This window comes from Ruminococcus sp. AM42-11, from assembly GCF_003480145.1.
In the GTDB taxonomy this organism is placed as follows: domain Bacteria; phylum Bacillota; class Clostridia; order Lachnospirales; family Lachnospiraceae; genus Blautia_A; species Blautia_A faecis.
The window spans coordinates 112,696-170,366 of record NZ_QUIO01000002.1; the positions used below are offsets into that span (position 1 = coordinate 112,696).

A 57,671-nucleotide genomic window follows, 5' to 3' on the forward strand; every position below is an offset into this window, starting at 1 on the left:
CTCGGATTGCCTCACGAACGCAGGTCCGACTGACACCCATTTGGTCACAGAGCTTCATTTCAGTGGGCAGTTTTTCCCCAATTTTATATTCTCCGGACATGATCATTTCTTTTATATCTGCAACTACTGAATCAGTAATGGACATTCGTTGTATCGCTTTCATAGGAATCTCCTTTTGTTATTTATATAGTTTATTGTAAATTTAGCGCGTAAAAAAATCAATTGATTTTAACGAAAATCCAGCTGAAATTAGTCAATTATATTTATAAAATTTGTTGCATTGATTTACTTAATTTCATCAAATCTTCCTGAGAGTGAATATTTGTGTTCTTGGCTACTATCGATAGGAAAAAATCCAGATTCTCTTTTGAGGTAGGATAACCAAGATCCTGTAAAGTGAGAGGCATATTCATATATCTCATGGCATTGCGTACGCGCTCAATTTCAGATTGCTCCATTTGATTGAAGGCCATTTGAACTAATAAGCCCACCGCTACAATTTCTCCATGAAGAAAATTTTGTCCTTCTTCAGTATGATAGTTTCGCATGAAATCATAGGTGGCATGTGCTATGGCAAGTTGGCCAGAACCATCTGCAAATCCGCTTACAATAGAAGTGTGCAGAAGGTTGGTAAGGATTACATCCTTGAAGCGTGATGCTTGATTTCCCTGAGAATACAGGTCAGTATATTCTCCAAGTAAAAAATCATAAATGATTTTGGCATTTACCACCTGAATATATTCTTTGAGCTGGCAATCTCGGTAAGAAGATATATTTAGCTGATGGAAACTTTCTGGATATTTGGCCAGAGAATCCATGATACCGGATGCAAGCAGACGTCTTGGCGCGGTGGCAATCAAGTCCATATCGGCGATGCATACATCTACTTCTTTTTTTAGATTTACAGCAGGTTCTCGTTGACCTTTATCGTTGTACATAATACAGGTCATAGAGGTTGCAACACAGGTTGCAATGGAAGTGGGAACTGTAATAACAGGCAGACCGGAAAAAACAGAAGCACATTTTACATTATCAAGACATCTACCACCTCCAATACCAACTAAAACAGTGAAACCTTCATTTAATGCTTTTTTTGAATAATATTCTGCCTTTTCCTTGGTACATTGGTCGTGGTGAGTGATAAGTTCAAAGTTAGAAGCAGAAAGCATATTCCCGGCAATAAGGTTAAAACTGGATAGGGCGTGTTCGCCGCCTACGATCAAAGCTTTTCCACCAAGACGTAAAATTTCGTCAGGAAGCTGAGATAATACATTTTTGCCATAAAAGAACTTACCACAACCTACTTTTAATGCAGATAATTCACTCATATTGGTTAACCTCCATTCCTTTACTGTCAATAGCAGTGATTTTTATGATGTTTTATTGTATGAAGATGTGACATCATACAATCTATAAATACATTATATTTGTATATATTAAAAAAGTCAATCTCAATATTGAAATAAAAAACATAAAATTATATAATAATGCACAATATAAATAACACATTAATATTAAAAATATAACAAAATGTAATATGTTTAATAAAAACTATTGACTTTTTTTGTATGAATCACTATACTTCGAATTACAGAAACGACATCATACAATCATACAAAAAAGGAGGAAAAATGAAAAATTTTGAAGGTATTATCCCTCCAATTGTTACACCGTTTACAAAAGAGGGAGAAATTGATGAGCGTAAGATACGCAAAGAGATGGAAATCTGCATGAAAGCTGGTGCGAACGGATTAAGTGTAGCAGGGAGCACAGGCGAAGGTCCCACATTAAATGATTCAGAGCTTGTTCAACTGATCAAAATTGCGAAGGAATATCTTGATAAAACCCAACCTCTGGTTTGCGGTATAATGCGCACCTGTACAAGAGATGCTGTTAATGCCGGGATTAAGGCAAAGGAAGCAGGTGCAGACGCGATCATGGTTACTCCCACTGCATATAATGTTCTTGTTCCAAATGAAGAAGGCATGTTTGACTTTTACAAAACCATTTCTGAAAAGGTAAAGCTGCCGATTATTATTTATAATGTGATTCCCCAGAATACAATTTCTCCGGAACTTTTTGGAAAATTACTGGAAGAAACAGAATATGTAATGGGAATCAAACAGAGTGTTGGTGGAATTCAGGCTTTATATGCGGATATTATGGAAGTTGGTGGAAAAGGAAATGTGTATGCTGCTACAGATGACATGATTTTTTCATGTTTTGAGCTTGGAGCTTCAGGTGCGATCAGTGCTATTTTATCTTTGTTTCCAGAAGAATGTGCGGATATGTGGAGGCTGGCAAAACAGGGAAAACATGAAGATGGTCTGGCAATTCAGAATTGCCTGTATAAAAAATGGAAATGTCTGGGTGGAAATCAGTTCCCCATTCGTTTAAAGTATGCGCTTAGTGTACTGGGAAGAGATGGAGGATATTGCAGAAGCCCTATAACATATCTGCCTGAATGGGAAAAAGAAATGATAAGGAAAGCCTTGGAAAAATAAAGCCAGTGAATGACTTTATAAATAAATAATAAATTAAGAGAAAATGGAGGAAAAAAATGAACAAATTCGTTAGCAAATATGGACAGATACTTTTGCCATTAATTACACCTTATGGTGAGGGTGAAGAAGTAAATTATGAAGCCTACACAGAGCTGATTCATTATCTGATTGAGAAGGATCTGTGCGATTCCCTGATTGTAACAGGAACTACCGGTGAAGCTAGTCTCCTTACCTTCGATGAGAGAGTAAAGCTTATGGAAACAGCAGTAAAAGCAGCTGATGGACGTAAACCGGTTATTGCAGGAACTGGCTGTGCATCTACTAAAGAGACCATTGCACTGACAAAAGAGGCTGAAAAGCTGGGAATTGAGACCTGCTTAATTGTATGCCCGTTTTATAATAAACCTACACAGGAGGGAATTTATCAGCATTTTAAATCTATTGCAGAAAATACAACTTGTAATATCTTGCTGTACAATATTCCGATTTTTGTAGGTGTGAATATAGAGGCAGAAACTGTTTCCAGACTGGCTGAAATTCCTAATATTGTGGGAATTAAAGATGAAGCTGGAATTAATCCAACACAGGTAACTGATTTCTTCTTGGCAACAGAAAAAATCGATCCTGAATTTGCTATTTATAATGGCGATGATGTTATGCTGCTTCCAACAATTGTTCAGGGAGCCATGGGACTGGTAAGTGGTGGAGCTCATATATTTGGACATGAGATCCGTAAAATTTTTGAATGCTTTGCTGAAGGAAAAAATGAAGAGGCGAAAGAATTATTTATTCCGTTATATCGTTTCTGCAAAACAACAGGACAGAACGGAAGAATTCTTCCAAACTCTATTATGCGTCCTGCTGTAGAGTTAGTAACAGGCATTAAGCTTGGTCCGGCCAGAAGCCCTCTGGCACCGGCAACAGATGAAGAAATGTCAGTCACCATTAAGGTGCTTAAGGAAATTGGTAAGCTGTAATCTTGAAAGATAAGCGCTTCAGAATATTTCTGAAGCCGCAGAAAAGGATCTAATTCATAGGTGATTTCAGGAAAGGATGGAAAATGTCATGGGAAAACTCGAGGAAAAATTAAGCGCACCGTCCAGTGAATACAGAAGCGTTCCATTTTGGTCTTGGAATGATGAACTGGATCTTAATGAACTGCAATGGCAGATTCATGAAATGAAAGAAAAAGGAATTGGTGGTTTTTTCATGCATGCTAGGGGCGGGCTTAAAACTCCCTACATGAGTGAGAAATGGATGAAATGTGTAAAAGCATGTATAGAAGAGGCAAAACAATTGGACATGGAGGCTTGGTTATATGACGAAGAGGGCTGGCCAAGTGGTTTTGCAGGAGGTGCTGTTCCGGCACTTGGTGAATATTATTATATGCGCTGGATGGAGTGCGAGAAAGTTCGTGGATATGAAATCAGACCAGATGAGATGATACTTGGAATATATGATGAATCCGCTCACTTTCTTGGAAACAAGATCAAAAAGATTAAAACTGAGGATGTTTGGGTTTATGTTATAAAAGAAAAAATGAATCCATATTATGTGGATGTTTTAAATTCAAAAGTAGTAAAGAAATTTTTAGAATTTACCCATGAAGTATATAAAAAAGAATTAGGAGAAGAGTTTGGAAGAAATATGCCAGGCTTTTTTACAGATGAACCTCAGTTTGCAAAATTAAAGATACCATATTCTTTAATTTTACCGGAATATTTTAAAAAGGTTAATGGATATGAATTGACAGATGCTTTGCTTTCGTTATTTGAGGATACGCCTGATGCGGGAATACATCGTTATAATTTCTGGAAGGTCATTTCAGAGTTATATACCAATGGTTATATGAAAACAGTAGGGCAGTGGTGCAAAGAAAACGGATGCAAATTAACCGGACATGTCATGAGGGAGGATTCCTTGTTGCTTCAGATGCAGGCAACAGCCGGAGTGATGCCTTCATATGAGTATATGGATATGCCGGGAATCGACTGGTTAAGAAGACGGATATCTTCACCTCTAACCCCGAAGCAGGTAGGAAGTGTCGCAGCACAGCTTGGAAAAAACACGTAATTACAGAAAGCTTTGCAATGACAGGATGGGATTGCAGCCCGGAAGAATTAAAGTGGATTACACAATGGCAGTACGTAAACGGAGTAAACAGAATGTGTCAGCATTTGCAGTCTTATAGTATACGGGGCTGTCGAAAACGTGATTTTCCACCATCTTTGTTTTACCAGCAATCATGGTGGGAGGAATATAAAATATTTTGCGACTATATAGCACGGCTGGGTGTTTTGCTGACAGAAGGTTTATCAGCTGCTGAAGTTTTACTTTTACATCCGATGCACAGCGCCTGGATGTTGTATGATGGCAAAGAGGAAGGTCCTGTTGTTGAATTTGGAAATAAATTTGAAAGTTTATCACAGACACTGTCAGATTATCATATTGAACACCATTATGGTGATGAAGACATAATCAAAAAGTATGGAAAAATTGGAAATGGAAAGTTTATTGTGGGACAGTGTGAATATAGAACTGTCATACTTCCGGATATGCTATGTATAGAGGATAGTACCGTAAAACTGTTGCTTCAGTTTGTAGAAAATGGAGGCCATGTTTTTTCTGTGGGAAGTTTCCCAAAGTATATACAAGGTGGAAAAAATAGTCTGCTGGATGAACTGTATCAGAAGATTGAAAAAATAGATGTTGTAAGTTTGAAAGAAAAGTTATGGAAGATTCTCGAGTTTCCTATATCAGTAACGGAAAATGGAAGTGAAGTTGTAAATATACATTATCAGTTGAGAAAATGTGGAGAAATGAAAATTTTATATCTGGTCAATCTGAATAGAAACGGAAATTACTCTATTTTACTTCAATGTCCAGGTGAAAATGAAATTACAGAATACAAAGTGGAAGAGGATGCAAAGCAAAAATGTTGCTGTATTTATGGAGATAAAGTTACAAAATTGCAGATTAAAATGAATGAAATGGAGGGAAAAGTATTTTTTATAAAAGAACGGGAAAATAAAAAAGATGAAGATTTAGAAGATAACAAAGAAATATATAGAGAAAAAGAAACTATTGTCCTGGAACAAGGTGGCAGTTGGAAGCTTGATTGGGCAGACTGGAATTCTTACACTCTGGATCGATGCAGTTATCGCATTGGCGATGGAGAATGGAAGGATGAAGTAAATACCATACAGATTATGGAAATACTTTTAAAACAGAAAAGGCCTGTAAATGTTTCTTTGAAATATAAATTTGTTGTAGAAACAGAACCTCAGTTGCTAGAAGAGATGTTTCTGGCTGCAGAGACTGGTAAAGAACTTCATGCTGAGATAAATGGAGTAAAATTAGAACTGGAGGAATGCGGATGGTGGAAGGATAAGAGCTTTCGGAAATATCGGATATTGCCATATATCAGAAGAGGATCTAATGAAATTATTTTGAATATAGACTTTTATCAGTCTAAAAAGGTTTATGACGTTCTGTTTGGCGAAAATGTGTTGGAAACAGAGATAAATAAGCTTACCTATAATACGGAAATTGAAAGTGTATACCTTATAGGTAAATTTGGGGTATATAACAGAAATGGATTTACATACGCTTGGAGAAAAGGTTTGAGTTGTGATTCACAGTTTGTGATCCGACAATTGCCGGATACTTTGTATGGAGATGATTTTACTTCTCAGGGCTTTTGCTTTTTTGCAGGCCGCTTGCGCATAAAACAGAATATTTTTATTTGTCCGTGGGATGATTCCAGGGGAGTAAAGATAGAAAAAATCGCAGGAAAAAGATACATATACAGATTTAATCGTCCTAATGCAATGACTGCTATATTGTATATCAATGGAAAATTGGTAAAACAATTTATGTGGGCACCATTTGAATGTGATGTTACGGATTATTTAAAAGATGGTGTAAACGAATTTATGTGGGAATTATTTGCATCAAATCGTAACCTTTTGGGTCCGCATCACCATATTGACGGTGAGTTGTATGCTGTCTGGCCTGCCAGTTTCACAGATACACCAACTGTATTTCTGGCAGATGATCGAAATGTCTGGTCAGATTTATACCATTTTGTAAAATTTGGAATGTAGGAGGTACGGGAATGAAAAAAGGAAAAAAAGTATCAAAATTAGCTTTTCATGAAGCATTAAGAGGGTATCTTTTTATTGCTCCCGCTCTCATCCTTTTACTTGGACTTTTATTCTTGCCGATGGTGAAGGGATTTGGGTATAGCCTGACAGATTTTAATATTCTGAAAAACTGGGATTATAATTTTATTGGTCTGGAGAATTTTCAGAAAATATTAAAAAATAGGGATTTCCCTGTGATCTTGAAAAATGAGGTGTTCTTTGCTTTGACAGTTACTGTCATTACCGTGATAGTTTCAATATTGATCGCACTTTTACTGAACAGTGTAAAACGGTGCAAAAATATTGTGAGGGCGTTAGTGTTTATGCCCTGGGTCTTACCAGAAGTAGTAGTTGGATCCTTATGGAGATGGCTGCTTAATGGGGAAAAAGGACTGATTAATTCCGTGCTGGTGGATTACTGGCATGTATTGCCGGAGCACATCCAGTTCTTCTCTTCATCACTGTCCCTTATTTCAGTTTGCATGGTATACATATGGAGAACTTATCCGTATGTGACAATTATGCTTTCAGCAGGACTGCAGGGAATTGACAGAGGACTTTATGAAGCTGCTTCTATTGATGGATGTGGAAAAATAAAACAGTTTCGGTATGTAACATTGCCAGGGTTGAAATATGTATTATCTATCTGTTCTTTAATGGCTATGATATGGACAATGAATGGTTTTGGAATTATCAATATTCTGACTGCCGGCGGTCCGGGAGTATCGAGCACTACGCTACCTATGGTGATTTATAAGACTGCGTTCCAGAAATTCAGGTTTGGTCTGGCATCCGGATATTCGGTTATTCAGTTTTTTATCATTATGGTTTTTGCATTGATTTACCTGAAAATGACAAAAGCAACAAAAGAAGAGGAGGCGTAGACAATGAAAAAATATATATTAAGTATATTAAAAGTCCTGTGCCTTGTTGCAATTCTGTTTGTTGCACTGTTTCCGTTAGTGTGGATGGGGATAACATCTGGAAAAAGTATGACAGAGCTGTTAAAGATTCCAGTTACGATTCTTCCGGAAAAGTTAGATCTTTCTTCTTACTATGAAGTATGGGTTCAAAAGCCATTTCCAAGATATATCTGGAATTCAGTGAAAATTTCAGCAGTTGCAACAGTAACTGGAATGATTGTTGCCAGTCTGGCAGCATATGGATTTGCAAAATTCCGTTTTCCACTGAAAAAATTCTGGTTGATGTTTGTTTTGGTGGCACAGATGTTTCCAAGTACATCTGTAATTATTCCACTTTTTTCTACTTATAAATCTTACGGTTTATATGATACACATGTGGGATTAATGCTGCTGTACAGCACCATCAGCCTAGCATTTTCCATTTGGATGATGTATGGATATTTTAAAGGAGTCCCAAAAGAATTAGAAGAGGCAGCCAGAATTGATGGATGCGGAGCTTTGAAAATATTTATAAATGTAATTTTACCTATTTCAAAACCAGGTATTGCGGCTGTTGGAGTATATGCATTTATGTGTGCCTGGAATGAATATCTTTATAGTTTAATTCTGTTGACAACAGAAGAAAAATATACAATTTCACTGGGACTTTCCAGATTTATAACTGAGTTTGGTACATACTGGAATCAGATGGGAGCAGCATCTATTATTGTAACAATTCCAACATTGCTTATTTTTATGCTGCTAGGAAAAAATCTGATAGAGGGTCTGACTGCAGGAGCAGTTAAAGGGTGAAAATGATTTTCTTTGAAAACATAGTGGGGGTTTTTCAAAGCTGATCAAAATAAAAATAATTTTCTAAAGGAGGAAGCAAAATGAAACACAAGTTAATGGCAGCTGTTCTGGTGGGAACAATGGTAATGTCAACAGTAGGTACGACAACAGTCTTAGCACAGGAAAACGACAAGATCGAACTGGACATGTGGGTATTTGGAGGCTTGTCAGCAGAGCCTGTTGTATTCCAGGAAATGGCAGAGAATTTTAATAATTCACAGGATAAGATCCATGTAACTGTAACTGCTCAGGAGTGGAGCAGCAGACAGGAAAAAATTGTAACCGCACATCAGGGCGGTGCGGATACAGCTCCGGATATGTATGTATTTGGTCCCTGTATTGAAGATTATGGCGTAAAGATGGGAATTATTTCACCGGTTGAGGATGTTCTTCCGGAGATTGCTAATCAGGTAAAGGAACTTTTAATTCCAGAAGTAGTAGATGTGGGGTCAAAGGATGGAAAATTATGGACGATTCCTTCATGGGTGGATTTGTCTCCATATATGATGTATAACGTGGAAGCATTAAAGGCAATCGGATTGACAGAAGAAACTGTGCCGAAGACCTGGAGTGAGTTTAAGGATGCAGCTGTTAAGTTCAAAGAGGCTGGATATATTGGCTATTCAATTCCAATGAGTATGGATAATTATTCAGACATGAATAATGAATTTAATTACTGGAACTGGCAGCTGGGCGGTGCACCTATGAACGATGATGCTACTGTAATGACTATGAATGATGAGCATGCAATCGCTACTGTGGAGTTTTTGAAGTCCATGTATGATGCAGGTACTTTTTCAGATGGTGCAGAGACAGAAACTTATATGGATCGTCATGAAGAATTTTTTGGAGGAATCAGTGCAACTAATATCGGTTACACCTACATAAATGGAATTATCACTGATATGGAAGTAAGTGATGATCTTGATTATATTATGGCTGATATGCCAAGACCGGATGAGGGGACTGCTATTGATGAGGATAAGGCGTTCTACAGAATGATCAGTTCAAATCAGGAAATCAGTGTTTCTTCTATTTCTGAGAATATTGATGCATGTGGAGAATTTCTTCAGTATCTTATTGATGAAGACTATTGGCATAAATGGGTAACTGAGGTAGGTGCAAGAACTCCTGCAGATAAAGCATCTTATGAAGATGATGCGCTTCGGGCAGAAACACAGGCTGTGCAGCCAGATCTTGTGAAAATGTATGATGAAGGTACATTAATGACAGGTGTGAAGCCAAAACCAAGTTATGGAGGTGTTACTGAAATACAGACAACTATGTCTCAGTATCTGGTGGATATAATTACCGGACGTTACGACAGCGTGGAAGAAGGACTGAACGAACTGAATACAGAGTGTCAGGCTCTTCTGGATGAGTATAGTGAAGAATAAGAAGAATTGTAAATTATTTCATATAGCAGGCAAAGAACATTCTTTGCCTGCTATCAGTGCAATAAGGAGGTGACCGGACTTTTATGGAAATTATCAGTAACAATACCATGGAGTCAAAAGGGGTAATTGAGAAAAATGAAATGTTTTTCTGGGATAATGTTGAGTATTCATTGCCAGCGGGAAATGAAGAAAGAAAGTGGAAGGGAGAGTGGATTTGGGCTCCAAAGGATAAATATCCGGAATTTCAGGAGTGTGTTCCAACCCTTTTTTGCAAGGAAAAAAAGAATTTTGGTGTTTTTATCTTTCAGAAAAAATGGAATATTGAGAAAAAAATAGATAATGCTAGTTTATTTATTGCAAGTGAAGGTGGATATAAAGCCTATATAAATGGCAGAGTAATTGGGTTTGGAAACGCACAGCCAGGCGGTGATTATGGTAATTGTGAATCTCTGAAATATAAGTTCTTTGAAAAATATAATATTGCCGATTATTTGATCCAAGGGGAAAACGTTATCTCTGTTAGGGTGTGTCTGGGACCAGTTGTATTATCAGAAGTTTGCTGCACAAAAGGGGGACTCAGATGCGATTTACTTCTAAAAGCAGAAGATGGAACGGTATTGAATTTTGGAACCGATGATACATGGAAATGTATTAGGGAAGAGTGTTATATTGAGAGTAATATATGGAATGGGCTTAGACAACTGGAGACAGATGAATATTCTTACATAGAAAATGGGTGGTATAATGCAGAAAAAGTGCAGGATATAGCTTGTTTTCCAAAGCTTTATGAAACTCCAATCCCAAATTTGAGATATGTAAAAAAGAAACCGCTGGATTTAATAAATCCATTTGCAAAAGAAAGAATTATTTGGAAAAAGGACTTTTCTGAAATTATTATAAAGAAAGGGTCACCTATATCATTCTGGCTAGACTTTGGAGCAATTTTTTGTGCTGTTCCAGGAATGACTATTGTGGGAAATGAAGATGCAAAAATTGTGCTTCACATGGAAGAATTTCCAGGAAAAATTGAAAGAACTGGTACGACAGAAACATATATTCTTGGACAAGGAAAAAATGAAATAGAATCTTTAAGACGACATAGCATTCATTATATTCAGATAGTGATCAGTAATTTTGAAGAAGATATCATACTGAAAGAGCCGCAAATATTGGTTAGCGTTTATCCATCGGAAATGCCAGGGGAATTTCATTGCAGTAACAAAAATCTGGAAAAGATATATCTCTTAGGATGTAGGACGAACCAGATCTGCAGGCAGACCTATCATATGGATTCACCTATTCATCAGGAGCCGCTTGGTTGTATGGGGGATTATATGATTGAAAGTCTTATGAATTATTATACGTTTGCTGATCCTTTTCTTACAAGATTTGATATTCTGAAAATTGCAATGTATTTGAAAGACAGAAACTATAAAATGTTCCATCCGAGTTATTGCCTTCTTTTTATTCAAATGATGTGGGAGTATGTTCTATATACAGGTGATAAAAATTTAAGGGAAATTATGGCAGAAACGACAGAAGGGATTTTGAATCTGTTTCTTGAATATGTGGGAGAAAATGGTTTGGTAGAACGAGCTCCAAATTACATGTTTATGGACTGGGTTAAGGAGAAAGAATTCAACCGTCACCATCCGCCCAAATGTATGGGACAGGGATATATGTCGGTTTTGCTTGTGGGAGCACTTGAATGTAGTAAAAATCTTTTGGAATTAGTTGCCGGATATGAGGAAAAAAACTGCTATTATCAGAATAAAAAGAACGAAATAAAGGTGGCAATCAACAAATTGTTGTGGAAAGATGAAAAGCAGTTATATGTGGACGGGTTGTTCGATGCAAAAGAAAAGAAAGCAACAAAATGGCTTCCAAATGATGTTGATGAGGAATTTTATAGTCAGCATATGAATACATTAGCTGTTTTATTTAATATTGCGCCCAAAGAAAAACAAATGGCTGTAATGGAAAAGGTAATGGAAGATAAAAGCCTGTCACAGGCACAGCCTTATTTTATGCATTTTATTTTTAATGCACTGGCGAAAACAAATTTATTTAACAAATATGGAATCACACAATTAGAGAGATGGAATACATTGATGTTGGAAAATCCATCTGGATTAAAAGAAGTATGGAATGGCTTTGATTGTGACTATTCTCATGCGTGGGGAGGTACACCTACTTATCAAATGCCGGCACGAATTCTTGGAGTTGAGCCTGTGGAACCTGGTTTTAAGACTTTTTCTTTTAAGCCATGTCTCCCAGAATCATTAGAGGAAGCAACTGGAAAGATTCCGACTCCTTATGGATCTATTTCTGTAGGCTTGAAGTGGGAGAATAATATACTGAAAAAGGAAATTGATTTTCCAAAGGAACTTAAGATGCTAGAGCCTGTTTGAAAAATCATTCCCGCAATCTGCACGCCCCACTTTGCGGTATATTTCACCCGAATTCGGTTGGGGCTGTCGGTTAATAGCAAATTTCGGCATCCCCAGTAGTAATTGAAAGGATCCCAGCAGGAACAAGGCTTGTTAGCCTTCTACCTTGCGAGGGATCCTTTTTTCTATGAAAGATGAAATTTATTTTTGGCCGCAAAAATCCCTTATCTGGATTTTTACAGCCGCACTTTTGATCAGGCTGTTTTTTCTGTTGTTTTTCCCTCAAATTTCTTTAGTTTTTCATTGAGAAAACGACAGTATTTATATTCCTTCCGATTGCATACAACATGAATTCTTTGTACACTTTATCTGCAGAACGGTAATTAAAACGGCGGAAGTTTTCGTTTTCTTTGATATCACCGAAATGTCCTTCCGTCTGGATTGAACGTGTCTGCCGTTTCAGGATCCCGCGCTCACTTTGGATGTTTGCATGGGATTTTTCACGCAGTTCTTTCCACTGTTCATTGATCTTCATCACCTTGTTTTTCTCAGCATCCTTTTCGGCATTATATTTATACAGACAGCGGGCTTTATGTTTGCATCCACTGCAGTCGGCGCAGCTGTATACCTCTAAGGTTTGGGTATAACCTCCTTCCTTATGTATTTTCAATTTAGGACAGTTAATTTTATCGTCCTATTAAAGTATAGCCCTCCGGAAATATTTATGCAGTTATTGGATTCCCTGCAAACCTTTTTTACAATACATCGATACCTACCTGTATTATCGTATTGAAAAAGCATAGAGACGGAAGAGATTGATATAAATGGATTGCTTGCAGATATGACGAAAACAGATGAGAAGTTAGAGCAGGTGCAGGGAGAATTTTTAGGACTTCTTAAGGAACTGATATCATCGGATGCGAGTATTATGGCATCCCTGAAGGATCTCATTGGGAAAATGGAGGGGTGACAGGTATGAGAAAACCGGAAATTAGATTCAATGGGTATACAGACGCTTGGGAACAGCGTAAGTTTGGTAGTTGGCTGTAAGAGACGAGAAATAAGACAACGGTTGAAGATGAAGATACATTGTTTTCTTGTGCCATTGATGGTATGCATCTTAACTCGGAACTGTTTAGTTATTTTAGAGGTTCGTCAAATATTGGATATTTAAAAATCAAGAAAAATGAGTTGATTTTGTCAACGCAAAATTTGCATCTTGGGAATTGTAACGTGAATTTGCGTTTTGAGCATGGCATAGTTAGATAAGAAAAAGACAGTGGAGAGTGTAACCCTAACCGCGAGTTACACTCTCCACTGTTCTTTACAACATCAATCGTTTCTATTTGTCATCATTTTCCTTCATCTCTGTCATAGTCAGATACTCGTAGCCTGGTTGGAAGCTGTGGTTTTTGGAGTGTTTGTAGTATTGTATGAAAATACGATCCATGATGTTTGGAATCTGGGTTTCGATTGGCTCAAACAGAATGATCAGGTACTGCATGGCACTATAACGGGTGCAGACATCAACACGGCGGATAGTCTGGCGGATGGATTGTTCCATCTGGGAAAGTGCCTGCTCAATTTCCTCAATGTGAGGAAGCGTGTCAGCGGCAGTTTCCATGGTAACCATTACCAGGTAGCAGCGGCAGTTGCTTCGTATGATCAGCTGGTTCATGTATTCATACTGCCTGGAAAAATCCCGGTAGTTAAGATCCAGGGCACCTGCGTAGCTTCCGCTTTGGCGGAGGGAATCTGCAATCTGGTGAAGATCTCTTGCAATGCTTGCAGAGCCAGGTGCCTGGTAGTTAATCTGCTGATAGAAGGAAAACTGGTTTTTCCCATTCTGTTTCACAAAATACAGAGCCTTATCTGCCTTGGCGTAGCAGTCTGCGAAGGTGTCACCAATGGTACACAGGCAAAGACCGGCAGAAAGGGACGCATAGCGGATTTCTGTATCTGCCTGTGCAATGGCGTGGAACTGTTTAAACAGTTGCGCCATGGTGTCTGAAACAGATTTTGCAGTTACGTCCGGAAGAAAAAGAAGAAATTCGTCTCCGCCCAGACGACAGGCGAGTCCGTCAATTGTATAACGGGAAAGCAGATTGCCGAGATTTTTCAGAGCCCGGTCGCCTGCCTTATGCCCATGAATATCGTTGATTTTTTTCAGATTATCCATATCCAGAAAAACAAGGCAGCCGCTGTGATCTTTCATAAATTCGGCGATCAGTTGTTCTCCAAGGGTTCGCATAGGAAGTCCGGTGAGCAGATCATAATGCTTGGTCTCTTCCTGGTTCTTTATGGTGGTAACCACATCGGAAATAAATTTGCTGATAGTATTGTCAATTTCAGGCTGTACGGCAGCGTTTGTTTCCGGTGAAAGCTGGTTATCCAGAACCAGGCGGTTTTCGTCTATCAATTTCAAAAATACATCTGTAATTTCCGGATCAAACTGTTTCCCGCGGTTCTTACTGATTTCCTCCCGGATCATTTCCGGAGGAAGTGCATTTCGGTAAATTCTGCGGGAATTCATGGCATCATAGCTGTCTGCCATTGCGGTGATGCGTGCATGAATGGGAATTTCGATACCGGAAAGCCCGTCTGGATATCCATTTCCATCATACCGTTCGTGATGATTTCTGGCCACTTCAACAATATGAGGGACAAAGGTAATATCCTTCAGTATTTCTGCACCGATGACGGTATGTTTTTTTATCAGATTATACTCGTCATCTGTAAGTCTGGAGGGCTTGTTTAAGATCAGATCCGGAATACCAATTTTTCCAATATCGTGAAGGTAAGCGGCATGCTTTAACTGCTGGATTTCCTCTGAAGACCATCCAAGCTCGGCTGCAATAAGTGCGGCATATTCTGCAACCCGGTAGGAATGTCCGCGGGTGTACTCGTCCTTAGCCTCGATGGTGGTGGACAAAGTCTGCATCATTTGCAGGGAAAGGAGCTCTGTCTGCTTCTGTTTGCGTTCCAGTTCCTGTTGCTGGCGCTCATTCTCTATACGCTGGATGCTTCGAAGAGTCCGGACAATGTTGACAAACAGCAGAATGAGCATTCCAATGCCGATAAAAAGACCAGACAGGGATGTGACAAAATATACAGAGACACATTCAGCAGCAACGCAAAGCAAAACGAGCAAATGAGCCAGGAGCAGAAGATGGTCTGAGGCTTTTTTTCTGTGGCGGATGTAGAGGCAGAGATGGATAAACACCATCAGGAAGGTACCTATCAGTATGATCTGCCCCAAGGGGAGGGTTTCAATGTAGTCTGCAATATTTGCTATGGCCAGAATAGAGCAGACTGTAAAATCCAGCAGGGAGATTCCGATTACAATATGATAAAGTCTGCGGTGAAGCCCATTCTGTATATTGTCTGCATAAAGCAGAAGGGGAATCGGTCCAAGAAGAATCATAACGAAGCATAAGGAAGCCAGGGCAGATGAGTTTGGGATCAGCAGCTGGCGGATCTTGGACTCATCCAGCATCCAGGTTGCTCCCATTATCATACACCAGCCAAGATATTCCATGTCAAAGCTTGTGTGGTACACAAAACCAAGGGTAAGGCTGAAAAGAATGGTGGTCAGTCCTGCAAACAGGGTGAAAAATGCGATGTAAGTGGCCAGTCCGTAATGGTTAAAGATCAGCTGCCAGATGTCCGCTTTATCTCCGCAGAAAATCTGGTTCACAACACCGGAATAGTTGGAGGTGTAGGTGGTCAGTTCAATGCGGAGCTCCTTTCCGGCATCTTCATGGGAGGTGGAGCAGAAAATGAAACGGCTGGCGGAATTTTTCCCAATCAGACGGGTTTTACTGGTGCTGTACTGTTCTCTTAAGGTGCCGTTTATGTATATGTTTACGTCCTGCAGGGAGGAACGAATCGCTATAGATGAGGCATCAAAATCTGACGGAAGGGTAGATGTGATGACCATGGTTTCGCCTGCGGGAACATCATAGGAACCGGGAACTGTGATTTCTTCAGTGGTGCCGTCAGATTTTTCCCAGGTAAAGGTTCAGGGATAGAGGAGGGACGGAGAGTTTTCGCTGACAGTTCTTTCATTAACACCGAAAAACTGCATGAAAATGAACCATCCAAGAATGGCGAGCATCAGAAAATAGAAAATGTATCTTGGTCCCTGGCGGGCAGGGAATTTCTCCTTGGTCATGGTAATCTCCTTGTATGTGAGTGGGGTTAAATTTTTGTGGTTGTTAATTGTATTATACTATATGCGAAGAGATTCATCAAAACATTATTATCCGCAATGGTTGGAAAAATTTTTAAAATCTTTCAGAAATCTGACCGTTTCGGTATACGAAATTCCAATAAAGTGGTATAGTTAATCTAAATAAGCTTTACAAAAACATGTGGCGTTTGGGTTGAGTTGAGAAAAATTGTGTCAGAAAACATGTGAAGTACGGGGGAAAATATGGATATTTTAGTTGTGATCGATATGCAGAATGATTTTATTGACGGAGCGCTTGGCACACCGGAGGCGGAAGCCATTGTGCCTAATGTGGTGGACAGAGTGAAGAATTTCAATGGTCTTGTGCTGGCGACCAGGGATACTCACGGCGGGGATTATCTGCAGACCCAGGAGGGCAGAATGCTTCCTGTAGAGCACTGCATCCGCGGCACCTACGGCTGGGAGATCCGGGAGGAGATTGCAGAGCTTCTGGAGTCCGGACCCATTGATAAGCCAACCTTTGGCAGCGAAACTCTGGGAAAAGTCCTAAAAGAATTTAATAAATCAGAGACCATTGACAGCATTACACTGGTAGGGCTTTGCACAGATATCTGTGTGATTTCCAATGCCATGCTGCTGAAAGCATTTTTGCCAGAGGTACCGATCATGGTAGATTCTCTTTGCTGCGCCGGAGTGACGCCGGAGAGACATGAGCGGGCGCTGGAAGCGATGAAAGCCTGCCAGATAGAGGTCCTTTAGGGAGTCATGAGAAAACAAAATTTGGAAGTGGTTGCTTAAAAAAATGCCGCAAAGTCACGGAAAGTGGTGATTTTGTGGCATTTTTATTTTTCTGTGTCAAAAGAAAACTTATTTTCTCATATTTCCATCAAAATCACATGATACTATATTAAAGTAAATTGCGGCTTCTGTCTGATGGGAAACCGCAACGATTTACAGAGCATTGAAGCCTGTTTGAAATACAGAAAGCCTTTTTCAAACACGTTCTAGCGACAGGCTTTAAGAGAGAGGAAAGAGCCGTGAAAAAAATAGAGATTCTTGTTGTAGAGGATGAACCGAAATTAGCACAGACGATTTCTGACTTTCTGAGGATTCAGAACTATGAAGTAGAGACAGCACTGACCGGGAACAAAGCCCTGGAATATTTTTGCCAGAATAAGCAGAAGGTGGATCTGATCCTTCTGGATCTTATGCTGCCGGATATTTCCGGATATACCGTATTGAAAGAGATCAGGAAAATATCGGAGGTTCCGGTTATTATTTTGTCTGCAAGGTCGGCCGTGGCAGACCAGATGAGCGGATTCGAGAAAGGTGCGGATGATTATATCACCAAGCCCTTTACTCTGGCACTTGTGAAAATGCACATTGAGGCGGTGCTGAAGCGTGCCGGGAAGCTGCGGACTATGGTGGAATACAAGGATCTGCAGGCAGATGTAAATGCACAGCTTTTATTTTACAAAGAGCAGCATATCCCCACCACCAGGAAGGAATTTGATCTGATGGTTTACTTCATGGAGCATCCGGGAATTGTTCTGCCAAGAGATACCATACTGAATGCGGTGTGGGAATACGATTATACAGGTGATGTGCGGACCATTGATACTCTGGTGAAGCAGCTGCGGAAAAAAATGGGAGAAGGCTACAATTATATCCGGACTGTTTACGGCGTGGGCTACATCTTCGGGGAGGACATTCATGAAAATTAAAAAAAATTTCTGGAGAGCTGGGAAAGCTTTGTGGATTCAGATTATTGCCTTTGCGGTGGCAGTCATGCTGTATAGCGTGTGCTGTTATCCCATATATACTTCATCAAAGGCCAGAATCATGCGTCAGCTGTATGAAGATATCCATGACATGGATCTTGAGGAACTTAGCGAGGACGACGAAGAAACACTTGGTGATTATCAGAAAGAAAAATTTGAGACTGTAATTGCGAATGAAAATTATGAGCAGATTTATACGTCCAGATCATCTCTGAAGACCACGCATGCCCGTAAGTACATAGAAAACAAAATTGCCCAGTACACAGAAGAAGGAACCCTGGAACAGCGTCGCATGGAATCCAGGCATATTCTGATGTTTCGTGGGAAGATTATACAGGATGGACATACATTCTATGTTTACCTGCGAAAAGATGTTCAGTCAGTTCTGGAAGTGATTGAGGGAACCAGATTATATCTGGCGGTTGTTTTGCTTCTGATGGTGGGATTAAGCTATTTCCTGGAAAAAATGAGTAAAGCAAGTACCGAGAAAAAAGCAAAGCAGTCTGACTATCAGCTTCTGGAAAGCCAGAGAGAATTTGTGGCGAATATTTCCCATGAATTAAAAACACCTCTTGCAGTAGTGTCCAGCCAGGTGGAAATGCTGGAAATCGCAGGAGATAAGATTGATCGTTCCTACTATTATTCTTCCATTCACGAGGAGCTGGACAAAATGTCCAGAATGGTAGGAGAACTCCTTGATTTTTCCATGTTGGACAATCAGATGAGTTCCATGGAAATGAGCCGTGTAAATGTATCAGAAATGATAGAATATCTGCTTCTTCGATATGATGCTATGTTCCGCAAAAACGAGATCAAAGTGGAACAGGAAATCGAAAAGAACTGTTTCGCATACGGAAACCGCATGTATCTGGAAAGAGCAGTAAACAATTATCTGATGAATGCGTTTCAGCACACAGAGCAGGGAAAGCGGATCCGGATTACTTTGAAGAAAGAGAAAAAGCAGATACGTATGGAAGTCTACAACGATGGAGCGCAGATTAAAGAAGAGCAGATGGAGCATATCTGGGACAGCTTTTACACAACTTCCCAGAAGAAGAAACCAGTCACATCTGAGAATGAAGTACGTAACATTGGTCTTGGACTTTTTGTGGTCCGAAAGATTGTGGATAAACATAAAGGAAGCTGCGGAGCTAAAAATATGGAGAACGGAGTGCTGTTCTGGCTTCAACTTCCGGAAATCAGGGATTTGGGAAAATGAGAAAGTGGAATAAAAAAACAAAAATTGCAGTATTTATTATATTTTTAATTTTAGCTGTGCTGTTTGCCGCTCTATGCTGGAAAAAACGCCGTGGAATCTATAATACATATATGAAGCTTACTGGTCAGGAGATTCCGTATTCTGTTCAGGAAAAAAGAAGGAAAAAATATGGATATTATGACCAGGAATTGAATGCTTCCATGAATCTGGAGAATCCGGTTTACATAACTGAGAATGACGGTTCTGCAAATGAGATCGAAACAGACATTCCAAAAGAAACCACACGTATAGCATCCTCTTATGAAATCGACCAGCAGCTGCAGGCTGAGCTGGAGAATGGATACAGCTGGGAGGAGCCTATGGTGATCCAGAATCCTTATCAGGTTTCTCCATTGACAGCGGTGATTATTTTCGACACAAAAGAAGAGTGTGCGGTGCGTTTTACGGTCAAGGGAAAAACGGAAGCCGCAGATATCAGTGGAGAAGTGGAAGCTGCTGTTTCACACAGAATCCCGGTGATCGGTCTTTACCCGGCAATGGAAAATACAGTTGTTCTGGAGCTTCTGGATAAATCAGGCAAGGTTACAGATTCCCAGGAAATCACTATTACAACGGATGAACTTCCGGATAAACTGGATGATGCTGTGAAACCGGTGAAAACAAGCGGTGAATCTGCATTTGAACTGACTATGGTATATGGACAGCGGACAACCTTCCCATTTGCTTATGACTGTATGGGAGATATCCGTTGGTACATGAGCGGAGAATTTACTTCTGGAATTTATATGCTGTCAAATAGCAGGATGATAGTTGCCTCCAATGAAGCTTTTATGCCATCCCAGGCCAAACCGCAGACAACCAATCTCTATGAGATGGATTATCTGGGACGCGCCTACACCATGTACTATGTGGCGGGTGGAAATCACCATGAAGTAATCGAAAAAGAGCCGGACGGAAATCTTCTGGTTCTGACCAGTTCTCTGGAAGGACACATTGAGGACAAAATCCAGGAAATTGACAGACAGACCGGTGAAGTTGTAAATGAATTGATAATGGAAGACATTTTTGGAGGGAAATATGAGGATCGGGTTGACTGGACCCATTTAAACACTGTGTCTTATCAGTCGGAGACAGATACCATTGTGATCAGTCCCCGAAATCTGGAATCTGTGGTCAAATTGAACTGGACGACAAAGGAAATCCAGTGGATACTCTGCGATCCGAGATTCTGGGAAGGCACAGAATATGAGAAATATGTGCTTCAGCCGGAAGGAGATTTTGTTTATCAGTTCCAGCAGCATACTGCCTACCAGATGGAAACAGATCTGGATGGAGATGACCAGACAATAGAAGTCAGTATGTTTGATAATCATTATGTAAAAGTACGAAAGTCCGATGTATTGCAATACTTTGATGGTGAAAAAGAATCTTATCTGTTGGTTTATGCTGTAAATGAAGCAGAAAAGACAGTAAAGCAGATTAAAAAGATTCCTACTGTATGGTCTACCATTACTTCTTCTGCTATTTATGATGCTGACAGTAATCATATTTTCGGCATGTGCGGTCATGTGAAGGATTCTGAAGATAAACGAAGAGGAATGAACTATGAGTTTGACTATGATACAGAAGAGCTGATCAATCAGTTCAGCATCAAAAGCTATTATTACCGCGCATCAGAGATGAGAATTGACTGGAATGATCTGGCAGCAGTCATGGAAATAAAAGACAACTATATTATGGGAGAATTATATCAGCCTGTAAAAGCGCCCTGGTTCTTCTGGCAGAAGAAGCCAGAACAGGTACTGGAAGAAGGCGAGATTACATTACATCTTACCGGGCAGGTGCTTTATGCAGGCGCTTATGATCACCAGATTTCCCAGATTATTTTTCATGGAAAGAAAAATACTTATGTGTATGACACTACAGACATCCGTCTTCATACGAAATCTTACCTGAAGTTCTATGAGAACATTCCGGTACCGCTGCAGGGAATGGAAGCGGATGATTATGAGATTTATGTTGTATATCAGAACGAATTTTATGATTTGGAACAAAATATAAAAATTAAGTGATTTAATGCTGCTGTTCACTGGTAACATTCTGCGAAGCGTGTTGCTGTGAATGGTGGAAATAGTAAAACTTTAAATTTTTACAGGCAATATTAAGAAAGTGTTTCTGCTTTATTGCGGAACTATGTTATAATAGTTGATAACACGACCAGAGCGTGTTTGAAAAATGATTCCGGCACATTCGGCAGAATATTTATTTCAAACATGCTCCAGGTAAATGAAGTTATACCAGAAAAATAAAGGGAGTAAAAAAAATGAAGAAAAAAGTTTTATTACAGGTAATGGGAGCCGTTCTGGTGGCTGGTTTAATGGCTGGTTGTGGTGGCACAAATGATACAAAGACGGAAGAGAATACCAAGACAGAAGCTGCCGCAGACAATGCTGATGCCAAGGAAGAGACTGACAGCACGGAAGCAGAAGATACAAGTGAAGATTCTGCAAGTACTGATTCCGCTGAAGAAGACAGTGCAGAGGCAGATGACACAGCTGCAGAAGCAGAGAGTACAGGTGAGGATTCTGCAAGTAGTGATTCAACAGAAGCAGACAGTGCAGAGGTGGCCGACAGCAAGGAGACAGAAGCAGCAGGAAGTTCTGCTGGTACAGCAGCCCAGACTGCAAACAGTGATGCATACGGCGAGGTTGTTTCTGCAGCAGGATGGAATATTACAGTAGAAGATGTGGAGATCAATTCCTCTCTTGAGAATGTAAGCGTAGAACTTGGCTATACAGGTGTGGAGACAAGCGACTACAAGAAAGAGGCTGACGCAGGCAAGATTTTCTGTATGATTAAGCTGAAGATCGAGAAAGACGGCAGCAAGGAGACTTTGGACTGGGCGAATCTGAAGCTGACTGACAGTGAAGGAAATGAATACAGCAGAATGGATGATGAATTCATTTCAGAGCTTGGTATGACACGTATGGCAGGAACCACTTTGAATTTCGGTTCCAACGAGGGCTGGATCGCATTTGAGATTGACGAGAATGCAGAAGGTCTGGAGCTTAGCTATCCATTTGAGGCAGAGGAATATCACTGCGCATTATAAGGATGATAAAAAATGCAGACAATCCGTCAGCTGCCATGACGGTGGTATGAAAATGCGGATTTTGTATTAGATCGTGTTTGAGAAATCATAAAATTGCACAGGAGGCTGGCATGAAGAATAAAAGATATCGGGAACTGGCTGCAATACTTGTAATGATGACAATGACAGCGGGTTCTATTACTACAGTTGCAGCAGAAACAGAAACTACAGCAGAGACAGAAACAGATGAGACGGAAACAGAAACTGCAGAGGATGCAGATTCCGAGGCAGCAGAAGCAACAGATACCCAGTCCCAGGCGACAGCCCTGGAAGTAACAGACCGGTTTGCACAGCAGACTGCTGTTGACGAAGCGCTCCTTCAAGAGGCGTCAAACGGCTACAGTCTTGATGAGGCCCTGATTGTAGTCAATCCATATGGAATGTCCCCTTTAAGTGCAGTTGCCGTTTTTTCCACAGAGAAAGCCTGCGGCGGAACTGTTACTGTGAAAGGGAAATCCGCAGAGAACGATGTGACGGGGACTTTTGAGGAGGCAACGGAGCATATCGTCCCGATTTATGGTCTTTACAACAATGATACCACAGAGGTTGTAATCACTCTGGATGATGGGACTTCTGCTACCTTTGAAGTAACCACAGAAGATATAGGTGTTGATTACGGTACAATCCAGACAGAGATGAAAAGCGAGGCAAGTTACGATTATTCGAACCTGACTTTTGTCTGCTCCACTATGGGAACCCTGTATGGAGTAGATGCGGCCGGAGATATCAGATTCTTTACCAATATTGGCGGAACTCTCGGAGTTCACCAGCTGGAGAACGGGCATCTTCTCATGCCTGCATCCTATGTGCTGAAGAGCAGCTATTATAAAGAAGGAATGATCGAAGTCGACTTTCTGGGAAAAATTTACCGCGAATACATGATTCCTGGTGGCCAGCATCACGATTTCGTGGAGCTTCCGGATGGCAATCTCCTGGTGGCTTCTGACAGCCCGGACTTAAGCACAGTTGAGGACTACGTGGTAGAAATTGACCGTGAGACCGGTGCTGTTGTATGGGAGCTTGACATGAAAGATCTCATCAGCCAGGAAGATGGACAGTCTGCTTCTATGGATTCAGACGGAAGTGAGGAAGCTGACTGGTTCCATAATAATGGTCTTGCCTATGATGCAGAGAATGATCTGGTTCTTCTTTCTGCAAGACACAAAGATGCCATTGTAGCAGTAAATAAAGAGGACAAATCCCTGGCATGGATCCTTGGAGATCCTACAGGCTGGGATGGTGTGGATCAGTCTTACTTCTTTACTCCGGAGGGAGAAGATTTCGAATGGTTCTATGCACAGCATAATGTTTCCATTCTGGATAATGGAGATATTGCTCTTTTTGACAATGGTACTGCCAAGGTAAAACGTGTGGATGGCGATAACCGTGTAAGTGGTGATAACGTATATTCCCGTGCGGTTGTTTATCAGATTGATACAGAGAACATGACCGTTTCCCAGGTAACTGAGTATGGTAAAGAGCGAGGCGCCGACTGGTATTCGGACTGGATTTCCGGTGTGGTTTCCCTGGATGGAACACAGGATCATCTGTGGATCACAGCTGGCTCCCACCTGCATAGCGCTGAAGAAAACCGCAGTGATTATTATCCGAAAGATATGTTTGTACAGGGACTGACCAAGACCACACATATCGATCAGGTAGATAATGGAGAGCTGAGCTTTGAACTGACGATCTCCGGTGACACTTATAATGCGCTGACCTATCGTTCTTTCCGCATGCCCCTTTATACAGAAGGAAAATATGATCCATCCGCAGTTCCGGAGGTGCTTGGTTCTCTTGGAGAGACAAGTTATGAGGAAAGCAGCATTGATGTGAGTACTGCAGAGGCTTTGCCAGATGGCTGGAATTTCCTGCTGGATGGAAGCAAGATCAGTGTGAACGGAAGCTTACAGACCCAGACCGCAGCAGCAGATCTGCTGGCTGGAAAGATGATCCTGATAAGCGGTGAGTCCCAGAGAGCTTATCAGCTGACACAGACTCCTTCTGAAGGAGATGACGGAACAAATGTTACAGTTAAGGGCTGGACGGCAGTTGATGGGCTGGAAGGTCAGGAATGGGATATTTACCTGGAACTGGACGGTGTTCTTTATAATACGGGATATATGTACAGTCAGGCATAAGTATATAATTTGTCAAAATGGGTTCAAGAGCCTTGAACCCATTTTGACGTTACAGGCTTTGCAGCCTGTACGGACATAACGACAAAAATTTGAGGAGCTTACAGTATGAAAAAATGGAGCAAAAAGAAAAAAATCACCATTCTGCTTCTGTTTCTGGTGCTGCTTGCATTGTTTGCAGGCCTTTGCTGGAAAAAGCGGCGGGGAATTTATAATACTTACATGAAACTTACCAATCAGGAAATTCCCTATTCTGTAAAAGAAAAACGGAAGAAAAAATATGGCTATTACGGTCAAAAGCTGAATGTTACCATGGATGTGGATGACACGATTTCCATTCAGGAAAACGATGATTCCGCGAATGATATCCAGACAGAAATCCCTCAGACGAAAACATTGGTGGCAACCTCCTATGAGATTGACCAACAGCTGCAGGCAGAGCAGGAAAATGGATATACATGGGATGATCCCATGGTTATTCTCAACCCATATCAGATTTCCCCATTAACTGCAGTAGTACTTTTTGACACAGAAGAAGAGTATGGAGTGCGCTTTACTGTGAAAGGAAAAACTGCAGCAGCAGACATCAGCGGAGAGATAGATGCGGCCAGTTCACACAGAGTGCCCATTATCGGTCTTTATCCGGGAGAGGATAATACAGTAGTACTGGAACTTCTGGATGATTCCGGCAGAGTGAAGGATTCCCAGGAGATCACCATTACAACAGAAGCTTTGCCAGAGTCTCTTACGGATGTGATCGAACCTGTGGAGACCAGTGGAGAATCTGCATATGATCTGACCATGGTTTACGGACAGCGCACTCATCTTCCTTTTGCATATGACTGCATGGGAGATATTCGCTGGTATATGAACAAAGAGACTGGAAATTATGGCCTTTACATGCTTTCCAACTGCAGAATGATCTGGCAGGATACTGCCGGATATGTTCCGAACCTGGAGAAGCCTCAGTCTACCAATCTTTATGAGCTGGATTATCTGGGAAGAGCTTACAACATGTATTATCTTTCCGGGGGAAGTCATCATGAGGTAATTGAGAAGGAGCCAGGCGGAAATCTTCTGGTGCTTACAAGCTCCATGCAGAGCCACTGTGAAGATAAAGTTGAGGAAATCGACCGGCAGACAGGTGCGGTGGTAAATGAGCTGAAACTTCAGGATATTATTAAATGTAAATACGAGAATCTGGTTGACTGGGCTCATATTAATACGGTTTCCTATCAGCCGGAGACAGATACTATTCTGCTCAGTGTCCGCAATCTGGAATCTGTGATCAAGGTAAACTGGACAACCAAGGAAATCCAGTGGATTCTTTGCGATCCAAGATTCTGGGAAGGCACAGACTATGAAAAATATGTGCTGAAAGCAGATGGTGATTTCATTTATCAGTTCCAGCAGCATACAGCATATCAGATCGATACAGATCTGGATGGCGATGACCAGACTATAGAAATCACCATGTTTGATAACCATTTCCTGTGGAGAAGGAAGAAAGACATCGACTATTATGACAAGACAGAGGAATCCTACCTGCTGGTATATTCTGTAAATGAGGCAGAAGGTACTGTGAAGCAGATTAAGAAGATTCCTACGGTATGGTCCAAGATTACATCCGCAGCGATTTATGAGGCTGACAGCAATCATTTCTTCGGAATGTGCGGTCATGTGGCAAATGCAGAAAACGGCTGGAAGGGAATGACCTACGAGTTTGACTACGATACAGAGAAGGTCCTGAATCAGTATTGTCTTAAGAAAACCTTTTACCGTGCAGAGGAAATGCGGATTGATTACAACGATCTTGCAAGTTCTATGGAGCTGGATGAGAATTATATCAAAGGAGAATTGTGGCAGCCGGTGAAGACCTGGAAATGGCTGTGGAACAAGAAACCGGATCAGGTGCTTCCGGCAGATACCCTGACATATAACATCACTGGAAAAGTGCTCTATATAGGGACCTATGATCATCAGATTTCCCAGATCATTTTTAAAGGGGCGAAGAATACCTATGTTTATGATACAACAGAGGTTCGTCTGCATATGGAAACATTTCTGGATTTCTATGAAAATATCCCGGTGCCTCTTCAGGGAATGAATGCAGATAATTATGAAATCTACGTCATGTATCAGGACGGATTTTATGATACACAGCAGACCTTTGCAATCAATTAAACAGGTGATATTGCAAAGCCAGAATAGTAAGGGTATTGAGCCCGGATTCAGCTGCTGCAGCTGAATCTGGGAAAAATATACAGCAAAGCAGGGCGCGCAGATTGCGGGAATGATTTTCAAACACGCTCTGGACGCGGAATAAAAAAATGCTGCAAAATCATTTTTGCAATGATTTTGCAGCATTTTCTATGACTGGGAAAAACTTTTGCGGTATGCCGCCGGGCTGTAGCTCAGAGTTTTTTTGAAAACAGAGCAGAAGTAATTGCTGGAAGAAAAGCCCAGCTGGTAAGCAATATCTGTAATGGAATCATCTGTAGTCTTCAGAAGCATCTGTGCCCGATCCATTTTCTGGAGGGTAATGTATTCCGCAGGGGTAATTCCCAGTTCCTCTTTAAATTTGGCTTTAAAACGGGAAAGAGAATAGTTGGATGCCTGGGCAAGCTCCTGAAGTGTAATGGGGTTTTCAATATTCTGTTCAATGTATTTCAGCGCATGTCCGATGTCACTGTTCAGCTGTTCATTGATCTCTTCCTGGGCTGGAACTGCAGTCAGGTAGTTCAGACTGGCAAGTACACAGGTCAGATACTGGACACCGGCAATGGAGTCGCCTTCTGTTCCGTAAGAAATCAGGTTAAAAGCAGTGCGCAGCATGGAAATCTGGGAACTGCCTACATGGTACAGGTGCTGATCCATATTCAGAAGCCGATGGCACAAAATATTGCTGTAATGCTGGTTCAGACCAAGGAAATTATCGTGCTCCTTCAGATCCAGCTGCATTGCAAAAAATTCGCAGCGGTTCTGGGCAATATGTCCTGTAGTATGAAGCTCATAAGGTCTGGTGATAAAAAGGTTATTTCCGGTAGCACAGTAGCTGGTGCGGACGCCGCCTTTCATAACGTAAGTCTTGCGCTGGCCTTTCACCATGAAATGAAGCTCGATGATATCAGAGTGATAATGCAGAGGAACCGGAACGCCAGGTGCCATAGGTGTAAAATGAGAAAGATTTCTAAGCCCCGGGATCTTATGTTTATCTGCTGTTAATATTTTTTTATGTTCGTTCCATATGTAATCGTCAAATATTTCCTGTTCCATTCAAGTCGCCTCTTCTTATGTCCGTGAATTATTGTGTTGCAGTCTGTTTTACTACTGTTCACTGGTAACGTTCCGCGAAGTGTGTTACTGTGAACGAAGTGAACCGTAACTCTGTTTTGTTTACCGCACTATGTTTTGCTGGTTTGTATTCTTTTTCGTACAAAGTTATAAAATAGTACTAAATATTTTGCTGAAAGCAATTTTAAATTATTTATATTATAATATAGTCACAGTTGAAAAGCAATTGCGCGGTTGCAGTGGATAGTAAATGTTGTTGTTCATTCCGTTCATAAAAACACATCGCGGAACGTTACCGGTGAACAGTAACAAGTAAACATCAAGAGGGAGAAGAGCATGAAAAAAACAATTGCAGGCGGCGTATGGCCGGTTATGATCACACCTTTTACAGAGGACAACAGGATCGACTATGATGCAGTCCTTCGAATCATTGAGTGGTATGACAAGAACGGTGTTGACGGAATCTTCGCAGTATGTCAGTCCAGTGAAATGTTTGAGCTGAGCCCACAGGAGAGAGTGGAGCTTGCAAAATTTATTATCAATAATACACCAAAGCACATGGGAGTAATTGCTTCCGGACATTGCGCTGAGAAGGTAGAGGATCAGATCCGCGAAGCTCAGACTGTAATCGATGCCGGTGTAGATGCATATGTTTTCATTTCCAATCAGTTTGCAAAAGAGAACGAGAGCGAAGATGTAGCTAAGAAAAATATTGAATATCTTCTGGATCACATTGATGGAGATATGTTCGGTGTTTATGAGTGCCCGGCACCATACAAGAGACTTCTTTCACCAGAGCTTCTCAAATGGTGTGCAGAGACTGAGAAATTTGCATTCCTGAAAGACACCTGCTGTGATCTTGATCAGCTGGAAGCAAAATGCAAAGCAGTTGAGGGCACCGGATTAAAGATCTTCAATGCAAATGCAGCAACACTTCTTCGCAGCATGGAAATGGGATGTGCAGGATACTCAGGAGTTATGGCAAACTTCCATCCGGATCTTTATGTATGGCTTTGCAAGAACTATAAAGAGCAGCCGGAGAAAGCACAGGAGCTTATGAACTTCCTTGGCGCTGCTTCCATGGTTGAGTGCCAGGTATATCCGGTAAACAGCAAATACCATATGAATCTGGTAGGTGTGCCGATGACACTTCAGTCAAGAAGACAGGATTATAAGCTTCTTACAGGAAGCAAGAAATTAGAGATCGAAGAGTTCTGTGCGATCACAGAGACCTTCCGCAAGAGCTTTTTTGGAAAGTAATCAGAGATAACTGCCGGAACGGTGGGGACCGTGAGGCCGGCTGAAAGGTATTTCTTAAGATTTGTAATTGGGGTTACAAATATACGTGAAAAAAGGGAAACAAAAACACATAGTGTGTAAAAATCAGGAGGATGAGAGAATGAAAAAAAGATTAATGGCAGCAGTATTATCAACAGCTATGGCAGCAACAATGCTGTTAACAGGAAGCATCAGTGTACAGGCAGCAGATGCTGCAGCAGCAAATGACCCGGCAGTAGAGCTGATCTTTACATCAGTATCTGTAAGCGGTGACTCCCATACAGAGGCTATGTATGAGTTTGCAGATAAAGTTGAGGAATTATCCGGTGGTTCCGTAACATGTAAATGCTACGACAACGGTTCTCTGTTCTCTTCCGAGAACGAGTTTGATGCTCTTCTTAACGGAGATGCAGATCTGGCATATATTTCCTTCCCGACAATTGCAACACAGATTCCGTCCTACAGCATGTTTGCTTCCGGATATCTGTTCAGCTCCTATGAGCATATGACAAGCGTTCTCAACGGTGACATCGGACTTAACAAGATCCGTCCACAGATTGAAGAGACACTGAACATCAAACCTCTTTCCAGCTTCTATCTTGGAAGCCGTGTAATCAACACAAGAGAGAAAGAAATCAACAGCTACGATGACATGAACGGATTACTTCTCCGTATGCCGAACTCCGAAGCATGGCTGTTCCTTGGTGAGGCACTTGGTGCAAACCCGACACCACTTTCCTTCAGTGAGCTGTATACTGCACTTCAGACTGGCGCTGTAGATGCACAGGATAACCCGCTTCCAAGTATCGAGAGTGCAAAATTCTATGAAGTAACAAAATACATTGCAATCACAAACCACGTTGTTGACTCCATCATGCCATGTATCAACGGTGACACATGGAACAGCATGACAGAGGCTCAGCAGGAAGCTGTTACTGAGGCTATGGAATATGCAAGAGATGTAAACGATACAGCAAGACTTGACAGAGAAGCTGAGCTGATCAAATTCTTTGAGGAGCAGGGACTTACTGTTACATATCCTGACATCAACGAGTTTAAAGAAAAAGTTCAGGCTAAGTACATGGAAAACGAAGATATGATCAAAGACTGGGATATGGATCTTTACAACGAAATCCAGGCTATGGCTGATACAACAACCGCAGAAGAGTAAACTGAATTGTCGTGACAACAGGCAAGACATAGTGATCAGCTATGAATTGACAGCAAAACTTGAGACATCTGTCTGACTTATAACAAAGAAAAGTCCCAGGCTGTGTGTACGGCCTGGGCTTTTTAACAAAGAACAGATTTTTTGCCTGTCTGCACAGGTGAAACCTTTTGCAGTAGTGTCTGCAAAAGGGAACAAACCGATGGCAGAAAAGTGAATCTGAGAGGAGAGGAAACTGTGGATAATTTCAAAAAGATCGGGAAAAAGATCGTCGATTTCCTTGGCGTTTTTATCCCAAACATTACGTTTTTGGTAATTTTCCTTACCTTTATGGTAACGATTGTATCCAGATATTTTTTCAAAACCCCTGTAACATGGAGTTATGAGGTATCTGTTCTGGGTTACATGTGGACTATGTTCTTCGGCGTTGGTAAGGCAATGGAGGCTGATGAACACGTAGTATTTGGTCTGGTTTACGATGCTGTAAAACCTCGTACCCAGTTTATTTTTAAAGTAGTTTACAATACATTTCTTTTAATCCTGCTGGTAACCTGTTTTGTACCGTGTTTCCAGTCCATGGTTGGAAAGAAAATGGTGACAGGAGTTCTGAAGCTTCCATATACAGTTGTTTTTGCACCATTTATGTATATGCTGGCTGAGATCATTGTCAGAACCTGTATCAATATCAGAAATGCATTTAAAGAATACAAGGAAGGAGGAAAAGAATCATGAGTATGCCGATTATTATGCTGTTTGTGGTTATGGCGATCTGCTTCATAATCCGTATGCCTGTTTCTTTCTCCATGCTTGCAGCTTCTATTACATATTTTCTGCTTGCAGCTCCGGACAAACTGGGCCAGGTATTTACCGTTATTACTGGTAACATGTTTGCAAACTATACCATGCTTGCAGCGCCGCTGTTTATTTTCATGGCAAATGTGCTGAATGAAGGTGAGGTAACAGACAAACTGTTCTCTTTCTGTAATGGTCTTCTTGGAAGATTAAAAGGTGGTACAGCACAGGTTAACGTATTTATTTCCCTTATTTTCTCCGGTATGACCGGTTCTGCTATCGCAGATGCTTCCGGTATTGGTCTGATGGAGATCGACCAGATGAAAAAAGAGGGATATGATGCAGAGTTCAGCTGTGCCATTACAGCCGCTTCTGCAACGGTAGGACCGATTTTCCCGCCAAGTATTCCAATGGTTATTTACGCTATGTTATCCGGTGCTTCCATTGGTAAGCTGTTTATGGGAGGTATGGTTCCTGGCGTTTTACTTGCCATTCTTCTTATGATCTATGTTGCGTTTATTTCTCATAAGAGAAATTATCCGGCAGGTGTGGTCATGAGCAAGAGAGAGTTTCTGAAAGCTACATTGCAGGCTCTTCCGGCACTGTTTACAGTTGTTATTCTTCTTGGTGGAATTTATTCCGGTATCTGTACTCCTACAGAGGCTGGTGCTGTTGCTTCTGCATACGCACTGATCATTTCTGCCCTGATTTACAAAACACTGGGATGGAAAAAGCTTTGGGGTATCATCAAGAAATCCGCTGCCAACACAGCTACACTGGCTCTCCTTTGCGGAACCTCCATGCTGTTCTCTTATATCATCTCTCTGGAGCAGGTTCCGAGAGTTGTTGCAAGCCTGGTTATGGGAATCACAGATAATAAGTACATTTTCCTGTTTATCGTAAACATCGTATTCCTGCTTCTTGGCTGTGTACTTGATGTAAGTACTATCCAGCTGGTATTCGTACCAATGGTTCTTCCGCTGGTACAGGCTATGGGTATTGACCTTGTTCATTTCGGCGTTGTGATCTGCCTAAACATGATGATCGGTCTTTCCACACCGCCATTTGGTATGCTTCTGTTTATTGTTGCGGGACTTGGAAAAACGAAGATCAAGGGTGTCATACGGGAGATTTTGCCGATGGTGCTTATTATGATCGGGCTGTTGTTCCTGGTTACTTATGTACCGGATATTATTATGTTTATACCTAACAACTTCATGTAAAATATGAACTTGGGTAGTATGAAAGGGACTGTTTTGCAGTCCCTTTTGTTGTATCGGGAGGCACGGTTACCCGGACGCACTTTCGCAGCTGATATTCCACGCGGGGCGGTGCAACACTGCGGCGAGCTAACTGCTAACTACGACTAAATCGTTCAGGAGAGCCTTCACGATTAAGTCTTCGTAAGCAGTGGATCTCGCCTCCGTTAAGGGCGCACCTGGAAATGCCCCGCTTAGGAATATCAGCTACGAAAACGCTGTGTATTGGTAACGAATGGATACAATAAAAGCGACGGTGCTGGTGATGATGGAATAGGGAATTTAGAACAATAATGTAATGTGGGACTATAAGAGGAGGACATAAGGATGGGCACATTGGATAAGGTAAAGGGATTGGTTGAGAATCCGCCGAAGGAGTATCGGAGTGCTCCTTTCTGGGGGTGGAATGACAGGCTTCAGAAGGAGAATCTGGGAGAGCAGATAGAGGGATTTAAGAAGGCGGGGATGGGGGGATTTTTTATTCATTCCCGTGAAGGGCTGGAGACGGAGTATCTTTCCACAGAGTGGATGGAGGATGTGAAGTTTTGTGTGGATAAAGCCCGGGAAAATGATCTGGAGCTGTGGATATATGATGAGGATAAATGGCCGTCGGGGGCTGCAGGAGGTAAGGTCAGCAGGGTAAATCCAGCGGAGTTTACAGCCAGGGCACTGACGATGGAGTGCGGGAAAGCCGGGGAGCTGGCGGTACCGGCGAAGCTAAGTACCGAGGAAGAAAGGATAGTTACCGGGGACTCGGATTCGTTAATGTGTGGCGGGAATCGAAGCGTGGACGAAAATTCCATGTCTGGCAGGAACGGCAGTGAAGATTTAGCAGTGGAAGAAACTATGGAGACAGAGTTTCTTCAGGGTGTTTATGTGATTCAGACGACGGCGGACGGCAGATTTATTAAGAGGATGAAAGAATATCTGACTTATGAGGAAGCTGCTGAAGCTTGCGGTGTTGATGAAGAGATTCTGCTTCTGCGTCAGGAGATTTCTGGTAAGAGCGAGTGGTACAACGGCTTGATGCCGCCGGATAATTTGAATCCGGAGAGCGTGAAGACATTTTTGAAGTTGACACATGAACATTATGAGGAAGTGTTTGGCGGAAGTTTTCCAAAAGAGGTGAAAGGATTTTTCACAGATGAACCAAACTGCTGTGATTTCTTCAGTGTGTTCCATGAAGGCAGACCGTGGATTCCGTGGAGTATTGGATTTACAGAGTATTTTATTGAAAAAAGAGGGTATGATCCGCAGGAGAAGCTGCCTTACCTGTTTTTCGATGGGGAAGGGGCGGAGAAGATTCGTCATGATTATTGGAAGACGGTGGCACAGCGTTTCGAAGAAAGTTATATGAAACAGGTTTATGAGTGGTGTGATAAACGGGGACTTCGTACTACGGGACATATTTTATATGAGAACGACCTGGGGTATCAGACTCGTGTGTGCGGTGCGGCGATGCCTCAGCTTCGTTATCTGCATAATCCTGGAATTGATCTTCTTGGCGCACAGACGGATGAGTATCTGACTGTGAAACAGTGTGCAAGCGTGGCACATCAGTATGAACGTTCCATGACCATCAGTGAGGCTTACGGCTGCACTGGCTGGGAGCTGGATTTTTCTACTCAGAAATGGCTGGGAGACTGGCAGTTCGCGCTTGGAATTACGAGACGTTGTCAGCATCTTGCCCTGTATTCCATTACTGGCTGCAGGAAGAGGGACTATCCGCCGGTTTTCAACTATCAGAATACCTGGTGGGATGACAATGATAAGATGGAGAATTATTTTGGTCGTCTGGCGCTGTGTCTTTCTCAGGGTGAGCCGGTGCGGAAGGTGCTGATGATCCATCCGATTTCCAGCATCTGGACCGAGTGCCGCAGTGACCGGGCGGAGGATTTCAATCATCTGGAAATGAATATGGGATGGCTGGATGAGCATATTACTTCTTTAAATCGAAAAGGTGAGTATTATAACCGGATCGCAAAAGCGCTGACTGCAGGGCATGTGGATTTTGATTTTGGAGATGAGATCCTGTTGGAGCAGGACGGCAAGGTTGAGGATGGAATGTTTGTGGCAGGAAAGTGCAGCTATCAGGTGGTTGTGGTTCCGGGAGTGAGCAATCTGTTTGCAAACACGGTGAAGCTGCTGAAGGAATTTCTTGCAGCTGGTGGAATGGTGATCTGGCTGAAGCCGTATCCGGTGATGATTGAAGGAGAACGGATTGGTAGTAAGCAGATCTGCGTTGCTAAGAGATGGGATAAAAAAATAGACAGTGAAGATGTAAATGAAGAGAAATCTGACCGCAGGAAAGTGTGTGGAAAATATGGTGATATCCGGGATGTTTTAGATGAGGAAGCATTTGTTCATACGGTTGAGCATGAATGGGAGCTGACGGAAGCTGTGGCGAAATGCACCGGAAAAGATTTTACTGTGCGAAATGCCAGCGGCGCAGAGGATGGTGAGATTCTTTCCATGCTGAGAAAGACAGAAGATGGACATATTCTTTTCCTGACAAATCACGATCGGAACAGTGCACATCAGGTTTACATAAAACTTGACTGCGGGAACGCTGTGGAAGAGCTTGACCCGCTGACCGGAGAAGTTTGTGAGGTGGAAACTGTTGCGGATGGAGAGGGCGTTTGCTTTACCAGGACATTCGAGACGGGGATGAGCCGAATTTATTTTGTGAAGAAAATAATAGGGGCTGGACAGATTATTAAAGAGATAAATAGTGTTGAAGACAAATGTGGAATTGAGGAAGATACTACCGTTGTGGACTTGGCCGCTGTTTCTGATGGCGTAAATGCGGTGCATGAAATGACAGTGAGCAAAGCTGCCACATTCCCATACAGACATCCGCATTACACAGATCCCGTATTAGCTACATTCGGTCCGGACGCGAAATTAAGAAGAACTATGGAGAATGTGCTGACGATAGATAAATGTACTTATGAGCTGGGGGTTGCTTCAGCAAATAAAATTTGTGACGGAAATGCTATGGTGGAAGATAAAGATCTTGACGCAATTGTAGAGCAGGTATCAGAATTCAGACATGGCAGCGGACTGTCAGAAGCAGGAAGCGTCTGTGAGTCCGCAGAGATGGAAATCTGGCAGGCGCAGAAGGAAATTCGTGAGAAATTGCGCATGCAGCAGGTTTACTATAACGGTGCACCTCAGCGATATACCTGGGTGGATCAGCCACATCCGGCAGATGGAACACCATTTACCATGCATTTCCGGTTTAATGTTGCAGAAGACATTTCCAGTGAATGCAGTTTTGTAATTGAGAAGCCTTATGGTCTGGAAGTTTACTTCGATGGCGTGAAATGTGCGCAGACCGGCAAATGGTTTATTGACAAAGACATGCGTTGCTTCGGACTTCCTGCTTTGAGTAAGGGGGTGCATCGGATTACCATAAAAGGCAGTTACGACCAAAAGCGGGAACTAGAAGATGTATTCGTAATTGGAAATTTCGCCGTAGATATGTCTGGCAATATTTCCAGGGAAAAAGAAATTCTGCATACTGGTGATTGGAGCATGCAAGGTTATGTAAACTATCCTGGCGGTATGATTTACCAGTACAAGGTGCCACAGTTGATTTCCGATAAGCAGGTTCTTCTTCATTTGGGAGAGTGGAGAGGTACCCTTCTGAAAGTCAGAGTAAATGGTAAGGAAGCTGGTTTTCATTTCGAAAAGAAGAACTGTGTCACAGATGTAACTGGTCTTTTCGAAAAAGAAGAGAATACTCTGGAAATTGAAGTTTCAGGAAGTCCAAGAAACATGTTCGGCCCATTCCACCAGTCTTACACCGGCTGCAGCCGGATCAGCTGGGCTGATTTCCGCACCGAGGGAATGTTCCATACGGATGGGAAGGTGCTGAAGCCTTATGGTATGATGGGGCAGAGTTATATTTGTGAGTATGAAGAGCAGTAAAAAATAACAGGAGGATTTATCATGATTGCAGATTACGCAGACAAACTGAATACATATGAGGAATTTAAAGATTACGCTGACATGGTTCAGCAGTTTATCAAAAAACAGAAAGAGGAGAACCTTCCAGAAGGCAGATACGACCTAAAAAACGGCATTTTTGCCTTGGTTCAGAAATATACCACGAAGTCCCTGGATGGTGCACAGATGGAATCCCATAAGAAATACTGCGACCTTCAGTACATTGTAGAAGGCACTGAGAAAATTTACTGGGCATCTCTTCGCAAGCTTACCGTAGAGGATGACCGCACCCCGGAAGCTGACATTATTTTCTATAAAAGTGGTCCGGAGCAGGGATACACTCTTCTGGAGGCTGGAATGTTCGGCTTCTACGCTCCTGAAGACGGTCATATGCCCTGCATCGCCGTAACAGAAGCCCAGCCCGCAACGAAAATTGTGTTTAAGATTCCGGTGAAAGGCTGAAATACTGTGGATTCAGATTGACAAGCTCTTAATAAAGCGTATACTATAGCGTGTTAGAGCCTGCTTGAAAAAACATTCCCGCAAATTGTGACGCACATCTTGCAGAAAGCCTTTATCAAACACGCTCTAGTAAGACACATAGTAGGAGGAAAGAGCTATGAAAAACAACAATAGTATCAAAACCGTAGTTGCTATCGGTATCGGTGCAGCACTGTTCTTTGTGCTGGGACGCTTTGTGGCGATCCCTAGTCCGGTTCCGAACACAAACATCAGTCTTCAGTACGCAGTACTTGGACTTCTTGCAGCAATGTATGGCCCGGTTGCAGGCGGACTCATTGGTTTCATCGGACATACACTGATCGACCTGTCCTGGGGTGGAAGCCCATGGTGGAGCTGGGTTATCACATCTGCATTTGTAGGTGTTGTGATCGGTCTGTTCGCAAAGAAGCTTCAGGTTCAGGAAGGCGATTTCGGAAAAAGCAAAGTTGCCGTTTTCACAGTTGCAAACGTGATCGCACATGTTGTAGGATGGGTAGTTGTTGCACCTGTACTTGACATTGTAATCTATGCTGAACCGGCAAACAAAGTATTTGCACAGGGTGCATTCGCCGCTGTTTCAAACACCATCACAGGTGTTGTAGTCGGCGGTCTTCTGATCCTGGCTTATACAAAAACAATTGCAAAGAAAGGCTCCCTGGATCAGGAATAAGTTGAAAGGGAAATTTGTAAAAGACCTTGCTATGGGGAAACTTGTGGCAGGGTCTTTTTTGATGCATAATTTTATTGGATCCAAAAAGTAAATTTCGCAAGATTTATGCAAAATAAGATAAACTTTGGTAAGAAATTTTATTGTGGATTTAAGAAATTCGTGTTATCCTTTTGAGATGGTGTAAGGTGTACACTTATAGAGATGCAAATTGTTAAGTGGTTCTGAAGCAGTCACATTGTTTACAAATTGACGATGGATTCGCTTCAGGATATTTGATTTTGAGGTACTATATGACAGAGAAAAAATCTCCTATTATTTCTTTCAAAAACTTTTCTTTCCAGTACCGGGCACAGAAAAAGCCTACGCTGAAGGAAATTAATCTGGATATTTATCCTGGCGAGCGGGTGTTGATCGCAGGTCCTTCCGGCTGTGGAAAAAGTACTCTGGCAGGCTGCATCAATGGCCTGAATCCTTTTTCCAATCCAGGAGAATGCAGCGGGGAACTTATTGTGGATGGTGTGGATGCGCCGAAGAGCAGCATTTTTCAGCTCTCTGCACATGTGGGCACAGTGCTGCAGGATCCGGATGGTCAGTTTATCGGGCTGACGGTTGGCGAGGATATTGCCTTTGCATTGGAAAACAGCTGCATGCCGCAGGATGAAATGCATGAGATCACCCGTCACGCGGCAGAGCTGGTCGGAATTCAGGATCATCTGGATTACGCGCCCCACGAGCTTTCCGGAGGGCAGAAGCAGCGCGTCAGCCTGGCGGGGGTAATGGTGGATCAGGTGAAAATCCTGTTGTTCGACGAGCCATTGGCCAATCTGGATCCGGCTACAGGTAAGCAGACTATTGAGCTGATCGACGAGATTCAGGAAAAAACAGATACTACGGTGGTGATCATTGAGCACCGTCTGGAGGATGTTTTGTGGCGAGATGTGGACCGTATTGTTCTTATGGCCGATGGAAAAATTCTGGCAGATCTTCACCCGGATGAGCTTTTGTCCACCAGACTTCTGGAAGAAAACGGAATCCGAGAGCCTCTTTATCTTACTGCACTGCGTTATGCAGGTGTGGAACTTGCTCCTGCGAAGAAACCGGCACATGTTGATTCTGTTGTGATAGATAAGGCAGACCGGAAGAAAATGACAGACTGGTTCTGGTCCCGCCCGGCAGCAGAGGCTGAGAAAGAACATGAGCCGCTGCTTGAAGTTAGAAATCTTACCTTTGGTTATGAGAGAGGCAGTCAGACCTTACGTGATGTTTCTCTTACAATCCACAAGGGTGAAATGGTCAGTATTGTGGGGAAAAACGGTGCTGGGAAATCTACTTTTTCCAAACTGGTCTGCGGCTTTGAGACACCAGATTCCGGTGAAATCCTTTTCCAGGGAAGGGATCTTCTGCAGGAAAATATCCGCCACAGAGCCAAACATATCGGCTATGTGATGCAGAATCCCAATCAGATGATTTCCAAGACTATGATTTTCGATGAGGTGGCACTGAGCCTTCGCAATATGGGAAAAAGCGAGGAAGAGATTCGGGAAAAAGTGGAGGAAACTTTGAAAGTCTGCGGACTTTTCCCATTTCGGAACTGGCCGGTATCGGCGCTTAGCTTCGGGCAGAAGAAGCGTGTGACTATTGCCAGTGTGCTGGTGCAGGATCCGGAACTGATCATTCTGGATGAGCCAACTGCGGGACAGGATTTTCACCATTATACAGAGATTATGGAGTTCCTTCGCGGGCTGAATGAAAAAGGGGTAACAGTTGTGATGATTACTCATGATATGCATTTGATGCTGGAATATACGCCCCGGGCACTGGTTTTTGCAGACGGCAGGCTGATCGCGGACAGAAGCGCGGCAGCAGTTCTTTGTGATCCACAGCTGATCCGTCAGGCGGCACTGAAGGAGACAAGCCTTTTTACCCTGGCGAACCAGCTGGGAATCAGTCCGGCGGAAGAGTTTGTGCAGCGTTTTATTGAGGAGGATAGGGAGGTGCGAAGCCATGGCCGCTAAGACAGTGTTGAATTATCTGCCAAGGGAAAGTGTGATACATAAGCTGACAGGTACCACCAAACTGGCGTTTTTCCTGCTTTTTACTTTTGCAAGTATGATCACTTATAATACGTGGGTACTGCTTGGGCTGTTTGCGGTGAGCCTGGCGGCGTTTAAGCTGAGTAAGATTAAGTTCCGCGAAGTGCGGTTTATGATGATTTTTATGCTGGTATTTCTGGTGTTGAATAATTTGTTTATTTTTCTGTTTGACCCAAATCAGGGAACCACATTGTACGGAACCAGACATGTGCTTTGCCACCTGTTCTGGCGGTATGATCTGACCGCAGAGCAGCTGTTTTATATGGTGAATATTTCTATGAAATATTTTGTCGCGCTGCCGGTTGCGATTTTATTTATTTCTGCAACGAACCCAAGTGAGTTTGCTGCAAGCCTGAATAGTATTGGAATTTCCTATAAAGTGGGTTATTCTGTGGCAATAGCCCTTCGTTACATTCCAGACATTCAGCGTGATTACCACAGCATCAGTCAGGCCCAGCAGGCCAGAGGCGTGGAGCTTGGAAAAAATGAGCGCTTTTTTGCCCGGTTGAAGAATTCGGTGAATATTCTCCTGCCGCTGATCCTTACCAGTCTGAACAGGATTGATACGATTTCCAATGCTATGGAGCTGCGTGGATTCGGAAAAGATAAAAAGAGGACCTGGTACATGAAGAGACCTTTTGAGAAAAGGGATTTCGTGGCAATTGGAGTTGGCGTGGTACTGCTGGTAGTCAGCATGACGGTGACGATACGGTGGGGGAGATTTTATAATCCGTTTGTGTGAGGGAATTGAATAATATGAAAGATATGAGATGGCTGTGCGAGGAGGCTCGCATGGCTATTTCTTTTAAAGTAAATTAAGGAGTGTACATATTATATTTGGTTATTTGTGGGGGGAGACAGATATAAAAAGAAGCATGACTGTCAAGAAGGAGATTGGATGCAATCTTTAAACGCACTATTAGTAAAACATTGGAAAAGGCATTCTATGGTCAATCATATGAAGTGAAAATTTTATGGTCTCTTCTTGTATTCTGAATTTGTGCGTGTTACTATGAACTTGTAGATATCTTTTGATCTGTGAAGCGTTTCCTGCGTAAGGAGGAAAAATGAGCAGAAAGCCACAGAACAAAAGAAAAAGAGACACTGCTTACCATCCGGAGCTGCATACAAGAGATGTGAACAGCCGGGAGATTTTCAAAAACGATACACTTGCCAGCCAGTTTTTGAGAAATTATACGAATATTCCATTGTTTGCGAATGTTCAGTCTGAAGATATCAAGGATGTATCCAGCAAATCAACTCTATTTACAGCAATGCGCCGGAAGCGATAAAAGAAATTTACAAGAAGATTTTATGGACTTTACTAATAAAGATGAATGTGCCCGTGGACGAGGCAAGAGAGATGATGGGCGAGATTGGAGGTCGTGGAATGGGGTATCTGTTTGAAAAAAGAGCAAATGTAACCGAAAACTAAATTTAAGTAAGGGAAACAAATCACGATGAAAGGTATTAATACGTAAAATGTTATAAACTTAAGTGAAATTTATAAAAACAAACCTCCGGTTCTCAGGGACACTCTGAGAGCCGGAGATTTTATCTTCAATTCACAAAGGAGAAAACCATCATGAATTTATCCAATATTTTCGAATCCACCGATTTTGTCCACGCAAGTGGCACGAAGGAGGAACTGCAGGTTGCAGAGTTTCTGAAAGCGCAGTGTGAGGAACTGGGAGTACCTGCTCATCTGGAGGCTTTTCGGGTTGCTATGGGAGAGATTGAATCTGCGCATTTGTTTGCAGATGGGAAGGAAATCACCTGTAAGGCGTTTAACTGCTGTGGCAGCGGCAGCGTAGAGGGAGAGCTTTATTATATGCCGGGAACGGATCCTGTTTCCATAGCAGGTGCAAAAGATAAAATTGTACTGATGGACACTCAGGGAGTTGGATTTTTTGTTTACCAGGATCTGATAAAAGCAGGAGCAAAGGGAATTATTTTCCAGTACGGAAATATGTATTATCCAAATACAGATATTGACCAGCGCGATCTGCGCGAAGCCGTTGTAGGGGAAGAACGGAAAGTTCTTTGCGCCATGATCCATTCCAGCCAGGCAGTAGAACTGGTGAAAAATAAGGTGAAGAACATTCGTCTGGAGGTTTCCCAGAAAGAGTACGACGGAGAGTCCCACAATGTAATTGCAGAGCTTCCTGGCAGACGGGACGAGTTTATTGTGCTTAGTGCCCATTACGATTCCACTTCTTTATCCCACGGCGCTTATGACAACATGAGTGGCTGCGCAGGTTTGCTTGGAATTATGGAACAGCTGAAGGGAAAAGAACTGAACTATAGTCTTCGTTTCGTATTCTGCGGAAGTGAGGAGAGAGGGCTTCTGGGCTCTAAAGCATATGTGAAGGAGCATAAAGAGGAACTGGACAAAATAGTGCTGAACATTAATCTGGATATGATTGGAACTTATATGGGTAAATTTATCTCCTGTGTTTCCGCAGAGGACAAGCTGGCACATTATATATCTTATATGGCAGCAGAAATCGGTTTTCCAATTGAGGCAAAGACCGGAGTGTATTCCAGTGATTCTACACCTTTTGCAGACAGCGGAATTCCAGCACTCTCTTTTGCCAGAATTGCCAGCTCCAATGTGGCACCAATTCATTGCCGCTATGATGTGAAGGAGGTTATGTCCATGGAGCAGCTACAGGGGGATATTGATTTTCTGGTGAAGTTTACAGAACGTTTTGCAAATGCAGCAGTGTGTCCGGTTGCAAGGGAGATTCCGGAGAAAATCAAGAAAGAACTGGATGAGTATCTTGCAAGAAAAAGAAAAGAGCAGTAGGGGAGGCATCCTATGAGTTACATAACCACATACACAAGAAACCATTTCAATCCGGTTCATCCGGAGGCGGAGAAGATCGATATTCAGGATATTGCACATGCGTTGTCGCTGACCTGTAGGGGAAATGGACATGTAAGTTCTTTCTGGTCTGTTGGGGAGCATTGTATTTGCTGTGCGAAGGAGGCTCTTGGGCGAGGGTATTCCAATCGTCAGGCGCTGGCTTGTCTTTTGCATGATGCCAGCGAGTGCTATATGTCAGATGTGCCCCGTCCGCTGAAGCAGGAGATGCCCAGATACCGTGAGGTGGAAGAGCAGCTGCTTCAGGTGATTTATAAGAAATTTCTGGGAAGCAGTCTGACTGATGAAGAAGCGCAGCGTCTGAAAGAAATTGATGATGATCTTCTCTGGTATGATTTAGAGGTTCTTCTGGAAGAGAAACAACCGGGGGATGCACCGAAGCTGCACTTTGAGCTGGATTATACAGTGCGGCCGTTTGTTGAAGTAGAGCAGGAATATCTGGAAATGTTTCAAAAACTGAGCGAATCATAAAAGACAGATTTTTACCCGGAGAATGCGGCATTTATTATGCAGAAATATGAGGATGGCAGATTCAGAAACAGACCTCAGACAGATTCTATGGGAGGAACAACACATGAACCAGGAGATAAGAATAGCGGTTTGTGATGACCTTGCGGAAGACAGGGAGAATATCACCCGGCTGCTTTCGGAATACACAGACAAAAATAACCTATATGTGAAAATAGAAGAATTTTCTTCCGGGGAGGCATTTTTATCCTCAGATACATCCGTTTATTCACTGGTTTTTATGGATATTTTTATGAGTGGGATGAACGGTATGGAGACGGCGAAGAAGCTGATTTCAAGAAACAGCCGGGTGCAGATTGTGTTCGGGAGCACCAGTACGGAGTTTGCAGCAGAGGCCTTTGATATTGAGGCGCTTCATTACATGGTGAAGCCAGTGAGAAAAGAGAAGCTGTTTCACATTCTGGATCGCTTTTTTGACAGTGTCTACTCCCTGCGGACTGTGAACGTGAAAGTGGGACGGCTGGAGGAGAGCATTTACATTTCCGATATTCTGTATGCAGAAGCAGATGGAAAACGAGCGAAAATTCACACGAAAAAGGGCGTGATAGATGCTTCCATGTCTATGGCAGATCTGGAAAAGGTTCTGCCAGCCAATGAGTTTTGCCGCCCGATCCGGTGGGCGCTGGTTTCCATGAGGGAAATCGTGGCTATGCCTACGGATATTCTGAAGCTGTCGGATAAGACAGAAATCCCCATCAGTCGTCTTAAGCGAAAGGAAATCCAGGATGCTTTTGCAAATTATAGCTGGCGAAGTACGAGACGGCGCATGCGGGGCGGAATCCTGTAAAAGAATTTACAGACTACGTTATAATTATAAAAGGAAAAAACTTTATAGCGTGTTTGAAAAAAGGTTTTCTGTAAAATATACGTTATAATCTGCAGGCGAAACTTGAAACGAAATATTGAGAGAACGTTTCGGACATGTTATGATTTGGAAAATATGAAAAACCTTTAGAAAACATTTTTTTGAAAGCGGAGGACATCATACTATGGGAAAAATTATTAATTTATCAGCAGTACTGGAAAAAGAAGAGAAATTACAGCAGGTTGTAGATTACATGGAGGAACTGAAAGACCAGTTTTCAGATTTGATCCAGGAGTATGAGGATGATGGCGCAGATGTAAGGAAAGTCGATACACTGACTGAGGCTCTGGACGCGCTGGAAGATGCATATGAGATGGTCTGTGAAGTTGCTGAGGAAGAGGAGTGATAATTTATTTAAAATAAGGTACATTCAGCTAAAAACACGAAACAACACAACGTGTTAATTAGTACTGGGTGTACTTTTCTTGTATATTGTGGAGATTTTGTAGTGTATAGAAATCGTACAAGCGTCGCTACGCGACGGCTCTAATGTTACTGTGAACTTTGTTCACAAAAAACACCTCGCGGAATGTTACCAGTGAACAGTAACGCTCCAATCTATTTTCTTATATAAAATCCCAAAAACCTATTGACATAGTGGGTTAATAGTGGTAATATCCATTTAACGAATAAATAACCCAGTAAATCAATACGGAATATCGACAATTATTGCGAAGAAGCAAGCTGGCAGTTACTGGGGGCAGATACAGACATAACAGGCGGGCCGCCATACGGCGACATCACCTCGAATAAATGTAAAGCGGCCGCAGGCGCCGGGAAAGGAATGGATATGGCATACTATAAGGGAACACTTGGATTAATCGGAAACACCCCACTTGTAGAGGTTACAAATATTGAGAAGGAGCTTGGACTGGAAGCTACTGTTCTTGTGAAGCTGGAATACTTTAACCCGGCAGGAAGCGTTAAGGACAGAATTGCCAAGGCTATGATCGAGGACGCAGAGCAGAAAGGAATTCTGAAGGAAGGTTCCGTAATCATTGAGCCAACTTCTGGAAATACCGGAATCGGTCTGGCATCTATCGCAGCAGCTAAGGGATACAGAATCATCCTCACCATGCCAGAGACCATGAGTGTTGAGCGTCGAAACATTTTGAAAGCATACGGCGCAGAGCTTGTTCTTACCGATGGAACCAAGGGAATGAAAGGTGCCATTGCCAGGGCCAACGAACTGGCAGAGGAGATTCCGAACAGCTTCATCCCAGGACAGTTTGTGAACCCGGCGAACCCGGCAGTGCACAAGGCTACTACAGGTCCGGAGATCTGGAGGGACACTGAGGGAAAGGTTGATATCTTCATCGCAGGTGTTGGTACAGGCGGAACCCTTACCGGAACAGGCGAATATCTGAAAGAGCAGAACCCGAATGTGAAAATTGTAGCACTTGAGCCTTCTACCTCCCCGGTATTATCTGAGGGAAAAGCAGGTCCGCACAAGATCCAGGGAATCGGTGCCGGATTTGTTCCGGATGTTCTGAATACCAAGGTTTATGATGAGATTTATAAAGCAGAGGCTGATGAGGCATTTGCCACAGCGAAGCTTCTTGCACACAAAGAAGGAATCCTGGTTGGAATCTCTTCTGGTGCTGCTTTAAAAGCCGCAATCGACTATGCAAAGAAGCCTGAGAATAAGGGCAAAGTGATCGTAGCACTTCTTCCGGATACTGGTGACAGATACTATTCTACACCACTGTTTACCGAGTAATAGAGTCTATGGCTGGCTGCGTTCCGTGAAGAGCTTTTGGGCAGCGGAGTGGACAGTAATGCTTTTGTAAAATCTATGAACAATAAATAAGGAAGTGGCGTGATGCCAGTGAGGGCTGTCGTGTCTGATATGCGAAAGATGCATGTTGGAAGTGGCAGTCCTTTTTTTATTTCAGATTTAAACTTTGCAGAAAGCCTTTTTCAGACATGCTCTAAAATGTGTTTGAAAATTCATTCCATCAATCTGTGTACCCAAAGATTCATGACCATAATTTTCCATAGGTTTTTATATGCATAAAAAAAGCAATCTTGTGCATAAAAACCGTAACCTTCCTTAACATTATTGTTTCAAAAATTTCAATATGATATTCTTTTTATGAGAAAAAAGAGTGAATTTTCCTGATGAATTTTGCAGAAAACAGAGGATGCTGTGTTACCGTTTACAGGGAAATGACTGAAACAATGAGGGAGGAAGAAAGAGTGAAAAAACAAATTTCAAGATGTATCAAAATGCTGTTTCTGGGCATTATCATGTGCCTTGGCATGGCGCTGAGTGTACATGCAGACTCCGGTCAGTTCTTTAACTTTGAACCGGAAAAGTGGGATAAGGAAGGATTTTCCTGGACAGACAGTAAGGGACAGATCTGGAATGCCTATGAATATGGAACAAAGGGAGAGGCATTTATTAGTTCTGTAGACAAAGCGACTTCTATGGAATTGCAGTTTCCAAGTGTTGTATATAAAAATGGTGTGGCAAAGAAAGTAATTGGAGTAGGTTACTGCGATCCAGACAAAACTAATCCGTACGAGGCATATTATAGCTTCACTTATGGCGGGAAAAGCAGTGACTATATGTTATATAAGGTGATTCTTCCTGACAGTGTATGCTGTGTACTGAGAGATGCGTTTTATAATCATAGGGGAATAGCGGCAATTCAGCTTCCACAGAACCCTACATTATCCATTGGATACAGAGCTTTTGCTGGTTGTACAAATCTTCAGATCGTATATTTTAATGCAGCAGTGGGAAGTGCTCAGCCTGTAAAAATAGACGAATGGGCATTCCTGGGTTGTGATAAACTGGAAGAAATAACACTTCCACCAACGGGAGCATACAATGAAATTGATGGGGAGGCTTTTAAAGGCTGTGTTAATCTGAAAAGAATTTACAACGCCCCTTCCTATCTGGATATGGGAGACGAGCAATCTGTGGAGGAGGTTTCCTTTGCGGAAGGTCTTACCTATATAAATGGAATTGATACAACTGAGTGGACAAAATGGGATGAAGAGGGAGAACCTACAGAGGGACATATGGTAAATATTAAAACTCTGAAAAAAGTAACACTTCCATCTACTCTGAAAGAAATTGGCTCTGAGACATTCACAGATAATAAAAACCTTACAACCATAAATCTTCCAGATGGTCTGACAAGAATCGGAAGTTATGCATTCAAGGGATGTACCGCCCTTACCGGATTTACTTCTCTTCCAGCAAGTGTAAGCGGAGGCATTGAAGACGCTGCATTTATGGGCTGCAAGAACCTTCATCTTGAAAATGTATATATCCATGGAACAGACAGCCTACATTATCAGTTCGCTGACAGTGGTATCGTAAGCATCCGTGTTGGTTCTGATGTGAAATCCATCTGGGACGGCTCCTTTAAGGGTTGTACAGATCTGCAGTCCATTACGGTAGATGCAGGAAACTCCATCTTTTTCTCAAAAGATGGTATTCTTTATGACAAAGTTTACAAAACCTACGGTGGAGAGGTTATAGGCAATAATATTTGTTGCTATCCTGCAGGAAAAAGCTGGGCAGGAAGCTATACACTTCCGTCAGATGTGGTTCTGTTAAGCGGATTTGCCTTTGATTCCTGTAAATTTACAGAAATCCATATTCCGGCCCGGGTACTGGATCTGGATCGTGCAAGCCTGGCTTCCCTTGGGGATCATTCAAACTATTATGCCTTTGATTCCATCAAAGACAGCTGTAAATTATATGTTGTAAGAAATTCCTATGTTGATAATTATTTTAATGACCGTTATACTTTCTATTATGAGGATGGCGATGTGCTTCCGATTACCTATGATCTGGACGGTGGAACGAATAATAGCTCCAATCCATCCACTTTTGTAGGAGGAAACAGTATCAGTCTGAGCAATCCTACCCGTGAAGGCTATACCTTTGACTATTGGATGGATTGGTATGAGGATAAGATAGAGAATCCTTATACACCAACAGGGTCTGAATTAGTAAATGGTGTTAAATTTTATGCACACTGGACTAAGAACCCGGAACCGACCAAGGCCCCAGAGCCAACCAAGGCTCCGAACCCGACCAAAGCCCCGGAACCGACTAAGGCCCCGAACCCGACCAAAGCCCCAGAGCCAACCAAAGCACCAAATCCATCTAATGGCAACCAGAATACCGTAATTCCGTCCAAGCTTCCGAAGGTTACCGGAACCAAGGCCACCAATGTGCTTACCGATGGCGCCAAGATTTCCTGGAAGCGGATTGCAAGCGCAACCGGATATCAGATCACAATTTCCACTGACAAGAAATTCAAGAAGAATGTAAAGAATTATATTGTCGAGGAAAATAAAAACAATGAACTGATCTACGGTTTGAAATCTGGAAAGACCTATTATGTAAAAGTAAGAGCAATCGCACAGGGCGGTGGCAAGAAGGTTACTGGAAAGTATAGCAAAGCTGTTAAGTTTACAACCTATGTTGTGCCGAAGGTAAAGAAGATCAGTGTAAAGAATAACAAGAAGGGCACGATCACCATTACGGCATCCAAGGTAAAAGGTGCTGCTGGATATGCGTTTGTGGTTACCGCAGATTCCAATCTTTATGATATTGTGGACATCAAGGAATCCAAAAAGAATACGGTAACTGTGAAGAACCTGACGAAGGGACATACCTATTATATACGTGCGTGTGCATATAAGCTGAACAAGCAGAAACAGAAGGTGTTTGGCGTGTACACAAAGAAAGCTAAGATTACAATCAAAAAATAAGAAATCAATTGTTGTATTTAGTTACCTGTAAAAAGTGCTGCTGGTCAGGTGACCAGCAGACAGTAATAAAAAAGGAACTGTGTTTACAACCGGAGAGAACGTGACATGAAAAAAGATGAGCAGGCAAATGTGTTGCTTTCGCTGAAAAACTTATATCGGTTGTTTACCGTGAAAGATTATCCGGTCTATTCTACCGGAATTCTAGGAGAAAAAAGTAAAAAGGGTCTGACCCTGGTCAAATTCTGGGACGAATGTCTTCTCTATGAGTGGAAAAGTACGAAACACGGAAAAATGATTTTTCGAAAGAGCGGAAGCCAGAACCGGTATCACTCGGAATTCTGCAACCGTAAGGAAAGCTTTCCCCTGTATGAGGTTATATGCAGGAGATACTGGACGGTCTGAATGCGGAGACATTTGGCAGTCAGGTACTGATTTTTGAAAAATTCCTGAAAGAGAAAAATTATAACCATTCTGTGCTTGTACAGAAGCTGAGAAAATTTCTGGGCATGGTCATGGAGTCAGATCCATGGCTGTCCAGAGAGTGTGGGGAAAAGCTGATCTTCTGGATCGGTTACATAGAGAAAAAACAGAAGGATTTTTCCCAGTCCTTTGGGGATGCCTGGCTGTTTACCCTGCTTAGTCTGCACGCGATGGCGGGACCGGAAATATCCGGGGCAAAAATGAAACTGGTAAGAAACCGTGAAGACTTAAAGCCGGAATATATCTGGAGCTGTATTTATCAGGAATCCGGGGAAACCAGGCAGAGCTTTCTCACCTTGCGAAACTGTGAATTGTTCCGGAAATCTGTGAAAGCCAGCCATTTCTTTGGCAGAGAAGAAGAGTTATATGACTTGAAAGAGATGTTCTTCAATTCCGGAAAGTATCTGATTTCCGGAATTGGAGGAATTGGAAAAACAGAACTCATGCGTCAGCTTGTGAGCTGGATGGAGCAGGAAGAAGTAAAGTGCCGGATCGCAGCTGTTCAGTATGAGGAGAATCTGGCGGCCAGTTTTTCCAGAAGTTTTCTGAATCTTACTGGTGAGAGCGTGGAAGAAAGATTTCACGAAAGTATCTATCATCTGTCAGAAGAGCATCAGGAAAAAACAGTGCTTTTTCTGGATAATATGAACCATACGGAAGAGGAAGATCCTTACCTGTCAGAACTGAAAGATCTGCCGTGCACTATATTTGTTACTTCACGTCAGAAACATCTGGATGGGTTTACTACATTTGGCATAAAGGCACCGCAAAAGAGTGCCTTAAGTTTGATTTTTCGTGACAATTACAACAAAATACTTTCCAGAGAGGAAAAAGACCGGCTGAGTCGTTTGCTGGAAAAAGAGATTTTTCAGCATCCTCTGACATTGAAGCTTCTTGGAAAAGCGGGGACCTACTATTTTGGTAATTGGGATTATCTGGAAGAAGAGCTGCAGAATAACTGGAATGATGTTGCAGAAGAGTTCGGACTCATTGATATGTACCGTGGGCTGTACAAACTGGCTGATATTGGAGAAACCGGAAGCCAGCTGGCAAGGATGTTCGCGCTTCTGCCGTATCAGGAAATTGACCGGAATTTTACTGTGATGTTTTTCCAGGGATTTTTGAAGAAAAACGAAACTCTGGGAGAGGCGCTTGGCAGACTGGTGAAATTCGGCTGGCTGGAAGATACGGGAAATGGCTACCGTATGCATCCTGTAATTGCAGAGAGTCTGTGTACAAAGGATTTTTCAGAAGCTGAGTTTCAGCCATTCTGGGAACGGGCACAGAAGTGCTTTTTCCCGAAACAGGCATCGAAAGACGAGGATCCTCGTATGGAGGAAATTGCGTGGCTTGTCTTCCAGGGAATTTCCAGAGTACAGGGAGCGGTCAGTGACCAGCTTGTGGCACTGGCGGCAGAGGCTGCCCGATATCTGGAGCTGCCGGTTCCTATGTGCGGGAAAATCCGGAAACTGGAAAAAAGATGTGCACAGATTTCCAATGAGACGAAGTTTATGGTAGCGTGTCTGACAGAGACAAAACCTGAACAAAACGAAGAATATATAGAACTCTTCCGCGAACAGCTGAAAAAGAGAACGCTATCATCGGAATGGATGTTGTTTGCTATAAGTGATTTTTGCAATAGGCTGGAGCAAAGCAGTAATTATGAGTGTTACCGGGAGATCTGTGATTTAATTTTTCAACAGAAGGATAATATTGATTATAAAATTGGATATGCGCTTTTGCAGACGAATATGCAGATGTTGAAGCTTAATGTGAAAAAGGTTGAAATGTGGGTAGAACGTGGAATCCTCATGTGTGTACAATGGGGGCATAGCCAGAGAATACTGGATTTTCTTTATCAAAAAGCAGAATGTCATATGTTTCTTCAGGAAAAAGAAAAGCTGGCAGATTGTCTGGAAAAAATAGAGCAGATACGACAGATACAAAGAAAGCGTCAGGTTGAGAGTGAGTTTGTAATATGGCAGCTTCGTGGTCAGCTTGCAGCTATGGATCAGAATATGGAAGAAGCCGCCTATTGTATGGAACAAGCAACGGACAGGTGCAAAATGTACTGTGGTGAGAAAAATCAGATGTATTCTGCCATGTCAGAGGAACTGGCACGAATGTACAATGCCGCCGGACGAAGGGAAGAGTCGTTGGCATGTCATCTTGCGGTTCGCAATCAGCTGCTTAAGAATGGCTATCGTGAGGGTTCTATGCTTCTGATGGTGGACAACAATATGAGTGTAGTCTACCTGGACCTGGGAAGACCGGAAGAAGCGATCCCATATCTGACAGAGGCGCTGGAGCTTACGAAGGAAAATGGACTTGTAGGTTCGGCAGTTGCAGAGCCTACCTGGAATCTGGCACGCGTTTACCGTGCACTTGGAGATGAAGAAAAAGAAGATATATATCTGAAAGCCGCCGTTGAAGGCTTCCGGGAATGCTATCCGCCGGAGCATCCCAAGCGGATTGCGGCTGAACAAAGACTGAAAGAACGCCAGGGAGAATGAACCTGGCGTTTAATCGTTGAAAGAAGGTGAGAGTCACCAATCGTAGAAATATTCAGTACTGAAAGATTACCCGCGTTACAATATGGAGATAGAGTTATTGTGGATTCCACATTCCTGTTGAAAACTGCCTATGATGTACTGAGAGATAAATGTCTGGCAATTACTGCTGTATCCTGCTCAGAAAGCCCTGAAGAATCGCGACCAGATCGTGAAAGCATTCAAAGAATATGGCTTCACATACATTTCTTATTTTCTTTCGGGTTTTTACCCATTATCACAATCCCTAATTTGATGTAAAATCCCTTTCTTCTGTTTATTCGCGCCACAAATCCTGTCATCCATGCCATTCTCTTTTATTCCTAATTTAACTCCGTTAAGATAAGTTCAGAAAAAAAGGAGGTAAAAGGAAAGAGATGAAAAAAAGAAGTCACATTTTCCGTGGACTTGCCAGCATTTTCCTTGCATTGATGGTACTGTTCGGAACCGTCATGTCAGTGGCACTTAGCTGGGAAGGCCGTGTAAACGAGCTTCTGGGCATTTCGGATGACACTTTTGTGAAAAGCCAGAATCCCGACGACTACTATTACAAGTCTGATTATGAAGATCCGGCAGATCTGATCAAAGCAGAAATTGCCCTGAATACCAGAATGGAAGCCGAAGGTGCGGTGGCATTAAAAGGCACACCAGCGGTAGATGGAACCGGAGTTACCTTATTCGGAATGCGTAGCCAGGCAATGCAGTACGGCGGCTCCATGGGTTCCTTGGTAGAAACCAAGCAGGCAGTGCGGCTGGCTGACGCACTGGAGGAATACGGATTTTCTGTAAATCCGGACATGGTTTCCTTCTATGAGGACATGGAAAAAACATATGCGCCGACGAAAGCCGCCGGTGGCAACTGCGTAGATACAAACGAGGGTTCTACCGTGAACGAAGTTCCAGTGAAAGAGTACTTCGCAATTTCCCCAGATTCCATGGAAGGCTACAAAGACGCGGCAATCGTAGTTCTCGGAAGAGACGCAGGCGAAGGTGCCTGCTTTTACCCGGGAGCAGACGGAATCGCAGATCCGGAAGAGTTTTCCAACAGCCCTACTGGAAATATTTTAAGCCTGTCAAATGCAGAGAGAGCGCTGTTCAACTATGTTGAGAACCAGGGCTTTAAGAAAATTGTGGTTCTTCTTAATTCTGCATGTGCAATGGAGATTGAAGAACTGAAACAGGATGACGCAGTAGACAGCATTCTCTGGATCGGCAATCCGGGATGCTATGGAACATACGGAATCGCAGAGCTTCTGAATGGCTCCGTACTTCCATCCGGACATCTTACCGATGCATACGCAGTAAATGCTGCACTTGCACCGGCAATGCGGGACTATGGTGCATATGTATTTACAAATGCAGATGACATTGACACTTCTTCCAACAATGCCCTGCGAAGCAGATGGTATCTGGCAGAAGAAGAGGGAATCTACATCGGTTACAAATACTATGAAACACGTTACTTTGATTCTATCCTGGAGCAGGGAAATGCATCCCAGGCTCTGACAGGGGAAACTGTAGATGGTGGAAAAGTATGGGATTACGACAACGAAGTATCCTACAGCTTTGGCTATGGCCAGGAAGGTTCTACTTTCTCAGAGGAGATCACAGATGCGAAAATCGACTGGAGTGGGGAAACTCAGTCCCAGGTGACTGTAAAAGTAACAAACACTGGCGATAACGCAGCAAAGCATGCAGTACAGCTTTATGTTTCCCTTCCATATACAGACTATGACAAAGAAGCTGGCGTAGAGAAATCCGCGATTCAGCTGGTTGGTTTTGGAAAAACAGGGGAAGCACAGGAGAAATCCTTCGAGGATGTAGTACTTCTTCAGCCAGGAGAAAGTGAAGATGTAACCATTACATTTACAGCAACAGATTTCTATTCTTATGATACGACAGAGGAACATGACGGCGTTACAGGTGCCTACATTCTGGAAGCCGGCGATTATTATTTCGCAACCGGAAATGGTGCTCATGATGCAGTCCAGGCTGTTCTGAAAGAGCAATACCCGGATAAGATGAAAGACGCGAAGCCTACAGGAACTGTATATAAAGAAGCTGTGGACTCCAAGCTTACTTTAACCGAGTCAAACGGTGCTACCATTCAGAACCAGCTTACAGATGGAGATCTGAATTCTTATAATTGCGGCACAGAAATCAATTACTTAAGCAGAAGTGACTGGTCACATACTTTCCCAACCGGAATCGGCGATATCACAGCAACTGAGGAAATGATCCGCCTTCTTCGCAATGAGATTTACGACAAAGAAGGGGAAAATGCTGCATACGACGGTCCTACAGAATTTACCTATGGGGCGGACAACAATATCCAGGCAATCCAGCTTCGGGGACTTGATTATGACGATCCGCTGTATGAACAGGTGCTTGATGAGGTCAGCCTTCAGGATATGCTGAACACTTATTGCGCATTGATGAATTCAAACGAAGATATTGTTATGCCAAAAGAAAACGGTGCAGACAGCCCTGTGGGACTTCTTGGAACCATTGGAAAATACACCGCAGGCACGATCTATGAAGTAGCAGAGGACGACCCATCCTATGGACATTCCACCGCTGTTTATGTCAGTGAAAACGTGGTAGCGGCAACTTTCAGCCGTGAGCTTTCCAGCGAGCAGGGACGTCTGATCGGAAATGCAGGCTTATGGGATGGATATACAGAATGGAATGCACCAGGCTTAAATATTCACAGAAACCAGTACAACGCCCGTAACCTGGAATATTATTCCGAGGATCCAATTCTTACAGGAGCAATGGGAGCCAATGTTTACAGACAGGCAGTTGCTTATGGACTGGTAGTAGCTGGTAAACACTTTGCCTTTAACGATCAGGAGACAAACCGTGATGGTGTGGCTGTTTTCCTTGGAGAGCAGGCTGCAAGGGAAAATGAGCTTCGTGGTTTCCAGATCGCATTCCGTGATGGAAACGCAAACAGCCTGATGACCGCTTTCAACCGTCTTGGCTGTACCCACGTAGGAGCAAGTAAAGGCCTTATGAATGGTATCCTCCGCGGTGAGTGGGGATTCAAAGGCTATGTAATTACAGACTCTGTTAAATCTGCCAAGTATTTCCTTCCATCCGAATGTCTGGTGGCTGGAAACGACAGAATGCTGGGAGGCTCCAACAACGTTTCCGTATGGGGATACACAGAAGACGAAGTGGCAGATGATCTGGTGATCCAGGCTGGCGTGAGGGAGTCTTATCACAGATATCTGTACACCTATGTAAACAGTAGTGTAATGAATGGAATTTCCGAGAAAACAGATGCAACAGGGGCAATCGCATGGTGGATCCTGGCATTGCAGCTTGCGATGGGAATCAGCTTTGTACTGTTTATCGTATTCCTGGTAATGTTTATTTTGAAATACAGAAAGGAGCAGAAAAACGATGAACCAGAGAAAATTCAGTAGACTGGAATTTGTTATGGGAGTTTTGTCATTGCTCCTGAATATAGTTGGAACTGTTTTGTTCTTCGCCAGCTACACCACAGGATATTACAAATTCGGAGAAATGAATTCTCCTATGATCCTTCCTTTTTCCTGGTGGGAATCGGAATGGAAATCTTTTCCCTGCTTGCCATGGTGAAATGGGGAGATAAAATGTGGACACGGTTTCTTACCTTTGCCATAACAGCCTTGCTTGTGGCGGGCGCGATCCTTCTGATCGGAGACCGTGTAGAGGGAATCGGAAACTGTATTGTTACAGATTACGATTCCGGTCACGGCGGTGAGGAAGCCATCTATTACTCACTGGCAGCTTCCGGGGCAATGCTTCTGGGAATGCTCCTTAATGTTGCGGGGAGCTTTTGCAGAGTTCTCCAGAAGATTGAAATTGTGGAAGCAGCCGCGGATAGTGGAGAAGAGTAAGCTGGGAGATAGGATCAGGAAGTAATAAAAAGCAACTCAAACAAAATATGGCACCAGCCAGAAAATAAAGAAAGTGGAGGAATTTAAAATGAAGAAATCAGTAGCAGCAGTTTTAACAGCAGGAATTATGGCAGCAGGAGTGATCAGCAGCGGACTTACCGTTTTTGCTGAGGACGCAGAGGAGAAAACCTACAGCGTAACTTACAATCTGAATGATGGAAACACAGAGGATATGCCGGGCTTCCAGTTCTTAAGTGCAGACATGAAAGGGCTGACCTCTTATGACAGCCGTTTGTATGTTCAGATTGATCTTACACTGGATGGCAAAGATGGTTATAAACTTGTTTCCGACTGCTATTGTGTAGAAAACGGAAAGAAAGCTGAAGTCGGCGATGATACCGGAATCGGTGTTACCATGACTACAACAGCAGAAGGCACTTATACAGATAATGGAGATGACACTATAACAATTGATACTCCGGAGCATGTACATCATGATATGTTCACAGACACTTATTCAATTCAGATGAAGGAAGCTGCAGGAATGAATGTCCTTGGAAACACAGAGGATGGTTCCTATGACAGCGATGATCTGCCAGAGATGACTTCCATGGTTCCGGAAACAGTATTTACTGTAAACGACAAAGATGAAATCGTAACCTACAATTATCTTCATCCGGAAGATTATGAGACAGAAGAAACAGAAGATGGAGCAGATGCAGCGGCTTCTGACAGCGCAGCAGCTGGAAATGAACTGATCGCAATTCCAAGTGATGATGAGCAGACAACCTTCACCTTATTTGACAATGGAACTTATGAATTCTATTTCGCAAGCTATGATGTAAAAGACAACGGAACCTATGCTTATGATGCAGACTCCCAGACTCTTACTATCACAGATGCAAATGGAAAAGAGACAAAATCTGAGGCAGATGGCGACAATGTGAAATTTCATTATGAATACAGCGAAAGCGACCAGCTTACAGGAGATTTCACTGTAGAGGCAGCAGCACTTGCAGATGCACTGAAATAAGGAAATATTGAAGTCTTGTAAAAGACAAAAGAGAGAACAGTAACAGAGAGAAACAAGGCTTCCGGCTGGTCGGAAGCCTTGTTTGACCACACGTATCAAGTATGCTATATTTAAAATTAACGTAACCACTCAGTGGAAGTATTCTGTGAGGGGTGTGAACAGCATTATCAGATATAATGTATACTTGGGAAAAGGTGTGGGAAAATGAACGTAGCAATCGTAGATGACGAACTGGAAATGCGCCAGACATTAGTGGATTATATTGGAAGATTCGGAGAGGAATCCGGTATTGAGCTGGAGACGGTAACTTTTGAATCCGGGGAGCAGTTTCTGAAAAATTATAAGATGATTTTTGACATTATCATCTTTGATATTGATATGCCGGGAATCAACGGAATTGATACTGCACGGAAGCTAAGAGAGATGGATTCTAATGTGACCATTATTTTCGTGACGAACATCGCCCAGTATGCCATTAACGGTTATGAGGTAGATGCGGTAGACTATATCCTGAAGCCTGTGAGTTACTACGACTTTTCCATGAAATTCCACAGAACGGTGGCAAAGGCAGCCCAGAAGAAGGAACACACCATAAAAATAGAGACTGCGGAAGGAACCAGAAGGTTACGGCTTCCAGCACTGATCTATGTAGAAGTACTTTCTCATTATCTGTATTTTCACACCACAAAAAGGGATTACAGATCCAGAGGCAATATTTCTGAGATAGAAAAGGAACTGGAAAAATATAATTTTGTGCGGATTCATCGCTCTTATATTGTGAACCTGAAATATGTAGCAAGGTGCTGAGCAAAGAGGTAACCGTGGGAGAGCATGTTCTTCCGGTAAGCCGGAATTATAAAGAAAAATTAAAAGATGAGTATTTGAAATACATAAGGGGAGAGGAATAAAATGCTGGGAAATATATCCTTTCTTGATATCTTTGATGTTTATCGTGTGCTGCTTGGGATGGTCAGCGCAGAGTTGATTTTTGTGGAGCATGCAGCCAGGCACCGGGAACATTTTAT

46 protein-coding genes and 1 pseudogene (2 of these 47 only partly in view) are annotated in these 57,671 nt (G+C 42.5%); 41 read left to right on the plus strand and 6 right to left on the minus strand.

What is annotated here, in order from left to right:
• On the minus strand, positions 1–163 hold the 5' portion of the coding sequence (locus tag DW904_RS02235) for a FadR/GntR family transcriptional regulator (protein ID WP_118577878.1). It extends 560 nt beyond the left edge of the window; 163 of the gene's 723 nt are visible here — the first part of the coding sequence; it begins with the start codon at positions 161–163; the stop codon falls past the left edge of the window.
• Between the two features lie 100 nt (positions 164–263).
• A complete protein-coding gene (locus DW904_RS02240) occupies positions 264–1,328 on the minus strand; it encodes an iron-containing alcohol dehydrogenase (RefSeq protein WP_118577879.1) in 1,065 nt (354 codons plus the stop codon).
• Between the two features lie 303 nt (positions 1,329–1,631).
• Between DW904_RS02240 and DW904_RS02245 the strand changes: the two genes are divergently transcribed.
• The 8 genes from DW904_RS02245 (at position 1,632) to DW904_RS02280 (ending at position 12,211) form a co-directional block, all read left to right on the plus strand.
• Complete coding sequence (locus DW904_RS02245) at positions 1,632–2,504, plus strand: dihydrodipicolinate synthase family protein (RefSeq protein ID WP_118577880.1); 873 nt, start codon at positions 1,632–1,634, stop codon at positions 2,502–2,504.
• A gap of 56 nt (positions 2,505–2,560) precedes the next feature.
• The gene (gene dapA / locus DW904_RS02250) at positions 2,561–3,481 is read left to right on the plus strand and encodes a 4-hydroxy-tetrahydrodipicolinate synthase (RefSeq protein ID WP_118577881.1); all 921 of its coding nucleotides are present in this window, start codon (positions 2,561–2,563) and stop codon (positions 3,479–3,481) included.
• 202 nt (positions 3,482–3,683) lie between these two features.
• A complete protein-coding gene (locus DW904_RS02255; RefSeq protein WP_147422282.1) occupies positions 3,684–4,577 on the plus strand; it encodes a hypothetical protein in 894 nt (297 codons plus the stop codon).
• 17 nt (positions 4,578–4,594) lie between these two features.
• A complete protein-coding gene (locus DW904_RS02260) occupies positions 4,595–6,610 on the plus strand; it encodes a glycosyl hydrolase (protein ID WP_118577883.1) in 2,016 nt (671 codons plus the stop codon).
• Positions 6,611–6,621: 11 nt separating this feature from the next.
• Positions 6,622–7,533 carry a sugar ABC transporter permease gene (locus DW904_RS02265; protein ID WP_118577884.1) on the plus strand — a complete coding sequence of 304 codons (912 nt, stop codon included), beginning with the start codon at positions 6,622–6,624 and terminating at the stop codon, positions 7,531–7,533.
• Positions 7,534–7,536: 3 nt separating this feature from the next.
• A complete protein-coding gene (locus DW904_RS02270) occupies positions 7,537–8,364 on the plus strand; it encodes a carbohydrate ABC transporter permease (protein ID WP_118577885.1) in 828 nt (275 codons plus the stop codon).
• Positions 8,365–8,444: 80 nt separating this feature from the next.
• On the plus strand, positions 8,445–9,800 hold the full coding sequence (locus DW904_RS02275) for an extracellular solute-binding protein (protein WP_118577886.1): 1,356 nt from the start codon (positions 8,445–8,447) through the stop codon (positions 9,798–9,800).
• 83 nt (positions 9,801–9,883) lie between these two features.
• Complete coding sequence (locus DW904_RS02280) at positions 9,884–12,211, plus strand: alpha-L-rhamnosidase N-terminal domain-containing protein (protein ID WP_118577887.1); 2,328 nt, start codon at positions 9,884–9,886, stop codon at positions 12,209–12,211.
• A 271-nt stretch (positions 12,212–12,482) separates the two neighbouring features.
• On the opposite strand, the gene DW904_RS02285 is transcribed toward DW904_RS02280, so the two are convergent.
• Positions 12,483–12,860, minus strand: a complete 378-nt coding sequence (locus DW904_RS02285; RefSeq protein WP_330673592.1) for a transposase — start codon at positions 12,858–12,860, stop codon at positions 12,483–12,485.
• Between the two features lie 50 nt (positions 12,861–12,910).
• On the opposite strand from DW904_RS02285, the pseudogene DW904_RS23480 reads away from it, so the two are divergent.
• Together DW904_RS23480 and DW904_RS24455 are read left to right on the plus strand one after the other, a co-directional pair.
• Positions 12,911–13,006, plus strand: a pseudogene (locus tag DW904_RS23480) (N-6 DNA methylase); the annotation flags it as partial.
• 25 nt (positions 13,007–13,031) lie between these two features.
• Entirely contained in the window at positions 13,032–13,160 is a 129-nt protein-coding gene (locus tag DW904_RS24455; protein ID WP_270412890.1) for a hypothetical protein, read from the plus strand.
• Between the two features lie 372 nt (positions 13,161–13,532).
• Here DW904_RS24455 and DW904_RS02295 read toward each other — a convergent pair whose 3' ends face one another.
• The gene (locus DW904_RS02295) at positions 13,533–16,130 is read right to left on the minus strand and encodes an HD domain-containing phosphohydrolase (protein ID WP_243110265.1); all 2,598 of its coding nucleotides are present in this window, start codon (positions 16,128–16,130) and stop codon (positions 13,533–13,535) included.
• A gap of 81 nt (positions 16,131–16,211) precedes the next feature.
• Positions 16,212–16,364, minus strand: coding sequence for a hypothetical protein (locus DW904_RS23485; protein WP_226854183.1), 153 nt, complete (start codon positions 16,362–16,364; stop codon positions 16,212–16,214).
• Positions 16,365–16,625: 261 nt separating this feature from the next.
• Here DW904_RS23485 and DW904_RS02300 point away from each other — a divergent pair, with 261 nt between their 5' ends.
• The 7 genes from DW904_RS02300 (at position 16,626) to DW904_RS02330 (ending at position 26,855) form a co-directional block, all read left to right on the plus strand.
• Entirely contained in the window at positions 16,626–17,141 is a 516-nt protein-coding gene (locus tag DW904_RS02300) for a cysteine hydrolase (protein WP_118577888.1), read from the plus strand.
• 278 nt (positions 17,142–17,419) lie between these two features.
• A complete protein-coding gene (locus DW904_RS02305) occupies positions 17,420–18,106 on the plus strand; it encodes a response regulator transcription factor (protein ID WP_118577889.1) in 687 nt (228 codons plus the stop codon).
• On the plus strand, positions 18,096–19,382 hold the full coding sequence (locus DW904_RS02310; RefSeq protein WP_118577890.1) for a HAMP domain-containing sensor histidine kinase: 1,287 nt from the start codon (positions 18,096–18,098) through the stop codon (positions 19,380–19,382). Before DW904_RS02305 ends, DW904_RS02310 begins: the two co-directional genes overlap by 11 nt.
• A complete protein-coding gene (locus DW904_RS02315) occupies positions 19,379–21,454 on the plus strand; it encodes an aryl-sulfate sulfotransferase (RefSeq protein WP_118577891.1) in 2,076 nt (691 codons plus the stop codon). Before DW904_RS02310 ends, DW904_RS02315 begins: the two co-directional genes overlap by 4 nt.
• Before the next feature lie 251 nt (positions 21,455–21,705).
• Positions 21,706–22,494 carry a DUF4352 domain-containing protein gene (locus tag DW904_RS02320; RefSeq protein WP_118577892.1) on the plus strand — a complete coding sequence of 263 codons (789 nt, stop codon included), beginning with the start codon at positions 21,706–21,708 and terminating at the stop codon, positions 22,492–22,494.
• A 110-nt stretch (positions 22,495–22,604) separates the two neighbouring features.
• On the plus strand, positions 22,605–24,674 hold the full coding sequence (locus DW904_RS02325) for an aryl-sulfate sulfotransferase (RefSeq protein WP_118577893.1): 2,070 nt from the start codon (positions 22,605–22,607) through the stop codon (positions 24,672–24,674).
• A gap of 105 nt (positions 24,675–24,779) precedes the next feature.
• Entirely contained in the window at positions 24,780–26,855 is a 2,076-nt protein-coding gene (locus DW904_RS02330) for an aryl-sulfate sulfotransferase (protein WP_118577894.1), read from the plus strand.
• Between the two features lie 186 nt (positions 26,856–27,041).
• Here DW904_RS02330 and DW904_RS02335 read toward each other — a convergent pair whose 3' ends face one another.
• Positions 27,042–27,947, minus strand: a complete 906-nt coding sequence (locus tag DW904_RS02335) for an AraC family transcriptional regulator (RefSeq protein ID WP_118577895.1) — start codon at positions 27,945–27,947, stop codon at positions 27,042–27,044.
• A 354-nt stretch (positions 27,948–28,301) separates the two neighbouring features.
• Here DW904_RS02335 and DW904_RS02340 point away from each other — a divergent pair, with 354 nt between their 5' ends.
• The 24 genes from DW904_RS02340 to DW904_RS02465 form a co-directional block, all read left to right on the plus strand.
• A complete protein-coding gene (locus tag DW904_RS02340) occupies positions 28,302–29,225 on the plus strand; it encodes a dihydrodipicolinate synthase family protein (protein ID WP_118577896.1) in 924 nt (307 codons plus the stop codon).
• Between the two features lie 139 nt (positions 29,226–29,364).
• Positions 29,365–30,414: a sialic acid TRAP transporter substrate-binding protein SiaP gene (locus tag DW904_RS02345; RefSeq protein ID WP_118577897.1), complete on the plus strand. Its 1,050-nt coding sequence runs from the start codon at positions 29,365–29,367 to the stop codon at positions 30,412–30,414.
• A 234-nt stretch (positions 30,415–30,648) separates the two neighbouring features.
• Complete coding sequence (locus tag DW904_RS02350) at positions 30,649–31,143, plus strand: TRAP transporter small permease (RefSeq protein ID WP_118577898.1); 495 nt, start codon at positions 30,649–30,651, stop codon at positions 31,141–31,143.
• A complete protein-coding gene (locus tag DW904_RS02355) occupies positions 31,140–32,426 on the plus strand; it encodes a TRAP transporter large permease (protein ID WP_118577899.1) in 1,287 nt (428 codons plus the stop codon). The genes DW904_RS02350 and DW904_RS02355 overlap by 4 nt, the downstream gene beginning before the upstream one ends.
• 363 nt (positions 32,427–32,789) lie before the next feature.
• On the plus strand, positions 32,790–36,395 hold the full coding sequence (locus DW904_RS02360; RefSeq protein ID WP_243110266.1) for a glycosyl hydrolase: 3,606 nt from the start codon (positions 32,790–32,792) through the stop codon (positions 36,393–36,395).
• A gap of 21 nt (positions 36,396–36,416) precedes the next feature.
• The gene (locus DW904_RS02365) at positions 36,417–36,875 is read left to right on the plus strand and encodes a YhcH/YjgK/YiaL family protein (protein WP_118577900.1); all 459 of its coding nucleotides are present in this window, start codon (positions 36,417–36,419) and stop codon (positions 36,873–36,875) included.
• Positions 36,876–37,032: 157 nt separating this feature from the next.
• Positions 37,033–37,584, plus strand: coding sequence for an ECF-type riboflavin transporter substrate-binding protein (locus DW904_RS02370; RefSeq protein WP_118577901.1), 552 nt, complete (start codon positions 37,033–37,035; stop codon positions 37,582–37,584).
• Positions 37,585–37,874: 290 nt separating this feature from the next.
• Positions 37,875–39,599, plus strand: coding sequence for an ABC transporter ATP-binding protein (locus tag DW904_RS02375; protein ID WP_118577902.1), 1,725 nt, complete (start codon positions 37,875–37,877; stop codon positions 39,597–39,599).
• Positions 39,589–40,419: an energy-coupling factor transporter transmembrane component T gene (locus DW904_RS02380; protein ID WP_118577903.1), complete on the plus strand. Its 831-nt coding sequence runs from the start codon at positions 39,589–39,591 to the stop codon at positions 40,417–40,419. Before DW904_RS02375 ends, DW904_RS02380 begins: the two co-directional genes overlap by 11 nt.
• Positions 40,420–40,744: 325 nt before the next feature.
• Positions 40,745–40,969, plus strand: a complete 225-nt coding sequence (locus tag DW904_RS02385) for a hypothetical protein (protein ID WP_118577904.1) — start codon at positions 40,745–40,747, stop codon at positions 40,967–40,969.
• 293 nt (positions 40,970–41,262) lie between these two features.
• Entirely contained in the window at positions 41,263–42,486 is a 1,224-nt protein-coding gene (locus tag DW904_RS02390; RefSeq protein ID WP_118577905.1) for a M28 family metallopeptidase, read from the plus strand.
• A gap of 12 nt (positions 42,487–42,498) precedes the next feature.
• Positions 42,499–43,035, plus strand: a complete 537-nt coding sequence (locus tag DW904_RS02395) for a hypothetical protein (protein ID WP_118577906.1) — start codon at positions 42,499–42,501, stop codon at positions 43,033–43,035.
• A 103-nt stretch (positions 43,036–43,138) separates the two neighbouring features.
• Positions 43,139–43,879, plus strand: coding sequence for a LytTR family DNA-binding domain-containing protein (locus DW904_RS02400; protein WP_187565354.1), 741 nt, complete (start codon positions 43,139–43,141; stop codon positions 43,877–43,879).
• 202 nt (positions 43,880–44,081) lie between these two features.
• Positions 44,082–44,303, plus strand: a complete 222-nt coding sequence (locus DW904_RS02405; protein ID WP_118577908.1) for a hypothetical protein — start codon at positions 44,082–44,084, stop codon at positions 44,301–44,303.
• A gap of 444 nt (positions 44,304–44,747) precedes the next feature.
• Complete coding sequence (gene cysK / locus DW904_RS02410) at positions 44,748–45,677, plus strand: cysteine synthase A (RefSeq protein WP_118577909.1); 930 nt, start codon at positions 44,748–44,750, stop codon at positions 45,675–45,677.
• A gap of 479 nt (positions 45,678–46,156) precedes the next feature.
• On the plus strand, positions 46,157–48,697 hold the full coding sequence (locus tag DW904_RS02420; protein ID WP_187565351.1) for a leucine-rich repeat protein: 2,541 nt from the start codon (positions 46,157–46,159) through the stop codon (positions 48,695–48,697).
• A 105-nt stretch (positions 48,698–48,802) separates the two neighbouring features.
• Positions 48,803–49,099, plus strand: a complete 297-nt coding sequence (locus DW904_RS02425; RefSeq protein ID WP_118577912.1) for a hypothetical protein — start codon at positions 48,803–48,805, stop codon at positions 49,097–49,099.
• Positions 49,075–51,690, plus strand: a complete 2,616-nt coding sequence (locus tag DW904_RS02430; protein ID WP_118577913.1) for a tetratricopeptide repeat protein — start codon at positions 49,075–49,077, stop codon at positions 51,688–51,690. Before DW904_RS02425 ends, DW904_RS02430 begins: the two co-directional genes overlap by 25 nt.
• A gap of 413 nt (positions 51,691–52,103) precedes the next feature.
• Positions 52,104–55,157, plus strand: a complete 3,054-nt coding sequence (locus DW904_RS02440; RefSeq protein WP_118577915.1) for a glycoside hydrolase family 3 N-terminal domain-containing protein — start codon at positions 52,104–52,106, stop codon at positions 55,155–55,157.
• Positions 55,135–55,332 carry a hypothetical protein gene (locus DW904_RS02445; protein WP_118577916.1) on the plus strand — a complete coding sequence of 66 codons (198 nt, stop codon included), beginning with the start codon at positions 55,135–55,137 and terminating at the stop codon, positions 55,330–55,332. Before DW904_RS02440 ends, DW904_RS02445 begins: the two co-directional genes overlap by 23 nt.
• The gene (locus DW904_RS02450; RefSeq protein WP_118577917.1) at positions 55,302–55,613 is read left to right on the plus strand and encodes a hypothetical protein; all 312 of its coding nucleotides are present in this window, start codon (positions 55,302–55,304) and stop codon (positions 55,611–55,613) included. The genes DW904_RS02445 and DW904_RS02450 overlap by 31 nt, the downstream gene beginning before the upstream one ends.
• 88 nt (positions 55,614–55,701) lie before the next feature.
• Positions 55,702–56,646 (plus strand): hypothetical protein, encoded by a 945-nt coding sequence (locus tag DW904_RS02455; protein ID WP_118577918.1) that lies wholly within the window; start codon positions 55,702–55,704, stop codon positions 56,644–56,646.
• 204 nt (positions 56,647–56,850) lie between these two features.
• On the plus strand, positions 56,851–57,453 hold the full coding sequence (locus DW904_RS02460; protein ID WP_118577919.1) for a LytTR family DNA-binding domain-containing protein: 603 nt from the start codon (positions 56,851–56,853) through the stop codon (positions 57,451–57,453).
• Positions 57,454–57,555: 102 nt separating this feature from the next.
• Positions 57,556–57,671, plus strand: the beginning of a protein-coding gene (locus tag DW904_RS02465; RefSeq protein ID WP_118577920.1) for an ATP-binding protein. 1,264 nt of this gene lie beyond the right edge of the window; 116 of the gene's 1,380 nt are visible here — the first part of the coding sequence; its start codon is at positions 57,556–57,558; its stop codon lies off the right edge, out of view.

Bases quoted from the DNA above. Each gene is read 5' to 3' on its own strand.
- DW904_RS02445 (WP_118577916.1), top strand. From the start codon at position 55,135: ATGAACCAGAGAAAATTCAGTAGACTGGAATTTGTTATGGGAGTTTTG.
- DW904_RS02425 (WP_118577912.1), top strand. From the start codon at position 48,803: ATGAAAAAAGATGAGCAGGCAAATGTGTTGCTTTCGCTGAAAAACTTA.
- DW904_RS02315 (WP_118577891.1), top strand. From the start codon at position 19,379: ATGAGAAAGTGGAATAAAAAAACAAAAATTGCAGTATTTATTATATTT.
- DW904_RS02375 (WP_118577902.1), top strand. From the start codon at position 37,875: ATGACAGAGAAAAAATCTCCTATTATTTCTTTCAAAAACTTTTCTTTC.
- DW904_RS02245 (WP_118577880.1), top strand. From the start codon at position 1,632: ATGAAAAATTTTGAAGGTATTATCCCTCCAATTGTTACACCGTTTACA.
- DW904_RS02325 (WP_118577893.1), top strand. From the start codon at position 22,605: ATGAAGAATAAAAGATATCGGGAACTGGCTGCAATACTTGTAATGATG.
- DW904_RS02295 (WP_243110265.1), bottom strand. From the start codon at position 16,130: ATGGTCATCACATCTACCCTTCCGTCAGATTTTGATGCCTCATCTATA.
- DW904_RS02260 (WP_118577883.1), top strand. From the start codon at position 4,595: ATGACAGGATGGGATTGCAGCCCGGAAGAATTAAAGTGGATTACACAA.
- DW904_RS02280 (WP_118577887.1), top strand. From the start codon at position 9,884: ATGGAAATTATCAGTAACAATACCATGGAGTCAAAAGGGGTAATTGAG.
- DW904_RS02455 (WP_118577918.1), top strand. From the start codon at position 55,702: ATGAAGAAATCAGTAGCAGCAGTTTTAACAGCAGGAATTATGGCAGCA.
- DW904_RS02300 (WP_118577888.1), top strand. From the start codon at position 16,626: ATGGATATTTTAGTTGTGATCGATATGCAGAATGATTTTATTGACGGA.
- DW904_RS02440 (WP_118577915.1), top strand. From the start codon at position 52,104: ATGAAAAAAAGAAGTCACATTTTCCGTGGACTTGCCAGCATTTTCCTT.
- DW904_RS02450 (WP_118577917.1), top strand. From the start codon at position 55,302: ATGGAAATCTTTTCCCTGCTTGCCATGGTGAAATGGGGAGATAAAATG.
- DW904_RS02370 (WP_118577901.1), top strand. From the start codon at position 37,033: ATGAAAAACAACAATAGTATCAAAACCGTAGTTGCTATCGGTATCGGT.
- DW904_RS02360 (WP_243110266.1), top strand. From the start codon at position 32,790: ATGGGCACATTGGATAAGGTAAAGGGATTGGTTGAGAATCCGCCGAAG.
- DW904_RS02430 (WP_118577913.1), top strand. From the start codon at position 49,075: ATGCAGGAGATACTGGACGGTCTGAATGCGGAGACATTTGGCAGTCAG.
- DW904_RS24455 (WP_270412890.1), top strand. From the start codon at position 13,032: ATGACGAAAACAGATGAGAAGTTAGAGCAGGTGCAGGGAGAATTTTTA.
- DW904_RS02270 (WP_118577885.1), top strand. From the start codon at position 7,537: ATGAAAAAATATATATTAAGTATATTAAAAGTCCTGTGCCTTGTTGCA.
- DW904_RS02390 (WP_118577905.1), top strand. From the start codon at position 41,263: ATGAATTTATCCAATATTTTCGAATCCACCGATTTTGTCCACGCAAGT.
- dapA (WP_118577881.1), top strand. From the start codon at position 2,561: ATGAACAAATTCGTTAGCAAATATGGACAGATACTTTTGCCATTAATT.
- cysK (WP_118577909.1), top strand. From the start codon at position 44,748: ATGGCATACTATAAGGGAACACTTGGATTAATCGGAAACACCCCACTT.
- DW904_RS02330 (WP_118577894.1), top strand. From the start codon at position 24,780: ATGAAAAAATGGAGCAAAAAGAAAAAAATCACCATTCTGCTTCTGTTT.
- DW904_RS02275 (WP_118577886.1), top strand. From the start codon at position 8,445: ATGAAACACAAGTTAATGGCAGCTGTTCTGGTGGGAACAATGGTAATG.
- DW904_RS02310 (WP_118577890.1), top strand. From the start codon at position 18,096: ATGAAAATTAAAAAAAATTTCTGGAGAGCTGGGAAAGCTTTGTGGATT.
- DW904_RS02335 (WP_118577895.1), bottom strand. From the start codon at position 27,947: ATGGAACAGGAAATATTTGACGATTACATATGGAACGAACATAAAAAA.
- DW904_RS02400 (WP_187565354.1), top strand. From the start codon at position 43,139: ATGAACCAGGAGATAAGAATAGCGGTTTGTGATGACCTTGCGGAAGAC.
- DW904_RS02385 (WP_118577904.1), top strand. From the start codon at position 40,745: ATGAGCAGAAAGCCACAGAACAAAAGAAAAAGAGACACTGCTTACCAT.
- DW904_RS02345 (WP_118577897.1), top strand. From the start codon at position 29,365: ATGAAAAAAAGATTAATGGCAGCAGTATTATCAACAGCTATGGCAGCA.
- DW904_RS02460 (WP_118577919.1), top strand. From the start codon at position 56,851: ATGAACGTAGCAATCGTAGATGACGAACTGGAAATGCGCCAGACATTA.
- DW904_RS02355 (WP_118577899.1), top strand. From the start codon at position 31,140: ATGAGTATGCCGATTATTATGCTGTTTGTGGTTATGGCGATCTGCTTC.
- DW904_RS02265 (WP_118577884.1), top strand. From the start codon at position 6,622: ATGAAAAAAGGAAAAAAAGTATCAAAATTAGCTTTTCATGAAGCATTA.
- DW904_RS02395 (WP_118577906.1), top strand. From the start codon at position 42,499: ATGAGTTACATAACCACATACACAAGAAACCATTTCAATCCGGTTCAT.
- DW904_RS02365 (WP_118577900.1), top strand. From the start codon at position 36,417: ATGATTGCAGATTACGCAGACAAACTGAATACATATGAGGAATTTAAA.
- DW904_RS02255 (WP_147422282.1), top strand. From the start codon at position 3,684: ATGAAAGAAAAAGGAATTGGTGGTTTTTTCATGCATGCTAGGGGCGGG.
- DW904_RS02380 (WP_118577903.1), top strand. From the start codon at position 39,589: ATGGCCGCTAAGACAGTGTTGAATTATCTGCCAAGGGAAAGTGTGATA.
- DW904_RS02340 (WP_118577896.1), top strand. From the start codon at position 28,302: ATGAAAAAAACAATTGCAGGCGGCGTATGGCCGGTTATGATCACACCT.
- DW904_RS02320 (WP_118577892.1), top strand. From the start codon at position 21,706: ATGAAGAAAAAAGTTTTATTACAGGTAATGGGAGCCGTTCTGGTGGCT.
- DW904_RS02405 (WP_118577908.1), top strand. From the start codon at position 44,082: ATGGGAAAAATTATTAATTTATCAGCAGTACTGGAAAAAGAAGAGAAA.
- DW904_RS02240 (WP_118577879.1), bottom strand. From the start codon at position 1,328: ATGAGTGAATTATCTGCATTAAAAGTAGGTTGTGGTAAGTTCTTTTAT.
- DW904_RS23485 (WP_226854183.1), bottom strand. From the start codon at position 16,364: ATGACCAAGGAGAAATTCCCTGCCCGCCAGGGACCAAGATACATTTTC.